Below are 48,102 nucleotides of genomic sequence, written 5' to 3' on the forward strand. Positions count from 1 at the left end.
CTTGCCGATCCGCACCGCGCGCAGCCGGCCCGAGCGGATGTAGCCGCGCACGGTGCGTACGTGCAGGTTGAGCCGGTCGGCGACCTGTTCGACTGAGTACATTTCTTCCTTCATTGCTCCCTATCCTACCCAGAGAGGGAAGCATAGGGAGTGATGGGGTCGACTCGTTACCGCATTAGCCCGCTCGCGCTGTCGGACAGGTCCAGTACCGTCTGGGGACCATGGACGCGCTCGGCGACGCCATCATCGGGCGGGATCACCCCGCAGGTCTGCTGCGCGCCGAGTTGGATCGCGCCACCACCAGCCACGGCGGCCTCGCCCTGGTCACCGGCGAGCCGGGCATCGGCAAGACGACCCTCGTCACGTCGGCGGCCCGGGAGGCCCGCCAGCGGGGCGCGCTGGTGCTCGGTGCCGCCTGCTGGGACTCCGACAGCGCCCCCGGCTACTGGCCGTGGGTGCAGGTGCTGCGTGCCCTGCGGCGCTCCGCCGACGACTGGGCGGTGGCGCGGCAGTCCGCCGAGCCGGCCCTCGCGGCCCTGCTCGGCCAATCCGGTGCCGACGGCGAGCAGGCCGGTCGCCTCGTCGGTTGGGCAGGCGTCGACCCCGGCCCGGACGCCGCCGACCAGGAGGCGTTCGCGCTGTACGACGCGGTGACCGCCGCCCTGGTCGCCGTCTCCCAGCACCGGCCGGTGGTGGTCGTCCTCGACGACCTGCACTGGGCCGACCCGGCCTCACTGCGGTTGCTGAGCTTCGCCGCCCAGCACACCTGGTTCGAGCGACTCCTGCTGATCGGCACCTACCGCGACGCCGAGGTCGAGTCGGGCGAGCACCCCCTGCGCCCGCTGCTGATGCCGCTGGTCGCGAAGGCCACCACGATCACCCTCACCGGTTTCACCCGCGACGAGGTGGCCGCACTGATGACCCGGACCGCCGGCCGGGAGCCGGAGGCCAGCCTTGTCGACGAGGTGCACCGGCGTACCGGGGGCAACCCGTTCTTCGTCGAACAGACCGCGCGGCTGTGGCACGCCGACGACGCGGTCGGCACCATCGCACCCGGCGTACGCGAGGCGGTGCGCCGCCGCCTCGCCCAACTGCCCGCCACCGTGGTGGAGGCGCTGACCGTCGCCGCCGTACTGGGTCGCGAGTTCCACCGTCAGGTCCTCGCGGCCTGCGCGGCCGCTCCCGCGGCGCAGGTCGACCGGCTGCTCGACCGGGCGGTGACCGCCCGACTGGTGGTCGCCCGGGGCGGTGGCCGCTTCGCCTTCGCCCACGACCTGGTCCGCGAAACCCTCTACGACGGGCTGACCGACGACGACCGGCGGGCGCGGCACGGCGGGGTCGTCCGGGCGGTCGACGACCTGCGGGAGCTGACCGACCGCCTGATCCCCGCCGACCTCGCCCGCCACGCCTACCTCGCCGGCCCCGCGCTCGACCGGGCCCGGGTGGCCACGCTGCTGCTCGCCGCCGGCCGGGCCGCGTTCGCCCGGCTGGCGGGAGACGAGGCGGCGCTGCACTTCCGCCGAGCCCTCGAGGTGGTCGAAGACCCGGCACAACGGGTGCGGATCCTCGTCGAGTTCGCCGAGTCGCACTACCACCACGCCGACCGGGAAGAGGTCACGAGGCTGCTGGCCGAGGCCGCCAAGCTGGCCCGGTCACTCGACGACCCGGTGCTGCTGGCCCGGGTCGCGCTCATCGTCAACCGCGCCCGCCAGGTGGACGCCGCCCAGTCGACCGAAGCGGCGGAGCTGGTGCGCGAGGCGTACCGCCGGTTGATCAGCGAACCGGACGCCACCGCGCCAGTCGGCGCCCTGGTCGCCGATCTGATCACCGCCAGCGAGACGATCGCCCGTCGGGGGCAGGACGACGAGGCGCTCACCTTCAGCCTCTGGGCCCGCCACGACACGACCTGGGGGCTCGGCACCGCCGCGACCCGAGCCGCGCTCACCGCCGAGATCCGGGCCGTCGCCCGGCGGACCGGCGACCGGGAAACCGAGCTGTGGGCCACCTCGCTGCGCTGGGTGGCGCTGCTGGAGCTGGGCGACCCGCGCTTCGTCGAGGAGCTCGTCACCTTCGTCGACGCCGAACGGGAGGGCGACTTCGCCCGGCACCGGATGGCGGCGGCCGTCGACAGCGGGATCATCGCGGCGTTCCGGGGCGACTTCGCCACGGCCGACGAGCGGTTCGCCTTCCTCACCGACCAGGCCGACGCGAGCTACGCCGAGTTCGGTTTCATGGGGCATCACCTGCGCTGGTCCCGGCTACTGCTCCAGGGCCGGGTCACCGAGGCCGCCGCGCTGGTGGAGGGGCTCGCCCCGACGGACTACCCGTACCGGGAGCTGCTGCGAGCGATCACCGCTGCGGAGCGCGGCGACGGCGAGACGGCGCTCCGGTTGACCGTCGGCATCGAGGCCACCGCAACCCGGTACCCGCGCCCGGTGTCACCGCTCTGGCTCCGACTCCGCGCTCAGGCCGCCGCCGCGTCCGCCGACCCGAAGCGCTGCGATGCCGCGCGGGCCGCGCTCACCCCACACCGTGGAGAGTGGATGGTGGGGCTCTTCGGCTGCGACATCAGCGGCCCCGTCGACCACTGGGTGGCGCTGATCGACGCCGCCCAGGAACGCTGGGACGACGCCATCGCCGGATTCACCGCCGCCCGGGACTCCGCCGACCGGATGGGCTCCCGAACCTGGTCGCTGCTCGCCCGCACCGGCCTCGCGAACGCCCTCGCCGGCCGAGGTCACCCCGGCGACTCGACCACGTCGACAGCGTTGCGTGCCGCCGCCGTCCAGGAGGCGACCGCCCTCGGCATGACGCAGGTGCTCCACCGGCTCGCCGCCCCGACAGCCCGCGACATCCACCACCCGGACCAGGCCGTCTCGTTGGGTCAGGTTGCTGGTTGGGGCCAGGCCGTCGGGTCGGGCCAGGTTGTCGCGCCCGGTCGTGCCGCGCCGGTCGCGGCTGCGTTCAAGGGGTACGAGTTTCGGCGCGACGGGCGGGTCTGGCAACTCGCGTACGACAGTGTCGTGGCGCACCTGCCCGACGCCAAGGGCCTGCATGACCTGCACCTGCTGCTCAGCCGGCCCGGCAGCGACGTGCCGGCCGTCGAACTGCTCGACCCGGCGGCCGGGCCGGAGCTGGTGGCCGCCCGGCGAATGGGTGCCGATCCGGTCCTCGACGACGAGGCGAAGGCCCGCTACCGGCGGCACCTGGCCCGCCTCGACGAGGAGATCGACCGGGCCGCCGCCCGCGACGACGACCGGAAGGTGTCCAAGCTGGACGCCGAGCGGGGTGCGTTGCTCGACGAGCTGCGTGCCGCGGCGGGCCTCGCCGGCCGGAGCCGCCGCCTGGGCGACGAGGCCGAGCGGGCCCGCAAGACGGTGACGGCGCGAATCCGCGACGCGCTCCGCAAGCTCGACGACCGGCACCCGGCGCTGGCGAGCCACCTGCGGGAAACGGTCTCCACCGGCACGACCTGCCGCTACCAACCCCCCAACCCGCTGCCCTGGCAGCTCTGACCACACCCCAACCCTCCGCGATCTTGCACTTTCGGTCGCCGGTTCAGGTGGATTCGTCACCCTTGTCAGGACAGAAAGTGCAAGATCGCGGGGGTGGGGTGGGGTGGGGGTTAGCGGCGGTTGTACTTGTACATGGTCAGGGTGCCGAAGACCAGGACGAAGCCGGCGCTCCACAGCAGCAGCCACATCGTCGCCGACGGGTCCGGGTCGCCGCTCATCGCTCCCCGGATCGCGGCCACCAGCTGCGTCACCGGGTTGACCTTCACGAACGCCTGGAGCCAGCCGGGCATGGTGCTCGGCTCGACGAAGACGTTGCTCAGGAACGTCAGCGGGAACAGCACCATCATGCTGACCCCCATCACCGACTTCTCGCTGCGCAGGATCAGCCCGAAGAACGTCCACACCCAGGAGAACGCGAACGAGAAGACCACCAGCAGCCCGATCCCGGTAACAGCCCCGACCACCCCGCCCTCGGGGCGGAACCCGAGCACCAGCCCAAGACTCAGGATCACCACGGCGGCGAGGATGTAGCGCAGCACGTCGCCGAAGATCATGCCGACCAGGGCGGCCGGACGCCAGATGGGCAGCGTCCGGAACCTGTCGAAGATGCCCTTCTCGATGTCGGTGTTGAGGCCGACGCCGGTGTACATCGTGATCATGACGACGCTGGTCACCATGATGCCGGGCAGGAAGAACTGCAGGTAGTCACGCGGGCTGCCGGCGAGGGCGCCACCGAACAGGTACGTGAACATCAGCACCATGATGATCGGGAACGCGGTCACGTCGAAGAGCTGCTCCGGCACGTGCTTGATCTTCAGCATGGCCCGCCAACCGAAGGTGAGCGACGCGCTCAGCGCGCTCGGCCGGGGCGGTCGGGAACCGGGCGCGAGCACAGTGGCCAGCGCCTCGGCGGACGGAACGTAGACGGTCGGCGCCCGTTCGGTGGTGGTGGTCGTGGTGTCGCTCATCGGGCTGCCTCCAGCTCGTCGTCGCGCTCGTCGGTCGGCACGGCGGGATGGTCGGTCAGGGCCAGGAAGACCTCGTCCAGGCTCGGCTGGCCGAGGGAGAAGTTGTCGACCACGATGCCGGCGCGGGCCAGGTCGCCGAGTACGCGAGCGGCCTGGGAGCTGGCGTCGAGGTCGGTGCCGGCCTCGCCGACGCGGGCGGTCAACGCCACCGGGTCGGCGGCGAGCTGCACCGGCACGTCGAGCGCCTCCCGGAGCACCCGCTCCGCCTCGGGGCGCTGAGCGGGGTCGCGCAGTCGCAGGTGGACGGTGCCGGAGCCGATCGACGACTTCAGCTCACCCGGGGTGCCCTCCGCGATCACCCGGCCGTTGTCGACGACAGCGATCCGCCCGGCGAGCTGGTCGGCCTCGTCGAGGTACTGGGTGGTCAGCAGCACCGTCGTGCCGTGCGACACCACCGCCCTGATGATCTCCCACACCTGGTTGCGGCTGCGCGGGTCGAGGCCGGTCGTCGGCTCGTCGAGGAAGAGCAGATCCGGGGTGTTCAGGATGCTGGCGGCGATGTCGATGCGTCGCCGCATCCCGCCCGAGTACTTCTTCACCTGGCGGTCGCTCGCATCGGTCAGCCCGAACGCGGCCAGCAGGGCCGCGGCGCGATCCCGAGCGGCCGGCTTGCGCAGGCCGAGCAGGCGAGCCAGGAGCACCAGGTTCTCCGTACCGGTCAGGTCTTCGTCGACGGAGGCGTACTGGCCGGTGAGGCTGACCCGGGAACGGACCTTGTCGGCCTCGGTGACCACGTCGTGCCCGAAGACCCGGGCTGAGCCGCCGTCGGGTCGCAGCAGGGTGGCGAGCACCCGGACCGCCGTGGTCTTGCCCGCGCCGTTCGGGCCGAGCAGGCCGTAGACGGTGCCGGCGGGCACCTGGAGGTCGATGCCGGCCAGCGCCCGGGTGTCCCCGAACGAGCGGGTCAGCCCCTCTGCCTCGATGGCCAGGCCGGTGGTGCGTCTACTCATGATCTTTACCTTTCGTGTCGGACGTGTTCAGGAGACGTAGGGTCGAGCCGCCCGGCCGTCGCGCAGTGCCAGGCCCCACCAGCGCAGCTGGTCGAGCAGGACGCCGACATCGCGTCGCAGCTCGTCGGTGCACTGGGCGGTCGGCTCGCCGGCCAGCAGGTCGATCCCGACGACGTCGCGCACCGTCATCGCGTGCAGTGCGGTGAAGACGGTACGTAACTGGTCGACCGCGTGCAGGCCGGTGGACCGACAGCCGTACGACACGAAGCCGACCGCTTTGGCCTGCCACTCGTCGTACGCGTAGTCGATGGCTTGTTTCAAGGGTGCCGGGAAGCTGTGGTTGTACTCGGGGGTGACCACGACGAACGCGTCCGCCCGGCCCACCTCGCTGACGAACGCCCGGATGGACGCGGTCGGCTCGGCGGGGTAGGTGGCCGGGAAGTCGTACTCGGTCAGGTCAACGACCGTCACCGCCAGGTCGTCGTGCCGCGCGGCCTGCTCGACGAACCAGTGCGCCAGCCGGTCGCCGACCCGCCCCTCCCGGGTGCTGCCGACGATCACGGCGATCCGCAACGGTGCCATGGCCCACCCCCCTTCCACTGTGAAGGCGCGAGGTGACGACAGGCGCCCGCTAGATCCGATCTAGCGGGCGCGGTTCGGGGGCGAAATGTCGGTGGGATCGGCTTGACTGGGGGTCGACGAACGGGGGAGCGCAATGGCACAGGTACGCATCGAGCCGTGGCACGAGGACGACCTCGACCTGCTGCGGCAGCTCAACTCACCGGATACCCGCAAGCACACCGGTGGCCCGGAGACCGACGAGCAGGTGCTCGCCCGGCACGACAGGTACGTGCACTTCTCGGGCACCGGGCAGGGCTGCATGTTCACGCTGGTGCTGGCGGACGGGGTGCGGGCGGGCAGCGTCGGATACTGGGCCCGCGAGTGGCGCGACCAGCCGGTGTACGAGCTGGGCTGGGCGGTGCTGCCCGCGTACCGGGGGCAGGGGCTGGCCACTGCGGCGGTGCGCGCGGTGCTGGACGTGGCCCGCGCCCGACGGGACCGGCACTACGCCCACGCCTACCCCTCGGTCGACAATCCCGCCTCGAACGCGGTGTGCCGCAAGGCCGGCTTCACGCTGCTCGGCGAGACGGGTTTCGAATACCCGCCGGGGCAGATGATGCGGGCCAACGACTGGCAGCTCGACCTGACCGCCCCACCGACAGCGAGCTGAGGTCGGCGGGGCGGCCGGCGACTGTCACCAGGTGGTGTCGAGGCGGTGCCGTTGCTCGGCGGTCAGCTCCAGGTCGACCGCTGCCAGGCTCTCCTCCAGTTGCGCCACCGACGAGGCACCCACCAGCGGGATGGACGGCAGCTCGCCGCCCAGCAACCAGGCGAGCACCACCTGGTTGACAGTGGCGCCGCTCTGCCCCGCCACCTCCCGCAGCGCGGCCAGCCGCCGGGGCGCGCTCGGCAGGTCGTACGCCGAGCTGAGCGGCTTGTCCGCCCGGGTGAACGCCCCCTTGAGCAGCGGTGAGTACGCCACCAGGGTCAGCTCCGGCTCGGCGCGCAGATAGCTGAGCAGGTCTCCGCTGACACCGCCCGGCTCGCCGTCCGGGTCCAGTTCGCTGATCAGGTCGGTGCGGTTGGGCAGGTAGCTCCGGTGGTACTGGAGCACCTCGTAGCCTGGCAGGCCGGCGGCGGCGGCCAACGCACGAGCCCGCTCCACCCGCCAGGCCCGGTGGTTGCTGGCGCCCAGCAGACCCACTGTGCCCTCGGTGACCAGCTCGGCGAAGCCCTCCACGGTCTCCTGGAGCGGCACGTTCCGGTCTTCGATGTGCGCGTAGAGCAGGTCCAGTCGTTCCACCCCGAGCCGGTCCCGGCTGCGCTCCGCAGACTCGCGGATCACCTTGGCGGAGAGGCCCTCGGCGTTGTCCAGGTAGCTGGTCCCCGGGGCGAGCGGTCGGGCGCCCAGCTTCGTGGCGATGACGATCTCGGGGCCGACGCCCCGGCTGCGCCGCCACCGGCCGAGCAGTTCCTCACTCTGCCCGCCCTGCCCGCCGTCCACCCAGAACGCGTAGTTGTCGGACGTGTCGATGAACGTGCCGCCGGCCTCGACGTACCGGTCGAGGATCGCGTACGAGGTGGCCTCGTCGGTGGCGCTGCCGAAGAGCATCGCGCCGAGGCTGAGCACGCTGACCTCGCGCCGGGTCGCCGGGTCGGCGCCGATCGTGCGGTACCGCATGGGGATCTCCTCTCGGGCGCCCTTCCGGTGGGCGCACCGATCACCCTCCAACCTGGAGCGCACTCCAGGTCAAGCGCTCAGTCACCAGGGCAGCACGCCGTACCCGCCGCCGGCGTCCATCTGGAAGCCCCAGAGCAGCCCGCTCGGCCCGTCGGCCGGCAGCGTCGCCAGGTGCACGCTCACCTCGGCACCCTGCTCGGCCGTGCGGAAGCCGCTGTTGCCGTTCAGGTCGGTGGCGCAGTAGCCCGGGTTCGCCGCGTTCACAGTGATCGTGGTGTCCCGCAGCTCCTTGGCGTACATCGCGGTGAGCATGTTCAGCGCCGCCTTCGACGACGGGTACGGCACGGAGGTCAACTCGAACAGCGCGCCGTTCGGGTCGGTCATCACCGCTATCGAGCCGACCTCGCTCGACACGTTGACGATTCGGGCGGCCGGTGCCCGGCGCAGCAGCGGCAGCAGCGCGTTGGTCACCGTCACCACCCCGAAGACGTTCGTCTCGTACAGCCGGCGCATCGTCGCCACCGTCGTCTCACTGGGCAGCCCTCGCGCGCCGTCGGCGAGCACGATGCCGGCGTTGTTGACCAGCACGTCCAGTCGGCCGTACTCCGCCTCCACCCGCTTCGCGGCGGCCGTCACCGACTCGGCGTCGGTGATGTCGAGCGGCAGGAACGCGGCGTCCGCGCCGCCGTCGCGCAGTTTCCGTTCGGCTGCCCGACCCCGCTCGGCGTCCCGGGCGCCCACCAGCACGGTCATCCCCCGGGCGCCGAGCTGCCGGGCGGTGGCGAAGCCGATTCCCTTGTTGGCCCCGGTGATCAGGGCGATCATGTTCGTCATGCCGTCGAGCGTGTCCGCGCCGACGGCGTCGGGGGAGAGACGGGCCGAGGCTGGGACCGGTGGTACCACCCTGGCCGGCCCTGGTCGCGGCATGCTGGGGGCATGACGAGCAGCGGCCTGCGGCGTGACGAACTGGCGGCGTTCCTGCGTACCCGCCGCGCCCGGCTGCGCCCCGCCGAGGTCGGGCTCCCCGAGGGCGAACGCCGACGTACCCCCGGGCTGCGCCGGCAGGAGGTCGCCCAACTCGCCGGCATGTCGATCGACTACTACATCCGTTTGGAGCAGGGCCGTGGGCCGCACCCGTCCCGGCAGGTGCTCGCGTCGATGGCCCGGGCGTTGCTGCTGAGCCGGGACGAGCGGGAGTATCTGTTCCGGATCGCCGGGGAAAATCCGCCATTGGCCGGCGGGCCGAGCCGGGAGGTGCCATCCGGGCTGCGGCACCTGCTCGACGCCATGACCGACACCCCGGCGTACCTCGTCGACGCCGCGTACCACGTGCTGGCCTGGAACCGCCTGGCCACGTACTTCGTGGGGGATCTCGCGGCCGTGCCCGACGCGGACCGCAACATGATCCGCTGGACGTTCCGGCAGCCGGCGACCGGCGCGCACTGGACCGATGCCGAGGTGATCCGATTCGTGCGCAGCACGGTCGCGGACCTGCGGGCCGCCTATGGGCGCTACCCGGCCGACCCGGCGATCCGCGAGCTGGTCACCGAGCTGCTCGGCACCTCACCCCGGTTCGCCCGGCTCTGGGCCGAGCACGACGTCGAGGAACGCCGTCCGGTCGTCAAGCGGGTGCCGCACCCCGAGCTGGGGCCGTTGGAGTTCGAGTGCCGCGTCCTGCTGGTGCCGGAGACCGACCAGCGGATGATCGTCTACGTTCCCGAGCCGGGATCGCCGACCCACGCGGTGTTCCGCCGGATCGCCGAGCGCGTCGGCTCCGAGCGCCGGGAACAGCGTGATGCCTCAGGGTCATCAAGATGACTCTGAGGCATCACGCATTCAGGAGACCTGCCCGCCGAGCGGCGGACCCAGGTCAGTTGGGCAGGTAGGCGAAGGTGTCCGGGTTCGGACCCTGCCGGCCGGCCTCGCCCTTGTCCAGCGCGGTGATCCGCTCCATCGCCGTGTCGTCCAGCTCGAAGTCGAAGATCCGGGTGTTCTCCTCGATCCGCTTCGGGGTGGTCGACTTCGGGAAGATGATGTCGCCGCGCTGCACGTGCCAGCGGAGCACCACCTGCGCCGGGGACCGGTCGAGCTGCCCGGCGATGTCGACCACCGTCGGGTCGTCGAGCACCTTGCCCTGAGCGATGGGCGACCACGCCTCGGTGAGGATGTTGTGCGCGCGACCGTAGGCGCGGACCTCGTCGTTGGTGAAGTACGGGTGCGCCTCGATCTGGTTGACCGCCGGCACGACGCTCGCCTCGTCGGCCAGCCGCTCCAGGTGCGACACCTGGAAGTTCGACACGCCGATCGAGCGGGCCCGGCCGTCGCGCTGGAACTCCTCCAGCACCTTCCAGGTCGAGACGTAGTCGCCGTCGTACAGGGTCGGCAGCGGCCAGTGGATCAGGAACAGGTCGATGTAGTCCATCTTCAGCGCCGCGAGGGTCGAGTCGAACGCCCGGCGGGCGTCGTCGGGGCGGTGGAAGCCGTTGTTGAGCTTGCTGGTCACGTAGACCGAGCCCCGGTCGAGGCCGGACGTCCGTACCGCCTCGCCGACCTCGGCCTCGTTGCCGTACATCTCAGCGGTGTCGATGTGCCGGTAGCCCACCTCAAGGGCGGTGGTCACCGCCGAGGCGGTGTCCTTCGGCTCGATCTGGAACACCCCGAAGCCGAGCTGCGGAATGGTGGTGCCGTCGTTCAGGCTGATGTCGGGAATCGTGATTGCCACTGCGGCTCCTTCGCGTCTTCGTTACCTGTCATCCATACCCGGGCGGGCGGACGATCCACCGCCCAACCGGAGGTGACGAACGCAACGGCGGACCGGTTCACCCGGTCGTGTCGAACAGCACCGGCCACGGCCGTGCCGCCGGCACCGACGTCACGGGCGGCGCGGGCACTGTGGGCTCGGCGTCGGCCAGCACCTCCGCGGCGAGTTGGCCGAACATCGCCGCCGCCGGGTGCGCCGACCGGTCCGGCCAGGCCGCCGAGGTGCGCCTGGCCAGCGGCGCGTCGGCGATCGGCCGCCAGGCCATCCGGGGTTCCCGGCGGGCCACAGCCGCCGGTTCCACTGCCACCCCGCCGCCGGCCAGCACCAGCCCGCAGAGGAACTCCGGGTTGCGGGCCGGGCGCACCCGGTCCGGGCGCCAACCGTGCTGCCGGCACACCGCCAGCAGGTGGTCGTGCCAGCCGGGGGCGGTGGCGCGGGGAGCAGCCACCAGATCAAGACCGGCCAGCGACGCGAGCGTCACCTCGCGGCCACGGGCCAGCGGCGAGGTGCGCGGCAGCAGCACCCCCAGGGGTACGTCGACAGGGGCGCCGAAGCGCAGCCCGTCCGCCGCCACCGGGTGGTGTACGAGCCCCACGTCCAGGGTCCGCTCGGTGAGCATCCGCACCTGCTCGGCGGTGGTCAGCTCGTGCAGCTCCACGTCCAGGCCGGGCGCCCGGGTGGCGAGCCCGTCCAGCAGCGAGCGCAACGTCACGGCGGGCGTCTCCGGCGGCACCCCGGCCCGGAGTACGCCCAGCTCACCGGCGCGGATCTGCCCCATCAGGCTGCGAAGTCGACCCTCGCCGGCGAGCAGTTCCTCCGCCTCGCCGAGCAGCAGCTCACCGGCGGTGGTGAGGCGCACCTGGCGGCGGGACCTGTCGAACAGCTCGACTGTCAGCTCCCGTTCCAGCCGCTGGATCGACTGGCTCAGCGGCGGCTGGGCCATCCCGAGCTGTTCAGCGGCCCGGCCGAAGTGCAGTTCGTGTGCGACCACCACGAAGTGCCGCAAATGCCGGAGCAGATCCACGGCCGGGACCCTACGCCAGCGCTACCGGGTCGGCAGTGGTTACCGTGCTGGCGTGGACGTGGAGGAACGCATCGGGGCCATCTTCGCCGCCGTCGGGGTGACGGCCAGCCTGCACGTCGTGGACCTGGACGCCGTCGACCCGGATGCCGTCGAGGGCGGCGGGCTTCGGGAGGTCGGGGTGCGGGCCGACGAGCAGGTGGTGATCGCCTCGATCTTCAAGATCCTGCTGGTGCTCGAGTTCGCCCGGCAGGTCGAGGCCGGTCAGCTGGACCCGACCGAGCGGGTGCTGGTCACCGCCGCCGACCGGCTCGGTGGGTGGGGTCTGGCCGGCTGCGACGACGACGCCGAGGTGTCGCTGCGCGACCTCGCGTACTTCGCCATGTCGGTCACCGACAACACGGCCGCCGACCTGCTGCTACGCCGGGTCGGCCCGGACCTGCTGCCGATGCTCGCCGTCGAGCTGGGGCTGACCCGTACCCGGGTCCTCGGTGGCCCTCGGGAACTGGTCGAGATGATGCTCGCCGACGTGGGCGCCCGGACCGAGGCGGAGTTCGCCCGGATCTTCCCCACGCTGTCGGCGGACCGGGTGCGGGCGATGCGGGTCTTCGACCCCGCGCACACCACGTCAAGCACCGCCCGGGAGATCACCCGGCTGCTCACGCTGATCTGGCGGGACGAGGCCGGGCCGGCGGCGGCCTGCGCGATGGTCCGGACCTGGATGGCCCGGCAGATCTTCTGGACCCGGCTGGCCGCCGGTTTCCCGCCCGGCGTCCGGGTCTCCGGGAAGACCGGCACCCTGCCCGGGTTCCACCTGGAGGCCGGGGTCGCCGAATACCCCGACGGCGGCCGGTACGCCATCGCCGTCTTCGCCCGCGCCGAACAGTTGACCCCGCGCCGCATCGACGTGGACCTGGCGATGGGGGAGGCCGCCCGCACTGCCGTGGAGGCGCTGCGCGGCGACTGATTTCGCGACCCACCGAGCGCCGCCGTACCCCTGCTGAGCAGCACCGATATCTGTCGGCGTATCGAAGCCGACGGCCCTTGATCTTGGACCGCGGCCCGGTGCCGCTGATTGGCTCGTGGTCGACACATCACCCGAGCACGGGGAGTACATCCGCATGCCCAGTCTCGACCGCCGACGCTTCCTGCGCGACGCCGCCGCCACCACCGCCCTGGTCTCCGCCGGTGGCCTCGCCGCCGGCGTCGCCACCCCGGCCCAGGCCGCGCCCTCGACCGCCGCAGCCCCCGGGCCGACCGCTCGCCGCAAGGGCGCCGTCAGCTTCCGCTGGTGGGGTACTGCCGGCTGGCGCGTCGACATCGGCGACCGCACCGTTCTCGTCGACCCGTTCCTCAGCCGGATCGACACCGGGCTGTTCACCGGGGCGTTCAAGACCGACACCAAGTTGACGGTGCGCACCGACGTGATCGACCCACGGGTCGACCGGGCCACGACGGTGCTCGTCACGCACACCCACTGGGACCACTTCATGGACGTGCCGTACATCGCCAAGCGCACCGGGGCGCGGGTGTTCGGCACGCTGACCGCGTACCACCTGGGGTTGGCCTACGACGTGCCGTCGACGCAGCTCAGCGCCGTGAAGGGTGGGGAGGTGCTGGACTTCGGCGACCACAGCGTCGAGGTGGTCGGCTCGCTGCACAGCCGCAACCCGTCGTACTCGGTGGCCTTTCCCGGGGTGCGGGTGAGCCCGCCGCCGCAGCCGGCCACCATCGCCGACCTGCCGGAGGGCGACACGCTGGGCTACCTGCTGCGGGTCGACAACGGACCGTCGGTCTACTTCACCGGGGCCAGTGACGTCGCCGAGCGGAACCTCACCGGCCTCGCGCCAGACGTGGCGATGGTGGCCATGCAGAACGCCACCACCACCGGCGACTACCTGCCCCGGCTGCTGGCCGGCCTCGACTACCCGAAGGTCGTGGTGCCGGTGCACTACGACAACTTCGAGACGGCGTTGCAGAACCCGCCGCCGGTCGCCCCGACCGACCGGACCCGGCTGAACGAGATGATCGCGGCGGTGCGCCGGATCTCGCCGCGCAGCCGGGTGCTGGTGCCCGAGTACGAGACCGCGTACCACTTCTGAGCAGCGTCGGTGGGGGTCGCCGAGCCGCGACCCCCACCCGGTCAGGAGGCGGCCATCTCCGCCAGGGCCCGCACCGACTTCCAGTTGCGGGAGGTGGACACCACGCCGAGCTTCTTCTCCAGGTACGCGTTCGTGAACTTCGACCGCCCGTAACCGCCGTCGACGTAGTGCAGGAACACCTCACGGCCGGTCACAGTGAACGACACGTTCTCGCCACCAGGCACGGCCAGGGCATCCGCTGTGGACTTCTCCGGTGCGGTGGCGAGGAAGGCCACCAGCAGCCGCGTCGGGTCGTCCTCCCGGTCGGCGTACGGGTTGCCGCCGGCGATCGCCGCCAACTCCCGGGCGCTGCGTACCAGCACCGGCACCGTCAACGCCAGCTCGTCTGTCAGCGCCCGCGCGATGCCGGCGGCCAGCTTCTCCGCGTCGCGCACCGAGCTGCCGAAGACCACGTTGCCGCTCTGCAGGTACGTCTGGGCGTCCTCGTGCCCGAGATCGGTGACGATCCGGCGCAGGTCGGCCATCGCCAGCCGGGTGCTGCCGACGTTCACCCCGCGCAGAAGTGCGACATAGCGGGTCATGGCTCCTCCTCGGGTGCGGACGACCGGCTCAGCGTAGGCCGCCCGGCCCCACCAGGCCCGTCTCGTACGCGACGATGACCAGTTGCGCCCTGTCGCGTACCGCCAGTTTGGTCAGCAGTCGCCCGACGTGCGTCTTGACGGTGGCCTGGCTGAGGTTGAGGTGCGCGGCCAACTCCGCGTTGGACAGGCCCCGGGCGATCAGCGCGAGGACCTCCCGTTCCCGATCGGTCACCCCGTCGAGCTGGCGGGGCAGCGGCCGGGTCGGCTCCGGCTGCCGGGCGAACTCGTCGATCAGCCGGCGGGTCACCGTCGGCGCGAGCAGCCCCTCCCCGGCGGCGACCACCCGGATCCCGGTCAGCAGGTCCGCCGGTGGGGTGTCCTTGAGCAGGAACCCGCTGGCCCCGGCGCGCAGCGCCCCGTAGACGTACTCGTCGAGGTCGAACGTGGTCAGAATGATGACGCGGGTGTCGGCCGTCGCCGGGTCGGCGCAGATCCTCCGGGTCGCCTCGATCCCGTCCATCTCCGGCATCCGGACGTCCATCAGCACCACATCCGGCCGGTGCTGCCCGGTCAACGCGACAGCTTCCACACCGGTGCCCGCCTCACCGACAGTGGTGCAGTCCGGGCTGAGATCGACCAGCAACCGGAAACTGCCGCGCAGCAACGCCTGGTCGTCGACGATCAGCACGCGGATCACGCGGCCACCCGGTAGGGGAGGCTGGCCGTCACCGCGAAGCCACCGTCGGGGCGGGGCCCGGCGCGGAACTCCCCGCCGTGCAACGCCACCCGTTCCCGCATGCCGATCAACCCGTGCCCCTCCCCGCCGAGCAGGACCGGCCGCTGGCCGTCGTCGGTCACCTCCACCCGCACCTCGTCGGGCAGGACGGTCACCGTGGCCCGGCAGGAGGCCGGCGCCGCGTGCTTCACCACGTTCGTCACCGCCTCCTGCACGATCCGGTACACAGCGAGGCCCACCGACTCCGGCACCGCGCCCGCCGGCTCGTCCCGCCGCACGTCGAGCTGCACGTCGACCCCGCCGATCGCCGCCTGCCGGGCGAGGAGGGGCAACTCGTCCAGCCCTGGCGTCGGCGCGTACGGGCTGTCCTCGCGCAGCACGCCGAGCACCCGACGTACGTCGGTCAGCGCGGTGCGGCCGGTCTCCTCGATGACCCGGAGCGCGGCACCCGCCTCACGGGGGTCGGCCTCGGCGACGTGGTTGGCGACGGCCGCCTTGACCACTATGAGGCTGAGCGTGTGCGCGACCACGTCGTGCAGCTCACGCGCCACCCGCAACCGCTCCTCGGTGGCGGCCTGACGAACCAGCTGGTCACTCTGCCGGGTGGCGAGGGCTCGTCGCTCCCGGATCTGCCAACCGATCACCCAGGCCGGCGCGACCATGACGGCGGCGTAGGCGACAGCGCCGGTCCGCGACCAGAGGTCACCCGCGGTCAGCACCAGGCCGACGCTCACCAGCGCCAGGCAACCGGCGGCGCAGAGCAGCGACCGGCGGGTGGGCGTCGCCACGGCCACCGTGTAGAAGGACAGTCCGATGGCGAGCGCCGGCGCGGCGGCGGCGAAGTTGGGGATCACCCCGGTGATCAGGGTGACGGTGGCGACGAAGCTGATCACGACGGCCACCGCCATCGGCCACCGTCGCCGGACGGCCAACGGCAGCCCGAGGGCCATCCCGACCAGCACCGACACCCAGAGCGGCTCGCGCACGCCACCGTGCAGCGGCGACTCCAGCGCGGCGTACGGGCAGAGCAACCCACCGACGGCAACCGCCAGCAGGGCGTCCACCGTGTACAGGTCCACCGGCCGCATCCGTCGGGTCAACAGGAGAGCAGTCACCCGTCGAACGGTAACGACCGGCTGGATCGACCGCGTCCGCCTGTGGGCCGTCATCCCCGAGGACGACGTGCCGGTGCTGCCGGGCCTGCGACTCCACCCGGGGGAGGGCCGGAAAGTGCCCGCTCCGGCACGACGCGCCGTACCCCCCGCGTTCGGGACCGTAACGGTCATGACCACAGACACGGTGACAGTGACGGGGCTGCGAGCGGTGTACGGCACCGGAACCCGGCGGGTGACGGCGCTCGACGGCGTGACCACGCGCTTCGCGAGCGGCACGTTCACGGCGGTGATGGGGCCCTCCGGCTCGGGAAAGTCGACACTGCTGCACTGCGCGGCGGGGCTGGACCGCCCGACCGAGGGAACCGTCACGATCGACGGCACCCGCCTCGACGACCTCAGTGAGGACGCGCTGACCCGGCTGCGGCGCGACCGGATCGGCTTCGTCTTCCAGGCGTTCAACCTGGTGTCCACGCTGACCGCCGCGCAGAACGTCGAGTTGCCATCGCGCCTGGCCCGTCGCCGTCCGCCGGCCGGGGACGTGGCCGCAGCCCTCGACGCCGTCGGTCTCGCCGACCGGGCCGGGCACCGGCCGAGTGAGTTGTCCGGCGGGGAACAGCAGCGCGTCGCCGTGGCCCGAGCGTTGATCACCCGCCCGGCGGTGGTCTTCGCCGACGAGCCGACCGGGGCGTTGGACAGCGCGTCCTCCCGGCAGGTGCTCCGGCTGCTGCGGGCACTCGTCGACGACCACGGGCAGACCGTCGTGATGGTGACCCACGACCCCGCCGCCGCCGCGTACGCCGATCGGGTCCTTCTGCTGGCCGACGGCCGCGTCGTCGACGAGCTGACCGGCGGGATCACCGCCGCCGCCGTCGCCGCCCGGATCGCCCAGCGGGAAGCCGTCGCGGAGTCGTCGTGCTGAGCGTCCGGCGGTCGGCCAGCGCCTTCGTAGCGGTGGCCATCGGGGTCACGCTTGTCGCGGCGGCCACAGTGCTGCTCGCCTCCGGCCGCCCGCAGGTGCCGGACCGGCTGGCGCGGGCGGCGGTCGTGGTGCAGAGCCCCGAGGCGGGTGCGTCCGCTGACGAGTTCATGCCGACCCGGCCCTGGTCGGCCAGCGCGGTAGCGGAGTTGGTCGGCAGGCTGGCCGGTCTGCCGGACGTGGTGGCGGCGGTGCCGGACCGCACCTTCTACGCCCAGCCGCTCGTCGACGGCCGGCCTTCGGCCGCCGACACCCGGCGCGAGGACGCCTACCAGGGGCACGGCTGGTCCAGCGCCCAACTGGGTGGGCTGCGCCTCACGGCTGGCGAGCCACCCCGCCGGCCCGGCGAGGTGGTCGTCGACAGCGCGCTCGGACTGCGCGCCGGCGCACCGGTCACAGTGCTGACCGCGGCGGGCCCGGAGTCGTACACCGTCACCGGTCTGGTCGACGGACCCGGCGTCCACGTCGCGGACGAGGTCGCCGCCGCGCTCGCGCCCGGCGTGCGGGCCATCGGGCTGGTGCTCGCCCCGGACGCCCACCCCGAGCGGGTCGCCACGGCGGCTCGCGGAGTCGTCGGCGGCGACGGACTGGTGTTCACCGGTGCCGCCCGTGGTGCGCTGGAGCCGCGCGGCGACGCCCGTACCCGGTGGATCGGCATGCAGGTGCTCGCCGCCACGGCGGCCCTCGCCGGCTTCGTCACGGTGTTCGTGGTCTCCTCCACCTTCGCCTTCACCGTCGCGCAGCGCCGCCGTGAGCTGGGCCTGCTGCGCGCCGTCGGCGCCACCGGAGGCCAGGTCCGCCGGATGGTGTACGCCGAGGCGCTCGCCGTCGGCGTCGCGGCGGGGCTCGTCGGCCTGCTGGTGGGCGCGGCGCTCGCACCGTCGCTGGGTGGGCTGCTGGTCGACGTCGGCTTCGAACCGTCGACCTTCCGGGTCCGCTACGAACTCTGGCCGATCGCGGTCTCGCTCGCGGCCGGGCCGGTGATCGCGGTGCTGGCCGTCTGGTCGGCGTCGCGCCGGGCGGCGCGGGTCCGCCCGTTGGAGGCGTTACGCGAGGCTGCTGTGGAACAGCGACCGGTAGGGCGGGTGCGCGCCGCCACCGGGGTGCTGCTCCTCGCGGCGGGGGCCGCGCTCAGCCTCGGTACGGCGACCGCCGACGAGGCTCGGGTGGGGGCGCAGTACGCGCTCTACGCGGTGATGGCGTTGGTGGCCGGCACCACGGTGCTCGCCCCGGTGGTGGTCGGGCCGCTGGTGCGCCTGCTGCGTTCTCCGGTGCGTCGGCCCGGTGGCGCGATCGGGATGCTGGTCCGGGGCGGGGCGTTGACCGCGACCCGGCGGACCGCCGCCATCGCCGCGCCGGTGCTGCTCACTGTCGCGTTCGCGGTGCTGGTGTCCGGGATGGTGCGCACCAGCACCGCCGCGTACGCCGCGGGTCGGGCGGACAACGTGAACGCCGGCTGGATCGTCGTGCCGGACCGCGCACCCGGCCTGTCCGACCGGGCCGTCGCCTCGACCGGTGGCACCGCGCTCCTGCCGACCACCGTCTACCGCACCGACCCCGGAACGTCGCCACCGGATCGGCCGATGACCGCGCTCGGCGTGGACCCGGAAGGCTTCGCCGCCGCGAACCGGGTGCTCACCGTCGTCGCCGGTTCGCTGAACGACCTGAGGGGCGACGACACGGTGGTGGTCACCGCCTCGGCGAACCGCCTGCCGTCGGAGCCGTACCCGGTGGTCTTCGCCGACGGGACGACGGTGTCGCTGCGCGTCGTCGCCGTGGTCGACGACACCTCGATCCCCGGCGACCTGCTGGTGCCCCGGGCCGTGGTGCGGGCGCACGACCCGTCGGCGCTGACGTCCACCGTGTACGTCCGGGACCGCATCGATCCACCGGTCGGCGCGCGGATCCTCGACGTGCCGGGCTGGGCGGCCGAGGCGGACGCCGCCGAGGACCGCCTCGTCTGGCTCTTCACACTGCTGCTGATCGGGGTGTCCGCCGGCTACGGGGCCGTCGCGGTGGCCAACACCCTCCTGCTGGCCGCCGCTGGCCGCGCCGCGGACCTGCGGCTGATCCGGATGGCCGGGGCGACCCGACGGCAGGTCATCTGGCTGGTCACGGCGGAATCCGCGCTGGTGGTTCTGATCGGCGCGCTGCTGGGTGGGGCTGTCGCGTTCGTCGGTCTGCTCAGCATCAGCGCCGGCCTCGCCGAGCAGGTCGGTGCCCCCGTCGACCTGGTGATGCCGTGGTCGGTGATCGCCGGGGTGGTGGGGCTGTGCCTGCTGCTCGCGGTGCTGTCCAGTGTGTTGCCGACGTGGCGGCTGCTGCGCCACCGTCCCGCCCGGTCACCGGTGGGCCTCGTCGGATGACAGCGCCCCCCGCGCGGACGATCGGCCAGCTACCGTCCATGGATGCGATCCGCGCGCCCGGTCGGGCTGCTCCTCTCCGCCGCCGCCGTCGCGCTCTGGGCGTACGGCATGACCACGTGGCAGCCGCTGACCGAGCCGCTCGGCCCGTGGTCGGAGCACCTGCCGGGCAACAACGCCTACTGGGCGCGCGACCTGCGCTTCATGGCGATCATGGCGGTGCCGCTCGGGTTGGTGCTGGCCGGGCGGGGGCAGGTGCGGTGGAGCGGCCCGGCTGTGGTGCTGGGCGGCTGCTGGATCGCGGCCGACGTGGCTGTCGACCGGGCGGACCTGATCGGCGTCGGCGCGACGGTGCGCCTCGCCGTCGCCGGCTACGCCGTGCTCGGCGTGGTCGCGGCGCTGCTGCTCTGGTGGGAGCGCGCCGTGCCGCCGATGGGGGAGCCCGATACGGAGTCGGCACGGGAGCGCGGCGCGACTCCGGCCACCGACCGGCGGGTGCTGACCGGTGCGGCCTGCGTGGCCGGGGTCCTGACGCTGGTGGCGGCCGGGATGGAGTCACCGACCGACCGGGAGCCGGAACTGCACCAGGGTGCGCTGGCCACGGCGGCGCTGCTGGTGGCCCTGGCCGTCGGTGCCGCGTTGGCGGCGGCGCCGGCACGGACCCGGGTTCGCGTCGGGCTGGCGGCCGGCCTCACAGTGGTGGCCCTGCTCGGCGTCGGGTGGGTCCGTGCCACAGCGCCCGGCACACGCCTCCTGCCGGAGGCCGCTCTCGGGGCGGTGGTGCTCACCGGAGTCACACTCCTGGCCTGGGACTGGCCGGGCGGTCGGCCGATCTGGCGGCACCACGCCCTGGCCGCGCTCATCGCCCTCGTGGGTCCGGTGGTGTTCCTGGTGGCCACGGCCATCCCCATGGTGATCCTGATGCCGATCGGCGCGGCGTTCACCGCGCTGGCCGGCAACAGCCCGATCAACTCCGCCGACTCCGATCTACTGGTCTCCCTGGTCGGGCTGCTCGCCGGGTTGGGAATGGCAGTGCTGCTGGCGCGGCCGAGCGTCGAGGACCGTCGGCAGCTCCGCTGACTCACTCGACGACCGGCAGCACCACCTCGTTGCGGCGCAGGAACCACGGCTTCCACGGCGGGTCGAAGCGCGCGTACCGGATGGCACCTGTCGGTTGCAGCCCGGCCGCGGTCACCGACCGGCCGAGCATCGTGGCCCGCTGGCTGAACGCCTGCTCCGTCCACCGCCCGGAGAACCGCATCGCCGCCGCCAGCCGCGCCGGAACCTCGCGGATCCGCACCCGGGCGTCCACCGGCTCGGGCAGGGTGGCGGCGGTGAAGCTGGCCGGCATGACGAACTGGATCAGGTACGCGCCCGGCCACTCACCCTCGATCTGCACGACCGGCACGGTCATGGCGATCTTCTCCGAGCCGCTGACCGCCGCGAGCGCCGGCGCGGCGGAGCCGATCGGGTGCCGGGCCCGATTGGCGCCACCGATGTACGCGGCCAGCGGCCGGAACGCCTCGATCGGCGCCCGGGTGAACGACGCCTGGATCTGCATCTCGGCCACCAGGTGGGCGGGGTACCGACGCAGCTCGAAACCGGGGTGTCGGGACACCACCCGGTACGGCTGCTGTTCGGTCATCGCGCGGCTCCCAGGGTCTGCTGGGACAGACGCTACCGCCCGTCCGGCTCCCGTTCGGCCGAAGTCGGCCGCTCCGGCCCGGGAGCGAGTGCCCTGGTGGTCAACCGCCAGTACTGCCGCTTGCCCTCGTCGCGCAGCACCACCCCGATCTGCCCCAGCTCGCGGCGCAACTCCCGGGTGTCGTCGCGGCGGTCCCGCTCGATCGCCCGATCCCGGGCCCGTAACAGCGCGTCCGCGCCGGCCGGCAACCCGGGCAGGTCCGGAACCCACAGCCGGTACGCCGACCGGTGCGGGTCGTCGTCCGCCCAGCCCCAGCCGTGCTCCCGGAACGCCGCCGCCAGTTGGGCCGCCGGCAGGTCCGTCGACTCCCGGACGAGTTCCGCGCCGTCGGCGTCCAGCAGCACCAGGTGCTTGTCGGCGAGGAAGACCACCCGGGTGTCGACCCGGGAGATGGTCCGGTTCTCATCCGAGCGGCGCAGCTGGACCTGCGCCCCGTCGACGGTGACGATCAACCGTTCGGCGGTGCCGATCCCGGCGATGACCAGGCCGGCCAGGACGCCCACCCCGATGGTGCCGGCGGTGGCCTGCGGCTCGGGCAGCCGGTCCAACCACTCGATCAGGTCGCTGAACGGCACCCAGGGCAGCCGGGCGAGCCAGCCCGTCGCCGCCGCGAGGAGCCATCCGGCGCCCGCGCCGAGAAGCGGAAAGCCACCCCACAGGACCGCCAGTTCCAGCGGGCCGCCGCTGACCACGGTGCGCGGACGGTAGCTGGCCATCTCCATGGTCAGGACACCTCGCGGCGTAGCGTCCGGAACAGGCCGGCGGCCAGCGGGAGCACCATCCAGACCAGCAGGGAGACCGCTATCCGCCCCCACTGCCCGCCGGTGACGGCGTCGCTGCTGAACAACGGTTCCATGGTCTTGCTGGTGTCCAGCCATTCGGACGGACCGCGCAGCGGTTTGACCATCTCGCCGAGCACCCCCCACAGGGTGGGCAGCAGGAGGTAGCCGACGATCGCCAGCGGCGGGTTGAGCAGCAGCAGACCGAAGGCGGCACCCATCAACACGCTGGTGACCTGGAGGATCCCCGCGTTGAGGACCAGCGACCAGTCGAACTGCCAGGTGCCCGCCCCGCCGGTGGCGGACGCCACCAGCGTGCCGACGGCGGCGACGACGAGACTGGCCAGCACCGAGACGAGCGCGGTCAGCGACACGGCGATCAGCTTCGCGGCGACCACCCGCTCCCGGCGAGGCACCAGGGCGTACGTGGTGAGGGCGGTGCGCTGCGACCACTCACTGGTGATCGACAGGATGCCCAGCACCGGCAGCAGCACCGACACCGGCAGCAGCGAGGGGACGAAGAAGTTGAGGAAGGTCTGGTCGGCGTCGTTGGCGTAGATCAGTTGCAGGGTGACGATCGCGGCGGTGACCAGTCCGATGGTGATCAGCAGCCAGCGGCCGGCCCGGGTGTCGACGAGCTTGCGCACCTCCACGGCGCTGAGACGGAGCAGCGACGGTCGGCGTACCGGAGAGTGGTGCCGGGGCGCGACGGCGCCGGCGGCGGGCGCGGTGGTGGTGGTCATCGAACGGCCTCCTTGGTCGATTCGCCGGCGGTCAGGGTGAGGAAGAGCTGTTCCAGGCCGCCGCCGCTGGCGGGTCGCAGCTCGGCCAGCGCGACGCCGGCATCGGCCGCCGCCTGGCCGACCGCCTCGGCGTCGGCCTGCACGAGCAGGCCCTCCGAGCTGTCGGCGGCGCTCAGGTTGGCCACCTCCAGCGCCCGACGCAGCGCCGCGTCGTCGCGGGCGCGAACCACGGTGCCGCCCCCGGCCAGCAGCTCGTTCTTGTCGCCCTGGGCCACGATCCGGCCGCCCCCGATCACCACCAGCCGGTCCGCGACCGCCTCCACCTCGCGCAGCAGGTGGGAGGAGAGCAGCACGGTGCCGCCCCGGTCGGCGAAGTCACGCAGCAGGCCGCGCATCCAGAAGATCCCCTCCGGGTCCAGGCCGTTGGCCGGCTCGTCGAGGATCAACACCCGGGGATCGCCGAGCAGCGCGTGGGCCAGCCCGAGCCGTTGGCGCATGCCCAACGAGTACGCCCGTACCCGACGCTTCGCGGCCACCGCGTTCAACCCGACCAGGTCGAGCTTCGCGGCGACCTCGCGCCGGTCCAGACCCATCGTGTACGCGGACAGCGTCAACGCCTCGCGGCCGGTGCGCCCGGCGTGCTGGGCGGAGGCGTCCAGCAGGACCCCGACCTCCCGCCCCGGGTTGGGCAGTTCCCGGTACGGGTGCCCGGAGACGGTGGCGCGGCCGGCGGTCGGCATGGTCAGCCCACAGATCATGCGCATGGTGGTGGACTTGCCGGCGCCGTTGGGGCCGAGGAAGCCGGTGACGGTGCCCGGCTCGCACTGGAACGACACGTCGTCCACGGCCGGGTGTGGCCCGTACCGCTTGGTGAGGTTCTCCACGGTGATCATGCGGTTGAGCCTGCCCGCGCCGCCCGGCCATCCGCTGCGGCCACCGGTCGGTGCCGTCTCGACCTTGGTCGATCATCGGATCTCGACTTTGGTAGCTGGTCGTGTCGCCCGTCGGCTGCCTAGCATGGGCGCGTGACCAGCATCGCCGTTCCGGAGCACCCCTGGCTGCTGCCCGGGGCGCTGGCCGGCGCGGTCAGTCCGGACTCGGCGACCCGGCGGCCGCGCCGCACCACCCGGGACTGGGCAGTCGACACCCTGGCCTTCCTGCTCTCCCTGCTCTGGGTGCTGTTCGTCACCGCGGACGCCCTGTCGCCGGATCCGGCGATGGCGATCGCGCTGCCGCACGACTGGATGACCGGCGTGGACGCGCTGCTCGGTCTGGTCTGCTGCGGGCTGCTCTGGCTGCGTCGACGGTGGCCGCTCGGGGTGTTGGTGGCCACGACACCACTGTCGCTGTTCTCGTTGGCCTCGGCCATTCCGCTGTTGATCTTCTACTTCACCGTGGTGGTGCATCGGCGGACGGCCGTCGCGATCGCGGTCACCGGTGCCGGCCTTCTCACGAACCTGGTCTTCAGCTGGGCGCGTCCGGATCCGAACATGTCGTACTGGGAGACCGCGTCCTGGGGAGTGGTGCTCAGCTTCGCCGTGCTGGCCTGGGGGATGTTCGTCCGGGCTCGGCGGCAGTTGATCGTGTCGTTGCGGGAGCGGGCCGAGCGGGCCGAGGCGGAGCAGCAACTGCGCGTCGCCCAGGCCCGCCACCTCGAACGCACCCGGATCGCCCGGGAGATGCACGACGTGCTGGCCCACCGGATCTCGCTGCTCAGCCTGCACGCGGGTGCGCTGGAATTCCGCCCGGACGCGCCGGCCGACGAGGTGGCCCGGGCCGCCGGGGTGATCCGGGGCAGCGCGCACGCCGCCCTCCAGGACCTGCGGGAGGTGATCGGGGTGCTGCGCGCCGAGGACGGTGCAGGCAACTCGCCCGAGCCGCCGCAGCCCACCCTCGCCGACCTGCCGGCGCTGATCGCCGAGTCGCGGTCGGCCGGGGTGCGTGTGAATGTCAGCGACAGCGTCGCCAGCCCGGCGGAGGTGCCGGCGGCGCTGGGTCGGGCCGCGTACCGGATCGTGCAGGAGGGGCTGACCAACGCCCGCAAGCACGCGGCCGGCGCGGCCGTCACCGTCGATGTGGCCGGCGGGCCGGGCGCCGGACTGACAGTGGCGATCGGCAACCGGTGGCCGGTCGGCGTGCCGTCCGGCGGCACACTGCCAGGTGCCGGCACCGGCCTGGTCGGCATCAGTGAACGGGTCACCCTGGCCGGTGGGCGGCTCGCCTACGGTCGGGACGACAGCGGTGACTTCCGGCTGGCCGCCTGGCTGCCGTGGCCGGCGTGACCAGCGCCGCCGGACCGCCGGACGCGACCGGGCCGGCCGGAGCGGCCGGAGCGGCTGCGCCGCCGGTACGCGTGCTGATCGTGGACGACGACGCGTTGGTCCGGGCCGGGCTCTCGATGATCCTCGGCGGTCTGCCGGACCTGGCCGTGGTCGGCGAGGCGGCCGACGGTGGCGAGGTGCCGGCGGCCGTCGCCGCGTACGCCCCGGACGTGGTGCTGATGGACATCCGGATGCCGCGGGTCGACGGGCTGACCGCCACCGAGGCGCTGCGTGCCCAACCGCACCCGCCGGAGGTGCTGGTGCTGACCACCTTCGACGCCGACGAACAGGTGCTGCGGGCACTCCGCGCCGGGGCGGCCGGTTTCCTGCTCAAGGACACCCCGCCGGCGGAGATCGTGCGCGCCGTACGCCGGGTCGCGGCGGGCGAGGCGACGCTCTCGCCGACGGTGACCCGGACGTTGATCGCCCACGTGACCGCCGCCGCCCCCGGCCCGGTCGGCCCGGACCCGCGCCGGGAACGGGCGCTGCGGCTCCTCGCCGGGCTCAGCGAGCGGGAGCGGCAGGTGGCGGTCGCGCTCGGGCGGGGCCACACCAACGCGGAGATCGCGGGGGAGTTGTTCATGAGCGTGGCGACGGTGAAGGCCTACGTGTCCCGGCTGCTGACCCGGCTGGAGCTGAACAACCGGGTCCAGGTGGCCCTGCTCGTGCACGACGCCGGCCTCGTCTGACGAGCGGTCGCGCCGGCCTGTCGGCAGAGGATCTGCTTACCGCGTACCGGAATTGAACTTTCGTCCGGTGTCCGCCGTACCCATGGCCGAGGATGTCGGTGCGGTAGGTCCGCCGTACCGCTGCCGAACTGCGGGAGGCCTGCCGTGCGAGTTGGTGAGCAGTCGACGGATCCCATCGATCAGGTACTGGGTGAGGTGCCAATGCCGGCACCACTGACACCGGAGGATGTCCGGCTCGCGGTCCGGGCGGTGGTCGTGCACACCGCCGAGGAGTGGCCCACCGGGCCGCTGTGCCGCAACGACGGCGCTTCCTACCCGTGCCGACTGCACCGCTGGGGGCGTCGGGTGTTGGAGACACACGGGCTCAACGAGCGGCAGATCGAAGCGTTGATCCGGCATGGCAATCCGTTCGTGCACGTGCCGTTTCCGTTCACGGCGACCGGGCCGTCGCGGCAACAGGCCGCGCGGGCCGTCCCCCAGGGGGTACGGCCCACCGCTACCGGCCGGCCGGTGACTCCCCCCGTCACCGCGCCGCGCTGGCCCCGGGCGAGCTGAGCGCGCTGTCCCCCTCCGCCCACACGACCCGGGGCGACACGACGTCGGCCCGGCGCGGAGATTCCCCCCTCCGCGTCGGACCGACGTCGCTCTGAGCGGTCGACTCAGCTGCCGACCCCGCAGTCCGGGGCGGACCAGCTCGTCGTGTTCGAGCTGCGGTCGCTGTTGTTCTCCCGGCGCGAGTCGACGTGCACGTGGTCGTCGTGGTCCGGGTAGCCCGGCCCGTAGATCCCGCTGAAGCCGTTGTCGCGGGCACCGCGGGCGACCTGGCACAGCGAGGACGTCCGCGAGGTCACGTCGGCCGCGTTGCCGTACAGGTGTTGGCTGTCGGACGCGCCGCCGACCTGGTTGTTGCAGGCGCGACTGCGGAAACCGCTGGACACGTTGAGCGGCTTGTCGCCGAGGCTCTTGCGCAGCGCCTCCAGCTTCCACATGGTGCGCAGCGCGTTCTGCTTGGTCTGGCTCGCCGACAGCGGGCCGCCGCTGTAACCGCTCCCGCCGCAACCGTTGTCCAACTCGCCGTAGGTGAAGTGCGCGGGCGTGCAGTCGTTGTCCTGGAGTTGGTAGAGCTTGGCGAAGGTCTGCGGGCCGGCGACGCCGTCGGCGCGCAGCCCGTACGCCTGCTGGAACCGCTTGACCGCGGCGGCGGTCTTCGGCCCGTAGCGGCCGTCGTTCTCCACGATGTCCCGGTAGCCGGCCCACCCGGCGACCCGGATCTGCAACTGGCGGACGTCATCGCCGGAGCGCCCCTGGGCCAGGGTGCGGTTCCAGGTGTAACAGCCGTCCGCGTGCGCCGCCGGTGCGGCGACCACCGTGGCGATTGCGGCCCCTGGCAGTGCCAGGGCGAATGCGACGGCGACCCGCTTCAAGGTGTTTACGCGCACAGAAGTCCTCCCGATAGGAGAGCGAATGGGATGGCTCCAGGACATCGACCGAGAAGTCCCGTGATTTCCACCCTCGCACTGATCAGTGCCGTTGGAGGTGGTTAACGAGAATTGTGCTCACAATCCGCTGTGGCTGGGTATTGGCTGGGAATTCGACTGATTTGCGAAACAGCCATTTCCGGCCGATCACCCCTCCTGCGGCCAAGCGCACCGAACGTCGCAATCTGCCACACGGCGGGTGATGTTCCCGGGGTGATCGCGGCCGGTAACGTCAGCCCCGGGCGGCGGACTGGCGGAGGTGCACGTGGCACGCGGTGGCGTCTTCTGTGTCGAGGGTCAGTGGCACCGTGACCTCAACGAGCGGGGCTCGGTGCTGCCCACGCTCGAGCTGCTGGAGCGGCTGGGCAAGATCCGGTTCATCCACAAGGACGCGGCCACCCGCGACGAGCTGTTCTACTTCCTGGACCGTTGGCTGCTCAAGCAGTACGCCGACCACCGGGTCGGCTTCTTCGCCATGCACGGCGAGCCGAGCCGGCTCTGCCTCACCGACTGGCAGTCGGTGGAGTTGAACGAGGTGGCCGATCTGATGGCCGGCCGCGCGGAGGGGCGGCGACTCTATTTCGGCAGCTGCTCGGTGCTGCGCGCCTCGGACGCGGTGCTGCGCGAGTTCCTGGAGGTCACCGGAGCCGCCCTCATCTGCGGTTTCACCCGGGAAGTCGACTGGGTCGAATCGGCGGCCTTCGAGACCGTGCTCCTCGACGTGCTCGCCAACGGCCAGCGCCACAACGCCGCCGAACTGCGGATGGGCTCCGCCCACTGGGCGCCGCTCGCGTCGTACCTCGGCTTTCGGGTGATCTACGCCAACGGTCGGGCCTGGCGTCCGTCCGGCCGTCCCCGGGTGCCCACCCAGGAGGCGCGCCGCGCCGCGGCCCGACCCCGCTGACCCGCCGCCGCCGCTGCGCCCGCACCCTGGTAGGAACGGGGGATGGCACGCAGCATCGCAAGGAACACCCGGGTCGACCGGGACGGCCTGCTCGAATTCCTCCGGCCGCGACACCGCGTCGTGCTGATGACCACCCGGGCGGACGGGCGACCGCAGTCCTCCCCGGTCTCCGCCGGGGTCGACGGGCAGGGGCGACTGGTCGTCTCCACCTACCCCGAGCGGGCCAAGGTGAGCAACCTCCGCCGCGACCCCCGGGTCTCGGCCTGCGTGCTCAGTGACGACTGGAACGGCCCCTGGGTGCAGATCGACGGCACCGCCGAGGTGCTCGACCTGCCCGAGGCGCTGGAGCCGCTCGTCGAGTACTTCCGCAGCATCTCCGGCGAGCACCCGGACTGGGACGACTACCGGGCGGCGATGGTGCGTCAGGGCAAGTCGCTGATCCGGATCACCATCGACGCCTGGGGCCCGATCGCCACCGGTGGCTTCCCGGCCCGTCTCGCCGACTGACCCCTCGTTCGGTGGATCCACACGCTGGTGCGCATCGACTACGGTGAACCAAGCAAGATCCACTGACCCGAACGGGGACCCATGAACAACCCTTCCGTCCCTCGCCGACTGCTCGCCTGGGCGGTGCCGGCCACCCTCGCGCTCGCCGTCGTCGCGCCGGCCCTGCCGGCTCAGGCCGCCCCGGCCAACACCCCGACCCCGGCCGTCGCCGGCCCTGTCGACAAGGACCTCAACGGCAACGGCGTTCCCGACCTGGTGACCGTCGGCGGCACCACGACGGGCCTCGCCTCCGGCGTCTGGGCGGCGCGGGGTCGGGTCGACGCGACCACCGGCGTCGGCACCGGCCGCGTGAAGGTCCCGGCCGTGAACATCGGCGTCCACGGCAACGGGGTCTCCGGCAACGACATCCCGGCCGCGGATTTCGACGGCGCCCAGGTGATCACCGGACGCTTCTTCGGCACCGCGAACCAGGACTTCCTGGCCTACTACCCGGGTGGCGTCAACGCCGGAGGCGGCAGCTTCATCGCGGGCGTCGGCGACGGCACCATGGTGAACCCGTACCGCGGCAGCGGACAGGTCACTCTCATCCGCGATTACCTCCTCGACGAGTACGGCAACTCTCCGATCCAGCTCGTCAACGGGTTCACGGCGGACGGCGTCGACACCGGCATCCCGGACCTGCTGGGCATCGTCGGCGACGCGAGCAACGGTTACCGCCTGGCCTACTACCCCAACGTCTGGGCACCCAGCCTCTACCTTCCGCTGCCGCAGGGCAACGCCACTCCGACCGGCGGCAGCGACTGGCAGAACTGGACCCTCGCCAGCACCGAGCTGGCCTCGGGGGCGGCGTTGGTGCTGCGTAACGCCACCACCGGTGACCTCTACCTCTGGCAGGGCGTCACCATGACCGACAACGGCGACGGGACCGGCGCGCTCGCCTACACGCAGTACCGGCTCGCCTCCGGGTGGAACACGGGCGTCGCGATCAGCAGCCTCACCGCCGCCGACCAGAACGCCGACGGCGTGGCGGACCTGTGGGCGGTGTTCCCGGACGGCAGCGTGCGGGCGTACCTGATCTCGAACCTCTCGGCCGTGAAGCCGGCGAAGATCCGGGCGATCCAGGCGCAGCAGCTCCGCTGACCTGAGGTGTGGGGTCCGTCAGCCGCAGACGACGGACCCCACACCGGTCAGTCGACCAGGGCGGCGTAGACGAGCTGGCGCAGCTGGGAGCGGAGCGGGTAGGTGCTCGACGGCATCAGCTGCGTGAACAGCAGCGCGGTGATCTCCTCGGCCGGGTCGACCCAGAACGCGGTGCTGGCCACCCCACCCCAGTAGTACTCGCCGACGCTGCTGGGCACCCGGCTGGGGACCGGGTCGTCGACCACCGCGAAGCCGAGACCGAAGCCGATCCCGTCCAGTGTGGTCTCCGCGAAGCCGCCGGTGGACAGGGTGCCCAGATCCCGACCGCCGGGCAGGTGGTTGCGGGTCATGAACCGCACAGTGCGCGGCCCGAGCAGCCGGACGCCGTCAAGCTCGCCGCCGCGCAGCAGCAACTGCGTGAACCGGTGGTAGTCGGCGGCGCTGGAGATCAGGCCGCCACCGCCGGAGAGCAGCGCCGGCTTGCTGAACGCGAGCGACCCCAGGCTGTCGTAGCGGACGGCCCGACCGCTGCGCGGTTCCGGTACGTAGAGCGCGGCCAGCCGGTCGGCCTCGTCGGCCTCCACCCACCAGCGGGTGTCGGTCATGCCCAGTGGGCCGAAGATCCGGTCGGCGAAGAACGCGTCGAGGCTCTGCCCGGAGATCACCTCGACGAGTCGGCCGAGCACGTCGGTGGCGACGGAGTAGCCCCACGCCGAGCCGGGCTGGAACAGCAGCGGCAGCTCGCCGAAGGCCGCGCAGGCGCCGGCCAGGTCGACGTCCGCTGGTGGGTACAGGTCGTAGCCGGCGGCCCGGTAGAGCCCATCGACCACCGAGGTCTGCATGAAGCCGTACGTCAGGCCCGCCGTGTGGGTGAGCAGGTGCCAGACCCGGATCGGCTCGACCGCCGGCACCGTGTACGGCTTGAGCGCCGACCCCTTGGAGTAGACCCGCAGGTCGGCGAACTCGGGCAGCCAGCGGCTGATCTCGTCGGTCAGCTCGAACCGGCCCTCCTCCCACAGCATCATCGCCGCGACCGAGGTGACCGGCTTGGTCATCGAGTAGATCCGCCACAGGGTGTCGGCCTCGACGGGTGCTCCCGACTCGCGGTCGCGCAGCCCGTACGTCGAGGAGTGCGCCACCTCGCCGCGCCGGGTGACCACCACCTGCCAGCCGGCCAGCCGGCCGTCGTCGACGTACCGGCCGAAGTGCTCGTCGATCCGCGCCAGCCGCGCCCTGTCGAAACCGATCTGATCCGGGTCCTTGCTCCGAGCCACACTCACGCCGCCGAACCTACTCGCCGGTACGCCGGTGCGGGAAGGGGGCCGGCAACCGGCCCCGCCGCCGGTCGACTGTCGGCGGCGCCCACTAGCCTGGCCGGATGCCGGAGTTGACCGAGGACGTGACGTTCCGCAACGAGGACTGGTACGGCGAGGAGCTGACCGACCGGCACTTCGTGGGTTGCGAGTTCTTCGGGGTGGACCTGACCGAGGCGGTGAGCAGGGGTGCTGTCTTCACCGGGTGCACGTTCGGCAACGTGGCGTTCAACGCCTCCCGGCATGTCGACTCCGCCTTCACCCGTTGCGTGTTTCGGCGGTGCAATTTCTTCGAGGCCGAGTTCACCGGCTGCAAGATGGTCGGCAGCACCTTCAGCGATTGCGATCTGCGTCCCTTGACGGTGGACGGCGGTGACTGGTCCTTCGTCGCGTTGCCCGGCGCCGACCTGCGCGGCGTCCGGCTGACCGGGGTGCGCATGCGCGAGGTGGACCTCACCAGGGCCAACCTCACCGGTGCTACGGTCACCGGTGTCGATCTTTCCGGGGCGCAGCTGACCAACGTCCGGCTCGGTGGCGCCGACCTGCGGGGCAGCGATCTCACCGCGCTGGATCCGACGGCCGTCGAACGGGCCGGTGCCGTGATCGACGTCGAGCAGGCAGTGGTCGTCGCGCAACTGCTCGGCTTCCGGATCGGCTGACCCGGAAAGGGCTTCTGGTCTGCCCAGGTGCCCGTCCGGGGCGGCCGGGTTGTCCGGCAGCGTCCCATTGTGGGCTGGACACGTCCGGCGGTCCGGATCTAGCGTGTCGTCCACGCCCGGGTAAACGTGAAACTGCCCACAGTGGTTTGTGTGGTCCTCGGCGGTCCAAAACGGCCGGGCGGCGGAGTTGGAGGGGTCGGTGGCGGACGAAGACCGCACGCGGGCTGGTTCGAGGGCTGGTGACACGCCGTCGAGGCACCGTCCGCGTGCCATTGCCGCCGGCAAGACCCGCAGTGTGTTGCGCCGCGCCCGACAGCGTCGGCGCTGGGCGGTGGAGGGTGCGGCCGTACTCGTCTGCCTGGTGGTGTTGATCTCGTATCTCGCTACCCGGTCCGGTCCGGCGCCGGACGACGACCAGGCGGGTCCGGGCGGCGTTTCCGCCCGTCCCCCTGGTTACCCGGCCGCCGAGGGGCGCACCGGCGAGGCGGGGCCGGCGACGCCCGGCCTGCGTCCGCGCCAGCGCCCACCCTCGCCGGACCCGACGCCGTCGGCCAGCGCGCCCGCCCCGCCACCGCCGAAGCCCGGTTCGCCGGCGCTGACGGTGAGCCGGGGTGAGATGCCCGCCATCGTCGACCTCACCGCCGTGGGCGCCCGGGACTGGGTGCACTGGGGGGAGCGCGGCGGCAGGTCGACGAACCGCAAGCGTTCCGGCTCCGGCGAGATCATCGACGCGGGCGGCCCAGGCCGGCGGGTCGGCTGGGACGGCAACCAGGAGTACGTGCGCTGGGCCGACGGCACGCCGGAGCGGTCGACGGACGGCAGCTCCAACGGCGTCTACGCCTGCGGTGCCGGGAACGGGTTCAGCCTCGCCGTCGCCGGCAGTGGTGAGCCGCGCACGGTCCAGCTCTACGGTGGCACCTGGATGGCTCGGGGGCGACTGGAAGCGCGGCTGTCCACCGGCGGGCCCGCCAGCATCGCCCGACTGGAAGACCCGTACACCAGTCAGAGCGCCCAGTTCACGATCCGCTTCACTCTGCCGAAGGGTGCCCGGCTGCTGTTGAACTGGACCGTCGAGAAGGTCTTCACGCAGCACTGCGGCAACGTCGGCCTCCAGGCCGTGACGGTGCGTTGACTGACTGACTGATCGCTGTGCGGTCGGCCAGCGGGACAGTTTGTCCGTCGCCAACTGTCGAACGCGTCGTAACTTTCTGCTGTCCCCATCCGACCATCCAGTGTGGAGGCAGCCGATGAGCAGCAGCACCGCCCCCCGCGTCCGTCGTGCCGCTTCGTCCGGCACCGGTGAAGCGTCCGGGGAGGTTCTTCGCGACATCCCCCTGCCGCCGTACGTGACGGGCGAGGACACCCAGTTCGCCGTACGGGCGGTGGTGGTGCACGCCCCCCGACGCTGGTCCGGGGGCGTGGTCTGCCGTAACGACGCCAGCCCGCACCCGTGCCGCCTGCACCGCTGGGGCACCCGGGTGCTGGCGCTGCGAGGGCTGCGGGCCGCTGAGATCGCCGCGCTCATCGAACGCGGTGACCCGACGGCGGTGGTCCCCCCACCGGACCGTCCGGCCTGAGCGCTCGCCGGGCCGGGAGGCGCGTCCGCGCCTCCCGGCCTTCGTTCAGCAGGTGATCGGTTTGACCCAGGAACACTCGACGCCCTCCGGGGTACGCGGCGTCTCCGGCACCGCCGGCGGGGCCACCCGTGCCGTCGACGCACCACCCTCGCGGAAGCCGGCAAGCGCCACGGCGATCTGGTCCTCGAGCGACTTCACCGACGCCGTCAGGTAGTTGTTGAGCAGGATGGAGAACGCCAGCAGTCGCCCATCGGCGCTGGTCACGTAGCCGGAGAGCCCGGAGACACCGGTCAGGCTGCCGGTCTTGGCGTGCACGTTGCCCGCGGCCGGCGTGCCGGCCATCCGGCTGCGCAGGGTGCCGCCGACGAACCGCTCCGGCTGACCGGCGATCGGCAGCGCCGCGTACCAGGTCGCGAACCACGGTTCGGCGCGGACGGCGCTCAGCAGGTCGACGAACTCGGCCGCCGGGATCAGGTTGCGCCGGGACAATCCCGAGCCGTCACGCTGGCGCAGTCTTCCGGTGTCCATTCCGGTGTCGGCGACGTACTCGCTGATCGCGGTGAGACCGGCCGTCCAGGTGCCGGAGCCGGAGAGCACCCGACCGATCTCCTTGGTCAACACCTCGGCGTGCCCGTTGTTGGACAGCTTCAGGAATGGCGTCATCAGCTCGCCCAGGCTCATCGAGTCGTGGCGCGCCACCGGGTGGGCCGTCTCCGGGGTGGGCTGGCCGAGCACGGTCCGGCCGAGCACCCGGACGCCGTGTCGGTGCAGCGCCGACCGGAACACGTCGGCCGCGTAACCGGTGGGTTCCCAGACGGTGACCCAGTCGCTGGCGGGCTCGTCGCCGACGGCGATCTGACCGGTCACCACGACGGTGTTGCCGCCGTGCTCACGCTCGATCGAGATCGAGGTCTCGCCGCCGCTGACCGTCTGGGCGCGGTTGTCGACCTTGACGTACCCGGTAGCGGGGGTGGTGGTGACCACCGGCGGGGCGCCGGCCCGGTCGGCTGGTGCGGCATGCACGATCACGGTGCCCGCGTCGTAGTCGGTGTCCGGGGCGACGGTGAGCGCGGAGACCTGCGCGGCGTAGTAGTAGGGCTCGTCGTCCCAGGTCCAGTCGGGCCCGAGTCGGGTGTTGTCGTAGCGGGTGTCGTCGGCGACCAGGTTTCCGGTGACCACCCGCACGCCGTCGGCGGCGACCCGCGCGGCGAGCGCGTCGTAATCGGCGGCGAGCATTGTCGGATCGCCCCCACCGCGCAGGTAGAGGTTGCCGGAGAGCAGGCCCGCACGGCGCTTGCCGCTGGCGAGTACGTCGGTGCCGAAGCGGTGCCCTGGACCCAGCAGCTCAAGGGCCGCGGTCGAGGTCAGCAGCTTGGTGTTGGACGCCGGCACCAGCCGGCGATCGCCGTTGCGGTCGTAGAGCGTCTGGCCCGTGCTGGTGTCGACGACGACCACCGACGCCTGCGCGCCGGCCAGCCGGGTGTCGGCGAGGATCGTGTCGATGGTGTCGTGCAGGCGGGTCGTCGCGGGGGTGGGCGATTCGGCTGTGGCACCGGGCGCCGCGGCGGTGGCCGCGGTGGCGACCAGCGCGAGCAGCGCGAGGGCCCGGGGAAAGTGACGACGATGCATCCGCTGATGCTGTCACGGAGATATTCGCCGGAAAAGGCCCTCAGGCGAAAGTTATTGCCGTCCAGGTCATTTCGGCCTGCCGACCGTCTTCTCGTGGCCACCCCAGTAGTGCCGCTGCGCGCCCATGACCAGTGGTGCGACGAGCGCGGCGAGCGCCCCACCGAGCAGCGGGAAGACGATGAACACCCAGAGCTGCCGCAGTGCCGCACCACCCTCGAAAACCGCCGGGCCGAACGCGCGGGCCGGATTCACCGCAGCTCCGGTCAGCGTCACGCCCACCAGTTGGGTAACGGCCAGGGCCAGGCCGATGGCCAGCCCGGCGGTGCCCGGATTCTCACTCCGACTGGTCACCACCAGCACGACCAGCACGAAGAGGAAGGTCAGCACGACTTCCAGCACGGCTGCCCCGCCCCGGTTGATGTGCGCGCCGTAACCGTTGGTGCCGAGGGCCCCGGTCTGGTCCGCGACGTCACCCCATCGGGTGAGCGCCCAGAGCACGAAGGCCGCGACTGTCGCGCCGACGAACTGCGCGATCCAGTACGCCACCGCCCCGAGTAGCGAGATCTTGCCGGAGAGCAGCACACCGAGCGTCACCGCTGGGTTGACGTGGCTGCCGGAGAGGGGGCCGATCGTGTAGACGAGGGCCACCATGACGAACCCGAAGGCCAGCGCCACCACCACCACGCCGCCCTGAACCCGGGCGGCGACCGCGCTGCCCACTCCGAAGAACACCAGCAGAAGGGTGCCGAGGAATTCGGCCGCGTACCGACGGAAGTCGCTCATTCACTCAGCGTAAGTGCAGCTCAGGTGGCCGAAGCCGGAATGGCCGTCTGTGATCGGCGCGACGGTCGGGGACGGGCACAGCGGTGACGTTCCGCGCGTTGTAGCCCACGTGGACACCCACTCCGTGGACGTCGTGGTGATCGGCGCCGGGCAGGCCGGCCTGAGCGCCGGCTACCACCTGCACCGCACCGGCTTCGCGCCCGGCAGCGGCTTCGTCATCCTCGACGCCGACAACGGGCCCGGCGGCGCCTGGCAGCACCGCTGGCCGACGCTGGTCTTCGACCGCGTGCACGGCTTCCATGACCTGCCCGGGCTGCCGCTCCCGCCCACCGAGCCTCGGCGCCCGGCTTCCGAGCAGGTCAGCGCCTACTTCGCCGCGTACGAGAGGGCCTTCGACCTGCCGGTGCGGCGGCCGGTGCGGGTCCGGGGGGTGCACTCCCGCCCGGACGGACGACTGGACGTGCGCACCGACCGGGGCACCTGGACCGCCCGGGCCCTGATCAACGCCACCGGCACCTGGACGCGACCGTTCTGGCCGCACTACCCGGGCCGGTCGACGTTCCGGGGACGCCAGTTGCACACCGCCGACTACCGGGGGCCCGCCGAGTTCACCGGCCTGCGCGTGGTGGTGGTCGGCGGCGGCACCTCGGCCGTGCAGCTGCTCGGCGAGGTCTCCACGGTCGCGGCGGCCACCACCTGGGTGACCCGCCGGCCGCCGACGTTCAACGACGAGGAGTTCGGCCCGGAACTGGGCCGCGCCGCGGTGGCTCGGGTGGACCGGGTGGTCCGCTCCGGCCGGCCACCGGGAAGTGTGGTGGGCGTGACCGGGCTTCCGGTCACCCCGGAGGTACGCCGACTGCGCGAGCGCGGCGTCCTCGACCGGCTACCCATGTTCGACCGGATCACGCCCGACGGGGTAGCCTGGTCGGACGGGCGGGTCGTGCCGGCGGACGTGATCCTCTGGTGCACCGGCTTCCGGGCTGCCATCGACCATCTCGCCCCGCTGGGGCTGCGCGCGCCGGGCGGCGGTATCACCATGGATGGCACCCGGGTGGTCGCCGACGCTCGGGTTCACCTGGTCGGGTACGGCCCCTCGGCCAGCACGATCGGGGCCAACCGGGCCGGCCGCGCGGCGGTCAACGAGATTCGCGCCTGGCTGGCGCCGGCCGCCGCTCTCCACTGACCTGGCTCTATTTGACGGATGGTCGGCCAGCGGGCACGGTGGGAGTGACGGGGCCGTCAGCTGCCCCGATCCGATGCGACGGCGATGACCGTTCGCCCCTCTGTCGCCTCCCACGTGTGCTCGTACGCGGACCGACTGTCCGGTCCGCGCGGTATCCGACCGCGAGCCGACAATCCACGAGGAGTTCCGTCAATGCTCACCATGACCGACAACGCCGTGCTCGTCATCCGTGACCTCGCCAACCAACAGGACGTCGCCCAGGACGGCGGTGTGCGTATCGCCGCCGACACCGAGGCGGGCTCGCTCACCGTCGAGCTGGTGCCCGAACCGGTACAGGGCGATCGGGTGGTCGACAACCAGGGCGCCCGGATCTTCCTGGACGAGGACGCCGCCGAGCTGCTCGGGGACGCGTCGGTGGACGCGACGGTCGACGACGAGGGCATCATCCAGTTCGGCTTCACCGAGAAGCAGTAGACCCCGCCTCAGCGCAGCGATCGTCCCCGCTGCGGTGGTGGCCCCTGCCCGGGGTGCCACCGCGGCGCGCCGTCTCCCGCCGGATGCGACAGCGTGGCGAGCACGTGCGCCAGGTGGTGCGAGGTGCTCCACGCCGCCCAGTTGGCGGTCGAGCCGGCCCCGGCGCCCCGGCGGGCCCGGCGCAGCAGCTCATGGTCACCCCAGGAGAAGGCCGCACCGGTGGTCGGCCAGTGCGGTGCCGACACCAGCGTGCGACACAGGTCGGCGAAGCGGTCGTCGCCCCGGCCGCCGCGTCGCGCCCAGCGGTAGACCCACCAGCTGCCGTCGTCGGTGTAGCGCACGGTCGGCAACCGGTCGCCAGTGTCATCCGCGCCCGGCCCGGCCGGGTGGACGCCGTAGTCGCCGTAGTCGACCCCGGCGTCGGCCAGCCGCCGCCACAGTCGCCAGTCCCAACGGTCCAGTTGGACAGGCTCGTCGGTGGGCAGACGGGACAGCGTCGGAGGCATACCGCCCGCCGCCACCGTCACCGACCGCCAGGCGTGTCGGCGGGCCCAGTCCAGCAGGTGGCGTACCCGGGGCTCGGCGGTCCGCACCTCCGCCGGGCAGCAGACGTCCCCCGCGTCCACCAGCAGGTCGCACTCCTCCGGGGCGAGGCTGGTGAACCGCCAGATCCGTTCCACAGCCGTGGTGCTCGCGTCCGGCCCGGCCCGGTCCCGACCGGCCCGTAGCCGGATGAGCGCGCGTCGGCCGTACGCCCGCGCCGCCGCGCCGTGCGCGACCAGCCGGTGGTCGTTCTCGGAGAGCCCGATCACCGGCACCACCGGTACGCCCCAACGGGTCAGCTCCGCCTCGGGGATGTCGGGCAGTGCGCTGACGTCGACGGCGGGCAGCAGCCCGGGTGGCATCCGGCGAATGGCGTCCATCGTGGACCGACCGATCGCGCCGATCTCCAGGATCGGGGCGACCAGTGCGGCGTACGCGGGATCGAGGTGGCTCAGGGCCTCAAGCTCGCCCCGTCGGTTGGCGAGGATGGGGCGGTAGACCGGTGCCGTCGCCCGGCCCCCGTGGGCGGGCACCATACTTCAATCTAGCCAGGCAGATGGACATGCCCCAGGAATGTAAGCCGGAATTCGGCTGCTCGACTGTCGGTTCGGCGACTACCATCCACCGATGCCCACGCCGATTCACCGCTACCAATCCGACGAAGAGGACAGCGCGCGGTGGGGCGGGTTCCCGTTCCGCGACGGTGACATCGTGATCAGCACCCGCTCCAAGAGCGGCACCACGTGGATGCAGATGATCTGTGCGCTCCTGGTGCTCCGTACCCCGGAGTTGCCAGCGCCGCTGACAGAGCTCTCGCCGTGGCTGGACTGGTTGGGCGAGCCGCAGGCCACCGTGTACGACCGGCTGGCCGCCCAGCCACACCGGCGGTTCATCAAGACGCACACCCCGCTGGACGGGGTGCCGCTCGACCCTCGGGCGCACTACGTGGTGGTGGCCCGGCACCCGCTGGACATGGCGGTCTCCCTCTACCACCAGGGCGCGAACCTGGACCGGGCGCGCATCGCCGAGCTGACCGGCCAACCCGCCCCGGCCGGGCCGCCCCCGCAGCGGCCCTCGGTACGGGAGTGGTTGCCGAGCTGGGTCGACCGGGAGGCGGACCCCCGCGCCGAGCTGGATTCGCTGCCCGGAGTGCTGATGCACCTCAGCGACGCGTGGGCCCGCCGGCACGAGCCGAACGTCGAGCTTGTGCACTACGACGACCTGCTGGCCGATCTGGGCGGTGAGATGCGCCGGCTCGCCGACCGGTGGAAACTCCCGAGCCCGGGGCCGGAGTTGGTGGAGGCGGCCACCTTCGGTCGCATGCGGGAGCGGGCTGACCGGCTCGCACCGGACACGCTCGGCGTGCTGCGCGACCGGCAGGCGTTCTTTCGCCGTGGCGGCTCAGGTCAGGGGCGAGATCTCCTGGACGAGGCCGGCCTCGTCCGCTACCGGCGACGGGTCGCGGCGCTGGCCCCACCCGACCTGCTCACCTGGCTGCACCGCTAGGTCACAAGAGCGCGCGGCGCCGCTCCGTGATCGGAACGTCGCCGCGCTCTGGCCGTCTCCCACCACCGCAGCCGTTCGGCGGTACGCCGGCGGGGACCTGGCTCGACCGGCCGTTCGCGCCGGTCCGCTCCTCGATCCCCGGTCCGTGCGGATCCAAACCCGCCCAGCGTCAGGAATTCCACCATTCGTGAACCCCGGCGTGGCGCACCGCCGGACGGGGTAAGAGCGTGGGCATGGAGCATTTCACTATCGCGACTGTCGCCGAGCAGAGCCCGGATTTCCGGCGCGTGCTGTGGACCGGTGAGCACACCCAGTTGGTCATCATGACCATCCCCGCCGATGGGGAGATCGGCGAGGAGGTGCACGAGGACATCGACCAGATCCTCACCTTCGTGAGTGGCGTCGGCGAGGCGCGGGTCGCCGGCGCGAAGCGGAAGGTCGTCGCGGGCGACCTGGTCGTGGTGCCGGCGGGCACCAAGCACAACTTCGTCAACACCGGCCCCAACCCGCTGGTGCTCTACACGGTGTACGGGCCGCCGGAGCACGCCGACAAGGCCGTGCACAAGACCAAGGAAGAGGCCGACGCGGCCGAGGCGGCGGGCGAGGACGAGCCACCGACCGAGTGATCGCCTCCGGCCTGATCCGGGCCGATGCGGGTACCCCCGGCGGGTGGAGCAGCAGCCGCAGATCTCCGACTACGGGTTTCTGTCGGACTCTCGTTCGGGTGCCCTGGTCGGCAAGGACGGCTCGATCGACTGGTGGTGCCCGCACCGGTTCGACGGGTCGTCCGTGTTCGCGCGGTTGCTCGACCCGGGAGCCGGCCACTTCCGGCTGGCGCCGGTAGGGGTCGGCGGCCCGGGTCACCGGGTGGAGCGCGCGTACCTGCCGGACACGTTGGTGCTGCGGACGGTGCACCACACCCCGCACGGCAGCGTGGCGGTCACCGACGCGCTGGCCGCCGAGGTCGGCGCCCGAGCCCACGAGCTGGGCAAGAACTCACCCGCCGTGCTGATCCGGGTCGTTCAGGGGCTCTCCGGGCGGGTGCGCATGGCGTTGGACTTCGCGCCCCGCCCGGAGTACGGCCTGCTCACGCCGTACCTGCACGAGCAGCCGGACGGCGGGGTGCTGGCCGGTGCCGGCCCGGTGGTGCTGATGTTGCGCGCCGGAGGTCTGCACCTGCGGGCGGGCACCGACCGGGTGACCCACGAGTTCGAGGTCTCCGCCGGTCAGACGATCGGGATGGACCTCGCGTTCGGTGAGGCGTACGGCGACCCGCCGGCCCGGGTGGACCCGCTGACCACCCTTGCCGAGACGACGCAGGCGTGGCGGGCGTTCCGGGAGACGCACACCTATTCCGGTCGCTACCCCGAACTCGTCACGCACAGCGCGACGGTCCTGACCGGTCTCACGTACGCCCGCAGTGGCGCGGTCGCCGCCGCGTTGACCTCGTCGTTGCCGGAGCAGATCGGCGGCGACCGGAACTACGACTACCGCTACTCCTGGTTGCGGGACTTCTCGTTGACCATGCGGGCTCTCTGGGTGGCGGCCTGCCCGGACGAGACGTCCCGGCTGTTCACCTGGGTGACCCGCTCGATCGGCCGGTTCGGCGACGAGCCCGTGCCGGTGCTCTTCGGGCTGGAGGGGGAGCGCGATCTCTCCGAGCACCACTGCAACCATCTGCGCGGCTACCGCGACAGTCGACCCGTGCGGGTCGGCAACGACGCCTGGCGGCAGCGGCAGCTCGACGTGCCGGGTGAGGTGATGTCGGCGGTGTGGCGGCTGCGCGACTACCTGGGCACGCGGTTCGAGGACGAGCTTCGGGAGATGGTGCTCGGGCTGACCGAGCAGGTGGCCACGACGTGGCACCTGCCGGACCGGGGCATCTGGGAGACCCGCGACGAGGAGCGCCACTACGTCTCGTCCAAGGTGTCCTGCTGGTTGACCATGGACCGGGCGGTGGGGCTCGCCGACCGGCTGGGTGATCGGGCCGACCCCCGTCGTTGGGCGCGGGTACGCGACGAGATCCGCGACACAGTGCTGCGCGAGGGGTGGAACGACCGGATCGGCGCGTTCACCGGCGCGTTCGGATCGCCGGAGCTGGACGCCTCGGTGCTCGCCCTGCCGGTCACGCACTTCCTGCCGGCCACCGACCCGCGGATGCGCTCGACGATCGCGATGGTCGAGCGCGAGCTGGGCACCGAGGACGGCCTGCTGCGGCGCTGGACGACCGACCCGGCCGGGTTCCTGCTGTGCTCGTTCTGGCTGGTGGAGTGCCTGGTGATGACGGGTGAGCCGAAGCGCGCGGAGGCGCTCTTCGAGCGGGTCGTGGGTTACTCCAACGACGTGGGACTGTTCAGCGAGCAGATCGACCTCGCCACCGGCATGCAGCTGGGCAACATGCCACAGGCGCTCTCGCACATCGGGCTGATCAACGCGGCCTGGCGGATCACCGAGCCGGAGAGCTACTGACCCGGTGGGCGTTTCCGTCAGGGCCGGAATCCTGCAACAGACCTGCAAGCGCCAGGCATTGACGCTGGTGGTTGGACCGTCCTAGCCTCGATGGAGTGGGAAAGCCCTTTCCCGGGGCTGTTGATCCCGCTTCACCCCGCTTCGGATCCGGGCGTCCGACGGGGGCGCACACCGATCCCGTTCAACGCCGCACGCCGTGCGAACCCGTCTCGGTGCGGCCGCCGAGGGATCACCACCACATGCGTCAAGGAGGACACCTGTGCAGAAAAGACGACTCTCCGGCCGCCGACCACTCCTGCTGGCGGTGGGCGCCGGGGTGACCGCGGCAGCCCTCGCCGCCGGCATGACCTCGGCCTTCGCGGCCACCGTCTTCAGCGACGACTTCACCGACGGCGACACCTCCGGCTGGTCCAAGTCCGGTGGCACCTGGACCGTCGACGGCTCGGGCGTGCTCAACCAGTCCAACGCCGGTAGCGAGCTGGCCCGCCAGTTCGCCGGCCAGAGCAGCTGGACCAACTACTCCGTGCAGGCCCGGGTCAGGCCGACGAGCTTCGGCTCGTCCAGCGCCCTGGTCGGGCTCGCCGCCCGCTCCACCAGCAGCACCAAGATGTACCGGCTGGCCCTGCTCGGCTCCGGCCGGGCCGAACTCCAGGCGGTGAACGGAAGCTCCGTCACGGCGATCGGTTCCGCCGCGCTGGGCATCGGCACCGGCACCTGGTACACGCTGCGCATCGAGACCAGCGGCAGCACCATCCGCGGCTTCGTCAACGGCACCCAGATCGCGTCCGGCAGCAACAGCCTGGCCGGTGCGGGCCGGATCGGCCTGGTCACCGCGTACGCCAGTGGCGGCTTCGACGACGTGCTTGTCGACTCGTCCGGCGGCGGCACCCCGACCACCCCACCACCGACGACCACGCCGCCACCCACCACTCCGCCACCCACCACCACACCTCCGCCGGCTGGCTGGCCGACGCCCACCGGCAGTCAGAAGGTGGACGCCACGATCCCGGTCTCCGGCTCGTTCGACGGTGGGCTCAAGCGCTACTACGGCATCGGTGACGGCGGGCAGAGCGAGAGTCAGGACCCGATGTTCGAGCTGGCCGCCGGCGCCACCCTGCGCAACGTGATCATCGGTGCTCCGGCCGGCGACGGCGTGCACTGCGAGGGCAACTGCACCCTGATCAACGTCTGGTGGGAGGACGTCGGCGAGGACGCGGCGACCTTCCGCGGCGGCACCACGTACACGGTCGACGGCGGTGGGGCCCGCTCGGCCAGCGACAAGGTCTTCCAGCACAACGGCTCGGGCACCGTCTACATCAAGAACTTCCGGGTGGAGAACGCCGGCAAGCTCTACCGCGCCTGTGGCAACTGCTCCACGTCGTACCAGCGGCACGTGGTGATCGACAACGTCATCGTCCGGAACACCGACGCGATCGCCGGCATCAACACCAACTGGGGCGACACCGCCCGGTTCAGCCGGATCACCATCGTCGGCGACCCGGACCGGGAGACCTCGATCTGCGTGAAGTACAAGGGCGTACCGAAGGGCAGCGAGCCGACCGAGATCGGCGAGGGTGCCGACGGCGTCAACTGCCTCTACTCGCCCTCGGACATCACCTACCAGTAGACCGGCACGACGGCGCCCCGCGCACCGCCCGGTCCGCGGGGCGCCGTCACCTCACCCCATCAGGGGTACGCCGGAGACGTCGACAGTGTCCGGATACTTCAGCCCGGCACCGGTGTTGAGCACCACCACCCGCTCGCCGGCCCGGATCCACCCGCCAGCGCGCAGTTGCTTGGCCGCGGTGAGGCAGGCCGCCCCCTCCGGGCAGAGCAGCAGCCCCTCCCGGGCGGCGAAGTCCCGCAGATCGGCCAGGATGTCCGCGTCGTCGACGGCGACCGCCGTGCCGGAGGACTCCCGCAGCGCCGCCAGGATCAGCTCGTCGCCCAGCGGGGCCGGCACCGTGATGCCGAACGCCACCGTGTGCGCGTCCGTCCACGGCTGGGCCCGATCCTCGCCGGCGGCGAAGGCCCGCACGATCGGCGCGCAGCCGGTGGACTGCACCGCCACCAGCCGGGGCAGCTTGTCGCCGATCCAGCCCAGCTCGCGCAGCTCGTGCAGCGCCTTGTGGATGCCGATCAGGCCCACCCCGCCGCCGGTCGGATAGATGATCACGTCCGGCGTCTGCCAGCCGAGCTGCTCGACGATCTCGTACCCCATCGTCTTCTTGCCCTCCAGCCGGTAGGGCTCACGCAGCGTGCCGGCGTCGAAGATCGTCCCGTTGGACTCCGCGATCAGCTCGGCCACCCGCCGACCGGCGTCGCCGATCAACCCGTCGACCAGGCGCAGGTCGGCACCGGCGGCGACGCACTCGCGCCGGCAGATGCTCGGCGCCTCCAGCGGCATGACGATCGTCGCGCCCATTCCGGCCCGCGCGGCGTACGTCGCCCAGGCCGACCCGGCGTTGCCGTTGGTGGGCATCGCGATCCGCTCGACGCCCAGCTCGCGGGCCCGGCTCACCCCGACCGCCGCGCCCCGGGCCTTGAACGAGCCGGTCGGGATCAGCCCCTCGTCCTTGACCATCAGGTCCGCGATGCCGATCTCGGTGCCGTACGCCGGGGCCCGCAACAGCGGCGTCCAGCCCTCACCCAGCGTGGTGACGTGCCGAGGGTCGGCGACCGGCAGCAGCTCCCGGTAGCGCCACAGGTCGGCCGGGCGCAGCGGGAAGTGTTCCGGGGTGACCACGGTCGCCACAGCCGGCAGGTCGTAGCGGGCCAGCAGCGGCGACCCGCACTCGCAGAGATTCTGTAACCGGTCGGCGGCGTGTTCCTTGCCGCAGCGCGGGCAGTCCAGGTGAGTCAGGTACACGTCGCTCCTCGCCGTCACACCGCGTCGATGCTCAGCCAGTGCCGGCTGCGCCGCCCCGGCTGGTAGACCGAGTCCAGTCGCTTGGCGACCACGCCCGGCAGGCCCTGTTCCCGCCCGGCACGCAGGGCCTCGTCGCCCGCGCCCGGGAACCACGGCGGAGTCTGCCAGTGCGTACCGGACAAGACCAGCCCATCGAGCAGCTCCCGGCGTTGCGCGTACGGCACGTCGACGCTGCTCACGCCCTCCAACCAGAGCAGGTCGACGATCAGGTACTGGGCGCCGGCGGGGACCCGGCTGCCGGCGGCCGGCCGGACCGGGCGGACCCGGCCGGCACCGTTGATGCGGACCAGCACACCGTCGAGCACCGCCTCGGTCGGCGCGAGCGCCTCGGCCATCGCGCGCAGCCACGGATACCCGCCGGTGATCTCCTCGTCGGCCTCGGAGAGCAGCCGCAGTCGCCCTCCGGAGACGTACGCCATCGCCCGCACGCCGTCCCAGCGCAGCTCGTACCCCCAGGCGGCGAGGTCGCGGGGGAGCCCGGCGGCGGACGTGGCGTGCATCGGTCGGACCAGATCCGGCATCGGCGTCCAGCCCGGCGGTGCGGGGTCGGTGCGGCGGACCATCCAGTCCCGTCCCCCGGTGGCGAAGAGGACGTAGCGGCCGGCGGTCCGCTCACCGGAGAGCGTCACGATCACCTCGTCGTCGCGCCACTTCTCGCAGCGGTAGGTGCCCCGGTCGTGAATGAGCATCCGGCCGCCGCCGTACTCACCGGCGGGGATCTCACCGGCGAAGTCGAGGTACTCCATCGGGTGGTCCTCGGTGTGCACGGCGAGGTGGTTGTGACCCGGATCGCGGGGTAGACCGCGCGGGACAGCCCAGGACGCGAGCACCCCCTCGTGCTCCAGGCGCAGGTCCCAGTGCAGGCTGCGGGCGTGGTGCTGCTGGATGACGAAGCGGGCGGCGTCGGCGTCGGGGCCGGCCGACGGCGGGCTCTCCGACGGCACCGGCTCGGGTGTGCGGGCCGCGTCCCGCCGTCGCCGGTACTCGTCCAGCCGGTCGGTCACACCCGCATTCTCCGGCACAGCGGACCGGTGCGCTGGACGCCGGAGTGTCCGGTTCGCGCGGCGGTCGGGGGCGCGGCGGGGTAGAACGGACCTCATGGACCTCACCGACCAGCCCACCGCCCTGCTCCCCGGTGACGTGCGGATGCCCCTGCTCGGCTTCGGCACCTGGCAGGCCACCGGCCAGGCCGGTTACGACGCCGTGCTGGCCGCGCTCGACACCGGCTACCGGCACCTCGACACCGCCACCGTGTACGGCAACGAGCGGGAGGTCGGCCGGGCGGTACGCGAGAGCGGGCTGCGTCGGGAGGACCTATTCATCACCACCAAGCTCCCGCCCAACCGGGTGGGTCAGGAGCGCGCCACGCTGGAGGCCAGCCTGGAGGCGCTCGGCGTCGACCACCTGGATCTCTGGCTGATCCACTGGCCGCCGTCGTCGCCGGGGGACAGCATCCCGCTCTGGCGGGAGCTGATCGCCGCCCGGGACGAGAACCTCACCCGGGCGATCGGTGTCAGCAACTACAGCACCGCCCAGATCGACGAGCTGATCCAGTCCACCGAGGAGAACCCGGCGGTCAACCAGATCGAGTGGAGCCCGGCGCTGTACGACCGGCAGCGGCACGCCGAGCACCGGGACCGGGGCGTGGTGCTGGAGGGGTACAGCCCGTTCAAGACCAGCGACCTCAGTGACCCGGTGCTGGTCAGGATCGCCGCCGCGCACGGTGTCTCCCCGGCGCAGGTGGTGCTGCGGTGGCACATCGACCACGAGATCGTGGCGATCCCGAAGTCGGTGACCCCGGAGCGGATCACCGCCAACTTCGACGTCTTCCACTTCTCGCTCACGGCGGAGGAGATGCGCGACATCGACGCGCTCGGTGAGGTCTGAGTCGGCGAATTCCTTCACAGCGTGACGGGGAAATGAAGGGTATCGACATCGACGTATGTGACGGTATAGCGTCCCGTCATCACGTTCGTCGATCCGTTCGTACCCGCCAGTCGCTGGAGAATCGCCATGGCCAGAACCCCGTCCATCCGTCTGCCCCGCCGTGGGGTGCTCGGCATCCCCGCACTGGTGGTCGCCGCGCTGACCGTCGTCACCCGACCCGCTGCCGCGAGCGCCGCGCCGAAGGCCGAATGCCTCGCCGACCTGCTCCAGGACGCCTGATGGCGACCATCCCCTGGCTGGTGGACGTGCTGCGCGCCGCCGGGGTCCAGGTCGTGGTCGAGGGGGACTGGCTCAACCGGATGCGGCCCGGCTCGTTCGACCCGATCGGAGTGCTCTGGCACCACACCGCCTCGACCTCCAGCGCCAGCAACCCGCACCCGGCACTCAACATCTGCATCAACGGCCGGTCCGACCTGCCGGGCCCGCTGTGTCAGGCGCTGGTCGACTACAACGGTGTCTTCCACGTCATCTCCGCCGGCCGGTGCAACCACGCCGGGGCCAGCGGCGGCAGCGGACCAATCCCCGCCGGGGACGGCAACACCCTGATGATCGGATGGGAGATCGACTACAACGGCGTCAACCAGGAGATGACCGCAGCGCAGTACAACGCCTCGCTCGCCGCCACCGCGGCCGTGCTCACCCGGCTCGGCCGGGACAGCAGCTACGCCCGGGGCCACCGGGAGACCAGCACCAGCGGCAAGATCGACCCGTCCTTCATCGACCTGAACGTCATGCGCGCCGACGTGGCCGCGAAGATGTCCGGCGGGAACCCGCCGGCGTGGTCCTCCATCGTGGACAACACCACCGCCGGGCGGTTCACCGCCAGCGCGAACTGGGGTGTGTCGACGTACTCGGCGCAGCGCTACGGCGCCGACTACCGGTACGCGGAGCCGGTCGCGGCCAGTGACGCCGCCTGGTACAAGTTCAACATCCCGGCCACCGCCAACTACCGGGTCGACGCCTGGTGGCCGGCGACCTCCGGATACAACGGTGCCGCCCCGTACATCGTCGCCACTACCACCGGCAACCGGACGGTCGTCGTCGACCAGCGGGCCACCGGCGGGCAGTGGCGGTCCCTCGGCACGTTCACGCTGCCGGCCGGGGACGCCAACCGGGTGGCGGTGAGCCGGTGGAGCAGCGCCACCGGTCTGATCGTCGCCGACGCCGTCCGCCTCACCCGAGTCTGACCCCGACGCCCGCCGTGGCTTGACCCGCCCGGCCCTGACTTGATCGACTCGACTTCCCTGAAGTCGGGGTGTCCCACGTGCGAGGATGCCCCGACTTCAAGGAACCCGAGTGGATCTCCTGAATGGTGGGGGGGGGCCCCGCCGGGGGGGCCCCCCCCCCCCCGGGCCCGGGGGGGGGGGTTTGCCCCCGTGTTGGGGAAAAAGGGCGGGGGCGGGTAAGCCCCCCCGCGGGGTGCCCGGGTTCCCC

48 protein-coding genes (1 of these 48 cut by a window edge) are annotated in these 48,102 nt (G+C 72.2%); 26 read left to right on the forward strand and 22 right to left on the reverse strand.

The features are described from left to right. Window positions 1-114, reverse strand: the 5' portion of a protein-coding gene (locus ACFYPG_RS24980; RefSeq protein WP_355005496.1) for a helix-turn-helix domain-containing protein. It extends 339 nt beyond the left edge of the window; the window shows 114 of its 453 coding nt (coding positions 1-114); the start codon lies at window positions 112-114; the stop codon falls past the left edge of the window. 107 nt (window positions 115-221) lie between these two features. Between ACFYPG_RS24980 and ACFYPG_RS24985 the strand changes: the two genes are divergently transcribed. Continuing rightward, window positions 222-3,515, forward strand: coding sequence for an ATP-binding protein (locus ACFYPG_RS24985; protein ID WP_387354060.1), 3,294 nt, complete (start codon window positions 222-224; stop codon window positions 3,513-3,515). 110 nt (window positions 3,516-3,625) lie between these two features. On the opposite strand, the gene ACFYPG_RS24990 is transcribed toward ACFYPG_RS24985, so the two are convergent. The 3 genes from ACFYPG_RS24990 to ACFYPG_RS25000 are packed head-to-tail and all read right to left on the reverse strand — an operon-like array spanning window position 3,626 to window position 6,075. Next, entirely contained in the window at window positions 3,626-4,483 is an 858-nt protein-coding gene (locus tag ACFYPG_RS24990) for an ABC transporter permease (protein ID WP_387354061.1), read from the reverse strand. Beyond that, entirely contained in the window at window positions 4,480-5,493 is a 1,014-nt protein-coding gene (locus ACFYPG_RS24995) for an ATP-binding cassette domain-containing protein (protein ID WP_355005493.1), read from the reverse strand. The genes ACFYPG_RS24990 and ACFYPG_RS24995 overlap by 4 nt, the downstream gene beginning before the upstream one ends. Before the next feature lie 27 nt (window positions 5,494-5,520). Further along, on the reverse strand, window positions 5,521-6,075 hold the full coding sequence (locus ACFYPG_RS25000) for an NADPH-dependent FMN reductase (RefSeq protein ID WP_387354062.1): 555 nt from the start codon (window positions 6,073-6,075) through the stop codon (window positions 5,521-5,523). Between the two features lie 133 nt (window positions 6,076-6,208). On the opposite strand from ACFYPG_RS25000, the gene ACFYPG_RS25005 reads away from it, so the two are divergent. Then, entirely contained in the window at window positions 6,209-6,724 is a 516-nt protein-coding gene (locus ACFYPG_RS25005) for a GNAT family N-acetyltransferase (RefSeq protein ID WP_355005491.1), read from the forward strand. Between the two features lie 24 nt (window positions 6,725-6,748). Here ACFYPG_RS25005 and ACFYPG_RS25010 read toward each other — a convergent pair whose 3' ends face one another. Together ACFYPG_RS25010 and ACFYPG_RS25015 are read right to left on the reverse strand one after the other, a co-directional pair. After that, window positions 6,749-7,735 carry an aldo/keto reductase gene (locus tag ACFYPG_RS25010; RefSeq protein WP_387354063.1) on the reverse strand — a complete coding sequence of 329 codons (987 nt, stop codon included), beginning with the start codon at window positions 7,733-7,735 and terminating at the stop codon, window positions 6,749-6,751. 81 nt (window positions 7,736-7,816) lie between these two features. Continuing rightward, window positions 7,817-8,569 (reverse strand): SDR family oxidoreductase, encoded by a 753-nt coding sequence (locus ACFYPG_RS25015; protein ID WP_355005489.1) that lies wholly within the window; start codon window positions 8,567-8,569, stop codon window positions 7,817-7,819. A gap of 102 nt (window positions 8,570-8,671) precedes the next feature. Here ACFYPG_RS25015 and ACFYPG_RS25020 point away from each other — a divergent pair, with 102 nt between their 5' ends. Beyond that, complete coding sequence (locus ACFYPG_RS25020; protein WP_355005488.1) at window positions 8,672-9,553, forward strand: helix-turn-helix transcriptional regulator; 882 nt, start codon at window positions 8,672-8,674, stop codon at window positions 9,551-9,553. 52 nt (window positions 9,554-9,605) lie between these two features. On the opposite strand, the gene ACFYPG_RS25025 is transcribed toward ACFYPG_RS25020, so the two are convergent. Both ACFYPG_RS25025 and ACFYPG_RS25030 read right to left on the reverse strand, forming a co-directional pair. Next, entirely contained in the window at window positions 9,606-10,457 is an 852-nt protein-coding gene (locus ACFYPG_RS25025) for an aldo/keto reductase (RefSeq protein ID WP_355005487.1), read from the reverse strand. A 97-nt stretch (window positions 10,458-10,554) separates the two neighbouring features. Next, on the reverse strand, window positions 10,555-11,520 hold the full coding sequence (locus tag ACFYPG_RS25030; protein WP_355005486.1) for a LysR family transcriptional regulator: 966 nt from the start codon (window positions 11,518-11,520) through the stop codon (window positions 10,555-10,557). A 52-nt stretch (window positions 11,521-11,572) separates the two neighbouring features. Between ACFYPG_RS25030 and ACFYPG_RS25035 the strand changes: the two genes are divergently transcribed. After that, complete coding sequence (locus tag ACFYPG_RS25035; RefSeq protein ID WP_355005485.1) at window positions 11,573-12,484, forward strand: serine hydrolase; 912 nt, start codon at window positions 11,573-11,575, stop codon at window positions 12,482-12,484. A 154-nt stretch (window positions 12,485-12,638) separates the two neighbouring features. Then, a complete protein-coding gene (locus ACFYPG_RS25040; RefSeq protein ID WP_355005484.1) occupies window positions 12,639-13,619 on the forward strand; it encodes an MBL fold metallo-hydrolase in 981 nt (326 codons plus the stop codon). 41 nt (window positions 13,620-13,660) lie between these two features. Here ACFYPG_RS25040 and ACFYPG_RS25045 read toward each other — a convergent pair whose 3' ends face one another. From ACFYPG_RS25045 to ACFYPG_RS25055, 3 genes are read right to left on the reverse strand one after another with little or no spacing between them, the layout of a single operon-like run. Further along, window positions 13,661-14,200, reverse strand: a complete 540-nt coding sequence (locus tag ACFYPG_RS25045; protein WP_355005483.1) for a DUF1697 domain-containing protein — start codon at window positions 14,198-14,200, stop codon at window positions 13,661-13,663. A gap of 28 nt (window positions 14,201-14,228) precedes the next feature. Then, window positions 14,229-14,897 (reverse strand): response regulator, encoded by a 669-nt coding sequence (locus ACFYPG_RS25050; protein ID WP_387354064.1) that lies wholly within the window; start codon window positions 14,895-14,897, stop codon window positions 14,229-14,231. Further along, on the reverse strand, window positions 14,894-16,051 hold the full coding sequence (locus tag ACFYPG_RS25055; protein ID WP_355005481.1) for a sensor histidine kinase: 1,158 nt from the start codon (window positions 16,049-16,051) through the stop codon (window positions 14,894-14,896). Before ACFYPG_RS25055 ends, ACFYPG_RS25050 begins: the two co-directional genes overlap by 4 nt. 169 nt (window positions 16,052-16,220) lie before the next feature. On the opposite strand from ACFYPG_RS25055, the gene ACFYPG_RS25060 reads away from it, so the two are divergent. From ACFYPG_RS25060 to ACFYPG_RS25070, 3 genes are read left to right on the forward strand one after another with little or no spacing between them, the layout of a single operon-like run. Continuing rightward, entirely contained in the window at window positions 16,221-16,970 is a 750-nt protein-coding gene (locus ACFYPG_RS25060; protein WP_387354065.1) for an ABC transporter ATP-binding protein, read from the forward strand. Continuing rightward, window positions 16,964-19,393, forward strand: a complete 2,430-nt coding sequence (locus ACFYPG_RS25065; RefSeq protein WP_387354066.1) for an ABC transporter permease — start codon at window positions 16,964-16,966, stop codon at window positions 19,391-19,393. The genes ACFYPG_RS25060 and ACFYPG_RS25065 overlap by 7 nt, the downstream gene beginning before the upstream one ends. A gap of 42 nt (window positions 19,394-19,435) precedes the next feature. After that, window positions 19,436-20,470 (forward strand): hypothetical protein, encoded by a 1,035-nt coding sequence (locus tag ACFYPG_RS25070; RefSeq protein ID WP_387354067.1) that lies wholly within the window; start codon window positions 19,436-19,438, stop codon window positions 20,468-20,470. 1 nt (window position 20,471) lies between these two features. On the opposite strand, the gene ACFYPG_RS25075 is transcribed toward ACFYPG_RS25070, so the two are convergent. Genes ACFYPG_RS25075 through ACFYPG_RS25090 form a run of 4 tightly spaced genes read right to left on the reverse strand, consistent with a single transcriptional unit; the run spans window position 20,472 to window position 23,510 of the window. Next, a complete protein-coding gene (locus tag ACFYPG_RS25075) occupies window positions 20,472-21,035 on the reverse strand; it encodes a heme-binding protein (RefSeq protein ID WP_355005477.1) in 564 nt (187 codons plus the stop codon). A gap of 32 nt (window positions 21,036-21,067) precedes the next feature. Continuing rightward, window positions 21,068-21,817, reverse strand: a complete 750-nt coding sequence (locus tag ACFYPG_RS25080) for a hypothetical protein (protein ID WP_387354068.1) — start codon at window positions 21,815-21,817, stop codon at window positions 21,068-21,070. A gap of 2 nt (window positions 21,818-21,819) precedes the next feature. Next, the gene (locus tag ACFYPG_RS25085; RefSeq protein WP_355005475.1) at window positions 21,820-22,617 is read right to left on the reverse strand and encodes an ABC transporter permease; all 798 of its coding nucleotides are present in this window, start codon (window positions 22,615-22,617) and stop codon (window positions 21,820-21,822) included. Further along, window positions 22,614-23,510, reverse strand: coding sequence for an ATP-binding cassette domain-containing protein (locus tag ACFYPG_RS25090; protein WP_355005474.1), 897 nt, complete (start codon window positions 23,508-23,510; stop codon window positions 22,614-22,616). The genes ACFYPG_RS25085 and ACFYPG_RS25090 overlap by 4 nt, the downstream gene beginning before the upstream one ends. A 132-nt stretch (window positions 23,511-23,642) precedes the next feature. Here ACFYPG_RS25090 and ACFYPG_RS25095 point away from each other — a divergent pair, with 132 nt between their 5' ends. From ACFYPG_RS25095 to ACFYPG_RS25105, 3 genes are all read left to right on the forward strand, one after another. Continuing rightward, window positions 23,643-24,899, forward strand: a complete 1,257-nt coding sequence (locus ACFYPG_RS25095; RefSeq protein WP_387354069.1) for a sensor histidine kinase — start codon at window positions 23,643-23,645, stop codon at window positions 24,897-24,899. After that, on the forward strand, window positions 24,878-25,627 hold the full coding sequence (locus ACFYPG_RS25100; RefSeq protein WP_387354239.1) for a response regulator: 750 nt from the start codon (window positions 24,878-24,880) through the stop codon (window positions 25,625-25,627). The genes ACFYPG_RS25095 and ACFYPG_RS25100 overlap by 22 nt, the downstream gene beginning before the upstream one ends. 201 nt (window positions 25,628-25,828) lie before the next feature. After that, entirely contained in the window at window positions 25,829-26,182 is a 354-nt protein-coding gene (locus ACFYPG_RS25105; protein ID WP_355005471.1) for a hypothetical protein, read from the forward strand. A 104-nt stretch (window positions 26,183-26,286) separates the two neighbouring features. Here the strand turns inward: ACFYPG_RS25105 and ACFYPG_RS25110 are convergent, their stop codons facing one another. Beyond that, the gene (locus ACFYPG_RS25110; protein WP_387354070.1) at window positions 26,287-27,066 is read right to left on the reverse strand and encodes a D-Ala-D-Ala carboxypeptidase family metallohydrolase; all 780 of its coding nucleotides are present in this window, start codon (window positions 27,064-27,066) and stop codon (window positions 26,287-26,289) included. Between the two features lie 304 nt (window positions 27,067-27,370). Between ACFYPG_RS25110 and ACFYPG_RS25115 the strand changes: the two genes are divergently transcribed. The 3 genes from ACFYPG_RS25115 to ACFYPG_RS25125 all read left to right on the forward strand — a co-directional run bounded on the left by ACFYPG_RS25115 (window position 27,371) and on the right by ACFYPG_RS25125 (window position 29,656). Then, window positions 27,371-28,009, forward strand: a complete 639-nt coding sequence (locus tag ACFYPG_RS25115; RefSeq protein WP_387354071.1) for a DUF6642 family protein — start codon at window positions 27,371-27,373, stop codon at window positions 28,007-28,009. Window positions 28,010-28,051: 42 nt separating this feature from the next. Then, the gene (locus tag ACFYPG_RS25120) at window positions 28,052-28,516 is read left to right on the forward strand and encodes a PPOX class F420-dependent oxidoreductase (RefSeq protein WP_355005468.1); all 465 of its coding nucleotides are present in this window, start codon (window positions 28,052-28,054) and stop codon (window positions 28,514-28,516) included. 81 nt (window positions 28,517-28,597) lie between these two features. Then, window positions 28,598-29,656, forward strand: a complete 1,059-nt coding sequence (locus tag ACFYPG_RS25125) for a hypothetical protein (RefSeq protein ID WP_387354072.1) — start codon at window positions 28,598-28,600, stop codon at window positions 29,654-29,656. Between the two features lie 47 nt (window positions 29,657-29,703). Here ACFYPG_RS25125 and ACFYPG_RS25130 read toward each other — a convergent pair whose 3' ends face one another. Further along, the gene (locus ACFYPG_RS25130) at window positions 29,704-30,936 is read right to left on the reverse strand and encodes a serine hydrolase domain-containing protein (RefSeq protein ID WP_355005466.1); all 1,233 of its coding nucleotides are present in this window, start codon (window positions 30,934-30,936) and stop codon (window positions 29,704-29,706) included. Window positions 30,937-31,034: 98 nt separating this feature from the next. Between ACFYPG_RS25130 and ACFYPG_RS25135 the strand changes: the two genes are divergently transcribed. The 3 genes from ACFYPG_RS25135 to ACFYPG_RS25145 all read left to right on the forward strand — a co-directional run bounded on the left by ACFYPG_RS25135 (window position 31,035) and on the right by ACFYPG_RS25145 (window position 33,205). Then, the gene (locus ACFYPG_RS25135) at window positions 31,035-31,628 is read left to right on the forward strand and encodes a pentapeptide repeat-containing protein (protein WP_387354073.1); all 594 of its coding nucleotides are present in this window, start codon (window positions 31,035-31,037) and stop codon (window positions 31,626-31,628) included. 199 nt (window positions 31,629-31,827) lie between these two features. Beyond that, complete coding sequence (locus tag ACFYPG_RS25140) at window positions 31,828-32,760, forward strand: hypothetical protein (protein WP_387354074.1); 933 nt, start codon at window positions 31,828-31,830, stop codon at window positions 32,758-32,760. A 115-nt stretch (window positions 32,761-32,875) separates the two neighbouring features. Next, window positions 32,876-33,205 carry a hypothetical protein gene (locus ACFYPG_RS25145; protein WP_387354075.1) on the forward strand — a complete coding sequence of 110 codons (330 nt, stop codon included), beginning with the start codon at window positions 32,876-32,878 and terminating at the stop codon, window positions 33,203-33,205. 45 nt (window positions 33,206-33,250) lie between these two features. On the opposite strand, the gene dacB is transcribed toward ACFYPG_RS25145, so the two are convergent. Together dacB and ACFYPG_RS25155 are read right to left on the reverse strand one after the other, a co-directional pair. Then, on the reverse strand, window positions 33,251-34,834 hold the full coding sequence (dacB, locus tag ACFYPG_RS25150) for a D-alanyl-D-alanine carboxypeptidase/D-alanyl-D-alanine-endopeptidase (protein WP_387354076.1): 1,584 nt from the start codon (window positions 34,832-34,834) through the stop codon (window positions 33,251-33,253). Between the two features lie 66 nt (window positions 34,835-34,900). Then, a complete protein-coding gene (locus ACFYPG_RS25155) occupies window positions 34,901-35,617 on the reverse strand; it encodes an MIP/aquaporin family protein (protein ID WP_387354077.1) in 717 nt (238 codons plus the stop codon). Window positions 35,618-35,726: 109 nt separating this feature from the next. Between ACFYPG_RS25155 and ACFYPG_RS25160 the strand changes: the two genes are divergently transcribed. Together ACFYPG_RS25160 and ACFYPG_RS25165 are read left to right on the forward strand one after the other, a co-directional pair. After that, window positions 35,727-36,800 carry an NAD(P)-binding domain-containing protein gene (locus tag ACFYPG_RS25160; RefSeq protein WP_387354078.1) on the forward strand — a complete coding sequence of 358 codons (1,074 nt, stop codon included), beginning with the start codon at window positions 35,727-35,729 and terminating at the stop codon, window positions 36,798-36,800. Between the two features lie 192 nt (window positions 36,801-36,992). Continuing rightward, a complete protein-coding gene (locus ACFYPG_RS25165; protein WP_091393621.1) occupies window positions 36,993-37,274 on the forward strand; it encodes an adhesin in 282 nt (93 codons plus the stop codon). 8 nt (window positions 37,275-37,282) lie between these two features. On the opposite strand, the gene ACFYPG_RS25170 is transcribed toward ACFYPG_RS25165, so the two are convergent. Further along, window positions 37,283-38,353 carry a hypothetical protein gene (locus ACFYPG_RS25170; protein ID WP_387354079.1) on the reverse strand — a complete coding sequence of 357 codons (1,071 nt, stop codon included), beginning with the start codon at window positions 38,351-38,353 and terminating at the stop codon, window positions 37,283-37,285. A gap of 91 nt (window positions 38,354-38,444) precedes the next feature. Between ACFYPG_RS25170 and ACFYPG_RS25175 the strand changes: the two genes are divergently transcribed. The 4 genes from ACFYPG_RS25175 to ACFYPG_RS25190 all read left to right on the forward strand — a co-directional run bounded on the left by ACFYPG_RS25175 (window position 38,445) and on the right by ACFYPG_RS25190 (window position 43,419). Beyond that, window positions 38,445-39,323: a sulfotransferase domain-containing protein gene (locus tag ACFYPG_RS25175; protein WP_387354080.1), complete on the forward strand. Its 879-nt coding sequence runs from the start codon at window positions 38,445-38,447 to the stop codon at window positions 39,321-39,323. Between the two features lie 233 nt (window positions 39,324-39,556). Further along, entirely contained in the window at window positions 39,557-39,949 is a 393-nt protein-coding gene (locus ACFYPG_RS25180; protein WP_355005457.1) for a cupin domain-containing protein, read from the forward strand. Window positions 39,950-39,992: 43 nt separating this feature from the next. Then, entirely contained in the window at window positions 39,993-41,792 is a 1,800-nt protein-coding gene (locus tag ACFYPG_RS25185) for a glycoside hydrolase family 15 protein (protein ID WP_387354081.1), read from the forward strand. A gap of 259 nt (window positions 41,793-42,051) precedes the next feature. Continuing rightward, window positions 42,052-43,419 (forward strand): pectate lyase, encoded by a 1,368-nt coding sequence (locus ACFYPG_RS25190; protein ID WP_387354082.1) that lies wholly within the window; start codon window positions 42,052-42,054, stop codon window positions 43,417-43,419. 51 nt (window positions 43,420-43,470) lie between these two features. On the opposite strand, the gene ACFYPG_RS25195 is transcribed toward ACFYPG_RS25190, so the two are convergent. Together ACFYPG_RS25195 and ACFYPG_RS25200 are read right to left on the reverse strand one after the other, a co-directional pair. Next, a complete protein-coding gene (locus ACFYPG_RS25195) occupies window positions 43,471-44,661 on the reverse strand; it encodes a threonine synthase (RefSeq protein WP_387354083.1) in 1,191 nt (396 codons plus the stop codon). Between the two features lie 14 nt (window positions 44,662-44,675). Continuing rightward, window positions 44,676-45,725 (reverse strand): DNA polymerase ligase N-terminal domain-containing protein, encoded by a 1,050-nt coding sequence (locus ACFYPG_RS25200; protein WP_387354084.1) that lies wholly within the window; start codon window positions 45,723-45,725, stop codon window positions 44,676-44,678. Window positions 45,726-45,819: 94 nt separating this feature from the next. Between ACFYPG_RS25200 and ACFYPG_RS25205 the strand changes: the two genes are divergently transcribed. The 3 genes from ACFYPG_RS25205 (at window position 45,820) to ACFYPG_RS25215 (ending at window position 47,855) form a co-directional block, all read left to right on the forward strand. Next, window positions 45,820-46,608 carry an aldo/keto reductase gene (locus ACFYPG_RS25205; RefSeq protein WP_355005452.1) on the forward strand — a complete coding sequence of 263 codons (789 nt, stop codon included), beginning with the start codon at window positions 45,820-45,822 and terminating at the stop codon, window positions 46,606-46,608. A 126-nt stretch (window positions 46,609-46,734) separates the two neighbouring features. Then, window positions 46,735-46,887 carry a hypothetical protein gene (locus tag ACFYPG_RS25210; RefSeq protein ID WP_238666485.1) on the forward strand — a complete coding sequence of 51 codons (153 nt, stop codon included), beginning with the start codon at window positions 46,735-46,737 and terminating at the stop codon, window positions 46,885-46,887. Then, entirely contained in the window at window positions 46,887-47,855 is a 969-nt protein-coding gene (locus tag ACFYPG_RS25215; RefSeq protein WP_387354085.1) for an N-acetylmuramoyl-L-alanine amidase, read from the forward strand. Before ACFYPG_RS25210 ends, ACFYPG_RS25215 begins: the two co-directional genes overlap by 1 nt. The last annotated feature ends 247 nt before the right edge of the window (window positions 47,856-48,102 follow it).

The sequence above is a fragment of the Micromonospora sp. NPDC005553 genome (assembly GCF_042871765.1).
Classification (GTDB): Bacteria; Actinomycetota; Actinomycetes; order Mycobacteriales; family Micromonosporaceae; genus Micromonospora.

Coding starts and splice junctions, on each gene's coding strand:
- ACFYPG_RS25120 (WP_355005468.1), top strand. CDS start 28,052: ATGGCACGCAGCATCGCAAGGAACACCCGGGTCGACCGGGACGGCCTG.
- ACFYPG_RS25040 (WP_355005484.1), top strand. CDS start 12,639: ATGCCCAGTCTCGACCGCCGACGCTTCCTGCGCGACGCCGCCGCCACC.
- ACFYPG_RS25080 (WP_387354068.1), bottom strand. CDS start 21,817: ATGGAGATGGCCAGCTACCGTCCGCGCACCGTGGTCAGCGGCGGCCCG.
- ACFYPG_RS25125 (WP_387354072.1), top strand. CDS start 28,598: ATGAACAACCCTTCCGTCCCTCGCCGACTGCTCGCCTGGGCGGTGCCG.
- ACFYPG_RS25165 (WP_091393621.1), top strand. CDS start 36,993: ATGCTCACCATGACCGACAACGCCGTGCTCGTCATCCGTGACCTCGCC.
- ACFYPG_RS25170 (WP_387354079.1), bottom strand. CDS start 38,353: ATGGTGCCCGCCCACGGGGGCCGGGCGACGGCACCGGTCTACCGCCCC.
- ACFYPG_RS25135 (WP_387354073.1), top strand. CDS start 31,035: ATGCCGGAGTTGACCGAGGACGTGACGTTCCGCAACGAGGACTGGTAC.
- ACFYPG_RS25015 (WP_355005489.1), bottom strand. CDS start 8,569: ATGACGAACATGATCGCCCTGATCACCGGGGCCAACAAGGGAATCGGC.
- ACFYPG_RS25090 (WP_355005474.1), bottom strand. CDS start 23,510: ATGATCACCGTGGAGAACCTCACCAAGCGGTACGGGCCACACCCGGCC.
- ACFYPG_RS25000 (WP_387354062.1), bottom strand. CDS start 6,075: ATGGCACCGTTGCGGATCGCCGTGATCGTCGGCAGCACCCGGGAGGGG.
- ACFYPG_RS25005 (WP_355005491.1), top strand. CDS start 6,209: ATGGCACAGGTACGCATCGAGCCGTGGCACGAGGACGACCTCGACCTG.
- ACFYPG_RS24990 (WP_387354061.1), bottom strand. CDS start 4,483: ATGAGCGACACCACGACCACCACCACCGAACGGGCGCCGACCGTCTAC.
- ACFYPG_RS25045 (WP_355005483.1), bottom strand. CDS start 14,200: ATGACCCGCTATGTCGCACTTCTGCGCGGGGTGAACGTCGGCAGCACC.
- ACFYPG_RS25070 (WP_387354067.1), top strand. CDS start 19,436: ATGCGATCCGCGCGCCCGGTCGGGCTGCTCCTCTCCGCCGCCGCCGTC.
- ACFYPG_RS25145 (WP_387354075.1), top strand. CDS start 32,876: ATGAGCAGCAGCACCGCCCCCCGCGTCCGTCGTGCCGCTTCGTCCGGC.
- ACFYPG_RS25215 (WP_387354085.1), top strand. CDS start 46,887: ATGGCGACCATCCCCTGGCTGGTGGACGTGCTGCGCGCCGCCGGGGTC.
- dacB (WP_387354076.1), bottom strand. CDS start 34,834: ATGCATCGTCGTCACTTTCCCCGGGCCCTCGCGCTGCTCGCGCTGGTC.
- ACFYPG_RS25210 (WP_238666485.1), top strand. CDS start 46,735: ATGGCCAGAACCCCGTCCATCCGTCTGCCCCGCCGTGGGGTGCTCGGC.
- ACFYPG_RS25060 (WP_387354065.1), top strand. CDS start 16,221: ATGACCACAGACACGGTGACAGTGACGGGGCTGCGAGCGGTGTACGGC.
- ACFYPG_RS25075 (WP_355005477.1), bottom strand. CDS start 21,035: ATGACCGAACAGCAGCCGTACCGGGTGGTGTCCCGACACCCCGGTTTC.
- ACFYPG_RS25085 (WP_355005475.1), bottom strand. CDS start 22,617: ATGACCACCACCACCGCGCCCGCCGCCGGCGCCGTCGCGCCCCGGCAC.
- ACFYPG_RS25010 (WP_387354063.1), bottom strand. CDS start 7,735: ATGCGGTACCGCACGATCGGCGCCGACCCGGCGACCCGGCGCGAGGTC.
- ACFYPG_RS25155 (WP_387354077.1), bottom strand. CDS start 35,617: ATGAGCGACTTCCGTCGGTACGCGGCCGAATTCCTCGGCACCCTTCTG.
- ACFYPG_RS24985 (WP_387354060.1), top strand. CDS start 222: ATGGACGCGCTCGGCGACGCCATCATCGGGCGGGATCACCCCGCAGGT.
- ACFYPG_RS25175 (WP_387354080.1), top strand. CDS start 38,445: ATGCCCACGCCGATTCACCGCTACCAATCCGACGAAGAGGACAGCGCG.
- ACFYPG_RS25020 (WP_355005488.1), top strand. CDS start 8,672: ATGACGAGCAGCGGCCTGCGGCGTGACGAACTGGCGGCGTTCCTGCGT.
- ACFYPG_RS24995 (WP_355005493.1), bottom strand. CDS start 5,493: ATGAGTAGACGCACCACCGGCCTGGCCATCGAGGCAGAGGGGCTGACC.
- ACFYPG_RS25205 (WP_355005452.1), top strand. CDS start 45,820: ATGGACCTCACCGACCAGCCCACCGCCCTGCTCCCCGGTGACGTGCGG.
- ACFYPG_RS25105 (WP_355005471.1), top strand. CDS start 25,829: ATGCCGGCACCACTGACACCGGAGGATGTCCGGCTCGCGGTCCGGGCG.
- ACFYPG_RS25180 (WP_355005457.1), top strand. CDS start 39,557: ATGGAGCATTTCACTATCGCGACTGTCGCCGAGCAGAGCCCGGATTTC.